The following is a 56,948-nucleotide window of genomic DNA, read 5'->3' as shown; positions in this document are numbered from 1 at the left end:
GGGGCGGCTATTCTTGGTTTATATGCGTTAGGTGAGATTGAAGACCTGAATATCGTCTCTGACATGGTTGGTGCAACTTACAGCCATCAGCCAAAAGAAGAGAGTGCGAAAGTGTATCGGGAGTTAATGCCGATTTATATCCGATTATCCCGTCTGTTTGAAAATGAATATAAAAGCATTGCTGATTTTCAAAGAAAATATCTGGGATAAAAGAAAGGAGCCTGCTGTTAAGCGCGGCTCCTTTTGTGTCTTTAGCCTTTCAGCCTTCCGACAAAATCGTTAAGCTGGTCCAGTGAAGTCAGATTTTCATTGCATTTTTGGCTGTCCTGGCAGATGTAATTGCCTCTTTTTGTATATGTGCCCAATTGAGATCCTTTTGTTTCGGACAGAAACATGCCGATCTCTTCAAACTTATTGCAGATAGCACATATTCCTTTTTTGCTTGTTGGCTTAAAAGTTCCGTGCAGACCTGACAATTTATCATTTTGCAGGCTGATTATATACTTCCTGTTGGTGCCTTTATCATTCCAGCCCAAATAGCTGATTTCCCGGAAATCGATATCTTCGAGTGCGGGCATTTTTAGTTTTTTCGCTTTAGGGAACAGCTTTTTGATGGATTGGTCCGTTAAATTTTTAAAAGGAATTACATATCCTTTTATTTCGGCTAGGAATGCCTCGGCCTGCTCTCTTTCTTTTATCTCAATGATGGGATCAAGAAGCCGTTTTTGGTCTTCGGTTAGTTCTTCAAAAAGGCTAAAGACCTTTTCTGCAGAAAGAGATTTCAGTGCATTCAGCACCCCAGTATCATTTACAGAAGCATGGCCATTAATTAAAACCTGTGCCTGTGACTTAATAAAATTGTATTGATCATTTCTCATGAAAGGTTCCATTATCATCACTCCTATACATCCAGCACCCAACATATCTCTTTCACTTTAAAAGATTTGCCTGATATTGTAAATGTATAAAACAATTAGGAAATGAACTCGGTACAGGTAAAAAGCACTGAACAAAATCGGTCAGTGCTTTTCATAGCTTTTTTTTTTGGCTCTGTTAATTTTTCCTGTTGATTTCCGCTCAAGAAATCGCTTTTCGCAGGCGGTCCGGGAGCCTCCTCGGTGCAAGCTGCGGGGTCTCCCAATGGCCATAAGTTCCTTTTCAACAATCTTTCTTGCTCCGTTGGATTCTCCAAGCTCCTGGCAGGACTTTGATAAGCACCTAACGAAGGAAATGCAAATGCATTTTCGGGGATCTCGCACCTTCCGCCCCAATCAACAGGTACTAAAATTAATAATGACTTCGAAAAAGCCTAATTTTTATAAACAATCTTCTTGATCGTTTCACTGGAAAGGTAATATTCCTCTGCTAATTGGCTGATTGTTTTGCCGTTCTTGAAAGAGTGTTTAATCGACAGGTTTCTTTCATCCAAAGCTTTTCTCGCCCCGGAGAGGGAACCCCATTTACGGTGGGCCTTTTCGGGCTTTGGAATATAGATAGCCTCACCCTGGACATATTTTTGGATTTCCGCGATCAGGTTTTCAGGTAAAACAGCATTTGCCTTTACATAACTCATTTCTGCCAGCTCCTTATTATTTTTGTATCTAAAAATCAATAAGGTGCAAAGCCGATATCAGAAATGATAGCTTGATGGGCGATATAATTTAAAAAATTACCACCTCATGCAAAGTATCGCCAGCAATATCAGGCTTTGCATGAGACGCTGCAGTATCAGGCAATGCAATCACAATTGCCATCTCCATCACCTCCTAAAAAGTGAGTTTTTCCTTCATTATAAAATAAACTATATACCAATGTATATCAAAGCTGAAATTCGACAAAATTCGGGTGGTACCAGGTACCAATAATTATCCCGCTTGCTCAATGCAGACTTTTCTGATAATATATTTTTCTGCCCACCGTACGCTCATATGTATTTCTCCATTGCGGCTGAAAAAATTTGGGAAGGAGAAACATATGTCATTTGAACATGAGCACCCCGATTTTCAAAAGGAGATTCAGCGGCTGGAATTCACGAAACGTTATATTGACGTGGTGATTAAGACATCCGAATCCAGCAAAGACAAGTTCCAGGAGAACATGAAAGAAGCTTTCGAAGACATTGATTGGCTTGAATCCAGTTTGAGTTATTCTTCATTATTAACGAATGCCCGCTTTTTTGAAATGTCCAAGGATGAATTAAAGCAATTGAAAAATGCCAGAAAAAAGCCTTATTTTGCAAGGGTTGATTTTCTTCGGGATGACCTTAATGAAAAAGAAATCTTATACATAGGAAAAACCTCTTTATATTCCCGTGAAAATCAAGAGCAGATTATAGTTGACTGGCGGTCTCCGATTGCCAATCTATACTATGAAGGGAGGCTTGGAGAGGTTCAGTATGATTCCTATGAAGAAAGCTTTCATGGTTATCTTTCATTAAAGCGCCAATTTATGATTGAAGACGGGATTCTTGATGAAATCCGTGATATTGATTTAACCACAACAGATGAATTGCTTCAGGAATCACTTTCAAAAAGCTCAAGCAACCGCCTCACAGAAATTATCTCGACGATTCAGGAAGAGCAGAACAAAATTATTCGTGCTGATTTAAATAAGCCTATCATTGTGCAGGGAGCAGCGGGAAGCGGAAAAACGACGATTGCTCTGCACAGGATAAGCTACTTCATTTATCAGTACAAAGAAAATTTCGCCCCCGAGCAGCTTATGATTCTCGCACCGAGCAGGCTCTTTATCGATTATATTTCAGAAGCACTCCCGGAACTTGGTGTAGAAAGAGTCCGCCAGACAACCTATCAGGAATATGTACAGTCTTGCATGGGAGAGAAACTCACGATGGCTGAGGATAACAAATTAGTGAGGCTGCTTGAAAGTAATGATACCCAAGAAACACAGCTTGCTGCCTGGGCCTCGTCCATCAAAGGATCGCCTGTCTTTCAAGTCATACTCAGCAATTACTTAAAGGATATTTATAAGAGTTTTTACCCTGGAGAGGATTTTACCGTAGATAAGTTCCGGCTGTTCAGCCATAAAAAATTCATCCAGCTTTTTAAGGATGATTATCAGTATCTTCCCCTTTATAGAAGGCTGGATAAACTAAAAGCAGTGCTTCAAAATGACCTGGCAAAGAAAAAGAAAAACATCATAAAAAAAATTGAAACCTATTATGATGAACGGATTGAGCGTGCCCTCTACAGAGGGAAAGATCCGGATAAAAGAAGGGAATATGTTTCAGAGGCCCTTGATAAAAAAGCAGACAGGCTCGAAGAAATAAAGAAGAGCATAAGAACCGCTGTGCCAAAATATATGAAGCAATTTCCGAAAAAAAGCCTAATCCGATATTATAAGGAGTTATTTGCGGATGCGGACCGCCTATCAAAAATGTCTGGAGGGAAGTTATCAGAAGAAGATGCAGGCTTGCTTTGCGAGTACAATCAGAAATTATTTAAGAAAAAGGTTTATGAGAGAGAAGACCTTGCTTTAATGCTATATTTACAGGAAAACCTTTTTGGCATCCCTAAAGAGCTCCGGGCAAAAAATATAGTTATCGATGAAGCACAGGACTATAGCTTTATGGAGCTTCTTTCTCTAAAAAAAGCGCTGGATACTGATATGTTTACACTTGTCGGGGATCTGGCACAGGGAATCCACTCATACAGGGGACTAACAAGCTGGGAGCAAGTACTTGATTATATTTTTCCCCGCGCAACCTATACCGAACTCCAGAAAAGCTATCGTACGACAATTGAAATTATGGAAAAAGCAAATGAATTGTTAAAGCTGCTTCCCTATTCATTTCCCGAAGTTGAACCAGTTGTCCGCCATGGAAAAAGCCCTGAGTTTATAAAAAGAAAAGATGGTCAAGAGCTTGTAAAGCAGCTTGAAAACCAGGTAACTTCATTAAAGGAAGAAGATTATAAAACATTTGCGGTGATCGGAAAAACGATGAAGGATTGCAAGCTCCTTCACTCTCTTTTTGAGAAACATGGAGAGCTGCCTTTTAAGCTGCTGCAGGAGCAGGAAAGCATTCCGAAGGATGAAATCGTTATCGTGCCCTCGTATTTAGCCAAAGGGCTCGAATTTGATGCGGTCATGGTTCTGTCGATTGAAGAGAAATTTTCGAGAGAATCTGAGCTGGATATAAAGCTTCTTTATGTTGCTATGACACGGCCGCTTCACCGATTGTATTTTTATGGGCTGGAAGAGGACAATTTCATATTAGGCTAAATACCTAAAATAGCGGCTGCCCCCTTTTAAAGCAGCCGCTGTTTTTTGGTTGAAAAAAGAATTTAAAAAATATATAAAAAGATCTCTGTCCTTTGTTTAGGACATTTTTTCATCGGGAAGAACATCCATACAGAATAAAAAATGGCAATAAGATGCAGCAGGAAAACGAGGATTAGAAATGCTACGAATAAATAATCCCGGCATCTGCCGTTTATATAGATAGGCGATTGCTTCCCTCAGGCAATCGCTTTATTATTTTACAGAAGTCTAACTATTAGGTCTTCTGTTTAAGCAAATGCTAAAATGAAGGAATAAAGCAGTGAAGGAGTTGATCCAGGTTATGAAGGATATCTACAGTACTTTAACTTTGCATAATGGGGTGGAGATGCCCCAATTTGGCCTCGGTGTTTATAAAGTGGAGGAAGGTCAGCAGGTTGAAGAGACCGTTAAGAAGGCAATTAATCTAGGATACAGGCTGATTGATACTGCCGCTTTTTACGAAAATGAAGAAGGGGTAGGAAAAGCAATCAAGGAAAGCGGTGTGCCGAGGGAAGAGCTGTTTATTACGACAAAGGTTTGGAATACGGAGCAGGGTTATGAACAGACACTTGCTGCGTTTGAAAAAAGCATAAAGAAGCTTAATTTGGAATACATAGATTTATACTTGATCCATTGGCCTGTTAAAGGAAAGTACCTTGATACATGGAAAGCCCTAGAAGAGCTATACAAGGATGGAAAAGTAAAAGCGATTGGCGTAAGCAATTTTCAAATCCATCATTTAAAGGAAATTATGGAAAACTCATCTGAAAAGCCTGTAGTCAATCAAGTTGAGCTTCATCCCCGGTTATCGCAGGAGGAACTGAGGGCTTTTTGTGATGAAAACAATATTAAAATAGAAGCGTGGTCTCCGATTGCCAGAGGAAGGGTATTGGACGATTCTGTGATTCAGGAAATTGCGCACACACATGGCAAGTCAGCCGCCCAGATCATCCTAAGATGGCATCTCCAGAACAGCATTATCATTATTCCAAAATCAGTCCATGAGGAAAGGCTGAAGGAAAACGCTGATATTTTCGATTTTGAGTTAAGCTCGGCTGAGATGAATCAATTGAATCAATTAAATGTAAACGAAAGATATGGGCCAGATCCGGATACCTTTTGATCTTGCGCAATCACCGTCAGCTTAGCATCCTTAGGGGTGCTTTTTTTTATTAGGCAGCAATGTGTAGAATAGATTTTAAAAAAATGGTTTTAGAAATGGAATGATGGGTAATTTAATTGTACAAGCAGATAAGATCACCAAAAGCTGCGCAGCTACTGAATGAAAATCTTAATCTGAACAGAAACTGATTTTAAAAACTAACAAGGAGTGATTTTAAATGTTGAGCTTTTTATGGGCATTAATTATAGGTGGTATCATTGGTTGGTTAGCAGGTATGATCGTTGGCAGAGATATTCCAGGCGGAATTATCGGTAACATTATCGCAGGTTTCATTGGTGCTTGGTTAGGTTCATTAATTCTTGGTGATTGGGGTCCAGTCGTAGCGGACTTTGCTATTATTCCTGCTTTAATTGGTGCTATCCTGCTTGTATTCATCGTAAGCTTTGTAATGAAAGCTATGCGCAAATCTCATGACTAATAGTAACTAAATGAAAGAAGTCCCTGTATGGGGCTTCTTTTTTATGTTGATATGATCTTCAAGGAAAAGAACAAGTTTTAAGCTTTGGGAAATCGGATTAGAAATTCCCACAAAAAAACTGACTCGAATGCGTTCTTGGCTATATTCAAAGTCAGTATTGGAGAAATTTGTCATTGGATGCCCCTTATGAAGACATCCCGCTAATTAACTAACTAAAATTTATCCTTTAATACCTTTATGAAGGACGTCTCATCCACTTTCTGTATAGACCATTCATCAAAAGGCGTAAGGATCAACCCCTTTAAAAATCTCGGGATGATCAAGAAAAGGCGCATGGCAGACAATTGTTTCATCGGAAAAAGGATGTGGAATTTCGAGCTTAACTGCATGCAGCGCCTGACGGGGAAAAACGGGTTGCCCTCCATATAATAAATCCCCTGCAAGCGGGTAGCCCAGATGGCTTAAATGGACACGAATTTGATGTGTTCTTCCAGTATCCAGCCGGCACTTAATAAGGGAAAGATTTCCCCTGGAATACGTTTCTATTAATTCAAAGTTTGTCACTGCAGGCTGCCCTTTAGGTGAAACTCTTCTTCTGGTAGGATGATGCCTGTCACGGCCAATTGATTCACGGATCGTCCCTTTTTTCTGCTGAAGCTTGCCATGTGCCAATGCCAAGTATGTACGCTTTATTTCTCTTTCTTCAAGCTTTTTATCCATGATAGCCCCCGCTAAGGAGTGTTTTGCAAATAGAACAGCTCCAGTCGTATCACGGTCCAAGCGATGGACATGTTTAATACTTCTTTTTTCACCCTGCATTTGCAGATGAAAGGCTGCCGCATTGGCAAGTGTATTGTTTTGCCCGGGGGAATTAGGATGTGTATCCATGCCTGCAGGCTTATTTAAGACCAGCAAATGGTCATCCTCAAATAAAACATCAACATCCAGGTAAGAAGGAATGACTCCAAAATCTTCTTCCTGAAAAAAATGCAATCTTAATTTATCGCCAGTATGTAAGGACTTTGTCCAGTTTGCCGGCTCTTCGTTGACCAAAACCCGCTTTTCCATTCTCATAGTATGTGCTTGTTTCTTAGGTGCTGACCAGAGGGTGCGGAAAATAAAGTCCACTGTGTAACCTTCCCACTCGGGAGGAACCAAAATTTCACACCATTCACCAAATCTTTTTATTTTTACCATAAATTACTCCTTACCCTTATTGAATAATCATGCTTTTTTCTCATATAAATTAATTACAATAATATATTAGCCCTTTAAGCTTACTGTTAAAAGGAGAAAGAACAGAAAAAAATTATTGTAATAATCAAAAACTTACTTTCGTTTTACTATAAATGGGGGTAATATAGAACTTTAGGACCATTTCTGCAGAAATGAGTGTATGCCAACTATTTCCGCAGGAGGAAAATTTGTCAACAAATACCTCATCCATGGGTATAATTACCACCCTAAAGGGCTTTCAGAATATGATATTCTTAAGTATATATTACGAACTGATTACAAGGATTACAAAGGTGGGTTATCAGTGAAGGTTGTATTTGCATCAACTCCTGATCAGGAACAAAAAATAATGGAGCTAATTGAAAAATTCTATTCAAATGTGTTTCCTCTTTATTTCACAGATGATGACATAAGAGAATTTGAGCAGCAGAAGATCTTACATACTTCTACAAGGCACTTTGAATACTTTGGGACATTAAAGGAGGCTTACCAGGTTATTGCAGGACTGCAAACGCTAATGGCTATTTTGGAATCCCCCCAGCAGGAAGATAAATATGAAGCCATTTTCGTAAAAAATGTGCAAATTCTTAAAGAATTCGGCCTGTCTTTTCCATTTGACTTCAGTCATTTTTGTGGTGAGAGAATGCCGAGGAATGATTTATTCAGCGTCTACGCCAAAGCCGCAAATGAAATATTGGTTTAATAAAAACGCCTGCAGCCGCAGGCGTTTTTATTAAATTAACGGAAATGCTGGTCAGTGCTTCCGGTTTTATTTTGTATTCTCATTAAACCACTGTTCAAACACCGCTTTTTCCTGATAGCCTGTAATCCTCTTTACTTCTTTGCCGTCTTTGTATTGTACGATTGTCGGAGTTTCCGTAATTCCATAATCGTCCCAGCCGTCTTCAAACTCAAGCAGATTGAATTGGACAAGATCGATATCCATATCTTCTGCAAGCGGAGCCACTACAGGAGTTGTCCTCTGGCAATGCGGGCAAGTAGGGCTATGGAAATAGACTGTTACATCTTCCTTATTGTTTAATTTTTCCTCAAGTTTCCCAGGGAGGATAATATTTTGGTAGTTCGGGTCATCAAGCTGTGCGACCGTTTCAGGATGAAGGGTATCCTTGCCATATGGGTTGTCCTCTGAAACCTTTTCTTCATTTTGCATTTTGGTTAGAATTCCTACAGCTGCGAATAATGCAATGATCACAGCGAGAAAAATAATGACTTTTTTCATTTTATGCCTCCTCCTTTGAGTTCTTCCAGACAAGATAACTGCAAATAAAAATAATAATGAAAGCTATTAAAGCCAAAAACGGAATCGTAATAAATCCAAACCAGTTAATATATTGGCCTGTACATGGAACTCTCCCGCACGTTGCAGCATGATCCGCCATAAAGGATATTTTTTGAATGGAATAATGGTAGATGGAAGTACCTGCTCCAACTGCCGATAAAACCATCGTATAAAGGCTGATCCGATAATCCTTCTTTATTACAGCCAATCCAAGTATAACAGCAAAAGGATACATCATAATTCTTTGATACCAGCAAAGCTCGCAGGGCTCATACTGCCTAATTTCCGAAAAATATAGGCTGCCGAACATTGCCAGTATAGATACTGCCCAAGCAGTAAACAGCAAATTCTCCCGCCGGTCTTTTTGTTTTGTCTCCATAGTGATCTCCTTAAGTTATATGTACTCTAAAAATTATAAAGCTATTGGCCATACAATGTAAATCAACTTGCGCAGACCTTATTTAGAAATTGCTAAAATCATTCACATAGAATAATTCAGTGGAATTCATCGAAAAAAAATAGAATTTAAAAAGATATCGATCATCTGTATAGAAATATATAGGAAGGAAAATACGTAAGATAAGAGGTGAGCAAGTGGCAAAGCATGCTTTAATTATTAACGGGGCTCTGTTAATCTCTGCATCTGCTGGATGCGAATGATGCAATGGAAAGCTTTGAATGGCTGAAATCCTGGCTGGGCAAATCGGACAATCCTGTCCAGCTTTACGAAGTAAAAGGAAGCCATGCTTCAAGAGAAGGATTCCAATTAGAATCAATCAATAAGCTGAAATGGAATCGTGTCATCCTTTGCTTTAGGATGGAAAAGGGGCGATCCAGATGGCTTACGAACAAAGAAATTTCAGAGGGCGTTATGAATGCTGTAAAAAAGGGAAAGGAACTGTATATCACTGGAGATGTTGAACCTTGGGGTCAGCACTCGGGATAATTTATTTATTACTTACCAAAAGGAGTGCACCATCATTGACAAAGCTAGATTTGACGAAATTCGAGAAAAAAATGATTATCCGGAATACCCGGCATACAGATATTGATCATATCATTGCCCTTCAGGAGGTTTGCTTTCCAGGAATGGACCCATGGAAACGAGAGCATTTGGAAAGCCATCTTGAGATTTTTCCGGAGGGCCAGTTTGTTGCAGAATATGATGGAGAAATTATTGGCTCCTGTTCGAGCCTGATTATTAACTTTGATGAATATGATGATCGCCATTCCTGGGATGATGTGACAGATAAAGGGTACATAACCAACCATAACCCGGAAGGCTATAACCTATATGGAATAGAGGTAATGGTGCATCCGGATTACAGAAGAATGAAAATCGGCCATCGCCTTTACGAGGAAAGGAAGGAACTTGTAAGGGCACTGAATTTAAAAAGCATAATAATCGGCGGGCGTATACCGAACTATCATAAATATGCCAATGAAATGAGTCCAAGGGAATATGTAAACGAAGTATCTCTCCATAAAATTTATGATCCTGTTTTATCCTTTCAGCTGCTAAATGGATTCACCTTGATGAGGATTAATCCAAACTATTTGCCTGATGATGTGCAGTCAAATAAATATGCTACATTGATGGAATGGAATAATGTTGACTACCGCCCAATGTCAAAACGTTTTTATAAAACGAGCTATCCTGTCCGTATTTGCGTGGTGCAGTACTTGATGAGGCAGATTAATTCCTTTGATGAATTTGCCCACCAGGTAGAATATTTCACTGATGTCGCTTCAGATGCCGGATCGGATTTTGCGGTATTTCCGGAGATTTTCACAACCCAGCTCATGTCCTTTTTGGATGAGCGTTCGCCGAGCCTGGCAGTCCGTAAGCTGACTGAGTATACAGAGGAATATATCGAGTTATTTACGGATTTGGCTGTCAGGTATAATATTAATATTATCGGCGGCTCCCACTTCGTAAAAGAGGACGATGATGAGATTTATAACATTGCTTATCTTTTCCGCCGCGATGGAACAATCGAAAAGCAATACAAGCTCCATATTACTCCAAACGAGCGTAAATGGTGGGGGATAAGCCGCGGTGACGAAGTGAAGGTATTCGACACCGATTGCGGAAAAATAGCCATTCAAATTTGTTATGATATTGAATTTCCGGAGCTTGCGAGAATTGCGACAGATAAAGGAGCAAAAATCATTTTTACGCCTTTCTGTACAGAAGACCGTCAAGGCTACTTACGGGTCCGGTACTGTGCCCAGGCAAGAGCAGTTGAAAACCAGATTTATACAGTTATATCCGGGACTGTCGGCAATTTGCCGCAAACGGAAAACATGGATATTCAATATGCACAGTCAGGGATTTTTGCTCCATCAGACTTTGAATTTGCAAGAGATGGTGTAGTAGGTGAAACCAATCCCAATATTGAAATGGTGCTGATTGGGGATGTAGATCTTGAAATACTAAGGCGCCAAAGGCAGGATGGAACTGTCCGCCAATTAAAGGACCGCCGCCATGATATTTACAGCATTAAATATAAAAAGTAACATAGAAGAGAAGCGGCAAAAGCACGGGGCTTTAGCTGCTTTTCTTATTCTCTTAGAGAGTTATCCTAAAATCAATCCATACATACTGTAAAGCGTGAAATTTGTCAAAATAACACGGATGTTTTTGAGAGGAAAATCAATTTTTAAATCGAAAAGGGTAATAGAAGGCAGAATTGGGAGGTCAAACGATGGAATGGAAAACAGCTGCAGAAAGATGGGTTAATCATGAAAATTTGGACAGCGAATTACTAAAACAGCTGCAAAGCCTGCAGGGAGATGAAAAACTCCTAGAAGAGGCATTTTATAAAGGGCTGGAATTCGGTACAGGCGGTATGAGAGGCGAAATTGGGCCTGGAACAAACCGCATGAATTTATATACAGTCCGGAAAGCATCTGCGGGACTGGCCGCGTACATAGAAGAAAATGGTTTGGAAGCAAAGAACAGGGGAGTAGCGATCGCATATGATTCCCGCCATATGTCTCCAGAATTCGCCATGGAGGCTGCGAAAACCCTTGCTTCAAGGGGTATTCAGACATATGTGTTTGAGGAATTGCGCCCTACTCCAGAATTATCATTTGCAGTTCGATATTTGTATGCCTACGCGGGAATTGTCATTACAGCGAGCCATAATCCGCCTGAATATAATGGATATAAGGTATATGGTTCCGACGGTGCACAGCTTCCGCCTGCAGAAGCGGATATTGTCATCAGCAAAGTAAATGAAATAGAAAATGAACTGATGATCGAAATAATGGATGAGGAGGAGTTAAAGGAAAAAGGGCTAATCACCATGATTGGCAAGACGGTTGATCAAGCCTATCAGCAGCAGCTGTTCACAATATCCGAGAACCCTTCGATTGGTGATGAAACCGATTTAAACATCGTTTTTACGCCGCTTCACGGAACAGCCAACAAGCCAGTAAGAGAGGCTTTATCAGCATTAAATTATAAAAATGTCCATGTAGTAAAGGAACAGGAGCTGCCAGATCCGCAATTTTCCACCGTAAAAAGCCCTAATCCTGAAGAAACATCAGCATTTGAACTTGCTATGAGGGATGGGAAAGAAACCGATGCGGATATTTTAATTGCGACAGATCCTGATGCAGACCGCCTTGGCATTGCTGCCAGAAACAAAGATGGAGAATATGTTCTTTTGACAGGCAATCAGACTGGCGCCCTGCTGCTGCACTATATTTTATCGCAGAAAAAGGAAAAGAATACTCTTCCTGCCAATGGCATCATGCTTAAAACCATAGTTACTTCTGAATTTGGCCGCAGGGTTGCCTCATCTTTTGGAGTTGAAACCATTGATGTCCTGACCGGCTTTAAGTTTATCGCCGAGAAAATCAAGGAATATGAAGAGTCGGGCAAATATGAATTCCTGTTTGGATATGAAGAAAGCTATGGCTATTTAATTGGTGATTTCGCCAGAGATAAAGATGCGGTTCAGGCAGCTTTGCTTGCAGCAGAAATGGCGGCTTTTTATAAAAAGAAAGGCATGTCTCTCTACGACGCGCTTCTCAACCTTTTTGACAAGTATGGATACTTCCTTGAAGGTTTACGCTCCGTGACTTTAAAAGGGATTGAAGGAGCAGAACAGATTCAGCAGACTCTTGCTTCCTTCCGTGCCAACCCGCTTAAAGAGCTGGGAAGCAAGAAGGTCCAGGCTGTAGAAGATTATTTAACAGGAATCAGGATGGAAACCGGCGGAGTTGAAAAAAGTATTGATCTGCCAAAATCAAATGTCATTAAATATTTCTTTGAAGATGGTACATGGATCTGCCTAAGGCCTTCAGGAACAGAGCCGAAGATAAAATTCTATTTTGGCATTAACGCTTCTTCTTTGGATGAAAGCAAGCAAAAGCTCCAATCTGTTGAAAAAGCGTTTATGGAAATCGTAGAAGAACGAATGGGCAATTCATCTCTTGCAAAGTAATTAGTTAACAAAAACATCCAGATATGCATAATGCTGAAAGGAAGATATGATGTTAAAAGGACAAGTAGCAATCGTAACAGGTGCTTCAAGAGGAATCGGAAAAGGGATTGCTATCAAGCTGGCTGAGCAGGGGATGAAGCTCTCTGTAATTGGAAGCTCAGAGGATATCCATAAATCTGCTGATGATATAAAAAGAAAAGGTTTTGCCGATGTACTGCCGATACAGGCGGATATATCAAATGAATCTCAAGTAAAGGAAGTTGTCGAAAGAACACTTCAGGAATACAAACAAATTGATCTGCTTGTAAACAATGCAGGTGTAGGCTTCTTTAAGCAGGTTGATGAAACCACCCTTGAAGAATGGAAAAAAGTCTTCGAAGTTAATGTCCAGGGAGTATTTCTCGGCAGTAAATCTGTTCTGCCTTATATGAAAGAACAGAAATCCGGTACGATTATTACCATTTCTTCAGATGTGGCCCGATATACGATCCCAAATGGATCAGCCTATACTGCAACAAAATATGCTGTTCAAGGCTTTTCGGGTTCTTTGGCTCAGGAGGTAAGGAAATACGGCATCCGTGTCGGGACCATAAACCCTGGCATGGTAGATACATATTTTGCGGAATCCGAGCAGGGGCTTGAAGAGAAAAAGGATTGGCTGAAGGTTGAGGATATTGCAAATGCCGTTGTTTATATGGCTTCTGCGCCTAAGCATATGATGATTGATGAGATCGTTCTTCATCCTTTTGTTCAGGACTATCCAATCGCATAAAATACTGCACCGCAGAGGCTTCCTCTTCGGTGTTTTATTTTGGCTCTGTTAAAATGTTGATTTCCGCTCTGGAACTCAGCGAACCGAGGGCGGTCCGAAGCTCCCTGGTTCATGTCGCCTGTGGAGTCACCCTTTGACTCGCTTTCCTGCAGGACATTGAATCAGCATCCTTGAATAAGCAATGCACGAAGAAAATGTGAATGCTTTTTGGAGGATCTCGCGCCTTCTGCTCCAATCTGCAGGGTGCCAAAATCAACAATCTGATTTAACATTGCCTTTATTTATTTGTAAAGGTACAACTTTAGTCGTAGAATACTTCCTTCCAATTGCCAAGGAAGGGGAGGAAAAGAAGTTATATAATATAAGAACATATTCAATCTTTTCAAAAGGGGGATAAGGGTGGCAGGGGAAAAGAGGCAATCTGAAATCAGAATCTTAAAAGAAATCGCGGAACTTTTAAATGAAGGAACCGAAATTGATGCCCTCCTAAAAGAGGTACTTCAAAAATTGCTCCATATTACCGGCCTTGATACCGGCTGGGTGTTTCTTATTGATGATCAAGGTGAATTCCGTCTGGCTGCGGAGGAAAAATTACCCCCGGCTCTTTCAAGGAATAGCTTTAAACCCATGTGCAGAGGCGGCTGCTGGTGTATCGACCGGTATAATGACGGCAGATTAAATAAGGCTTCCAACATCATTGAATGCAAAAGGATAGAAGATGCAATTGCCGTGCAAAGAAATGATACAAATGGACTTACCCATCATGCTTCCGTTCCGCTTAGAGCGGGTGATGAAAAGTTTGGAATCCTTAATATTGGCTCACCCGAAAAAACGCATTTTGAGCCCGAGGAGCTAGCATTGTTGGAATCCATTGCTTTTCAAATAGGAACAGCTCTAAAAAGAATTAAACTTACACAGCTTGAGCAGGAAACAGCCCTTGCAGGAGAAAGGAACAGGCTGGCTCGAGATCTTCATGATTCAGTGAACCAGCTCCTATTTTCCTTAAGCTTAACAGCAAGGGGAGGAGCCGAGATGGCTAGGGATTCCGAAGTAAAGGAGACCTTCTCCTACATGCAGGACCTTGCCCAGGAAGCTTTGAGCGAGATGAGGGCGCTAATATGGCAGCTGAAACCGAGGGGGCTTGAAAATGGCATTATCTGTGCCATGCAGGGCTACAGCCAAATGCTTGGCCTCAAGCTTACATCAAAAGTTAACGGCGTCATTTCCCTGCCTGGAAAAGTAGAAGAGACACTTTGGCGAATTGGACAGGAAGCATTGGCCAATTGCAAGAAACATTCAGGCCAGTCAACAGCAGAGATAACGCTGACAGTGGAAGACGAAAAAGTAATAATGGTGATTTCCGATTGTGGCAGGGGTTTTCATTACAGCTGGAACAACGAAATCCCTTCGCTTGGCCTGAAAAGCATGAAAAACCGGGCTGAAGCATTAAATGGAACTTTTGTGTTAGACACAGGACCTGATGAAGGAACGAAAATCGAAATTATGATTCCATTTAAAAAGGGAGGGAAATAAATGGCCATTCGGGTTTTAATTGCGGACGATCATCATGTAGTAAGGAGAGGGCTAGTTTTTTTTCTAAAAACACAGCCGGAAATAGAAATTGCCGGCGAGGCAAAAAACGGTCTTGAAGCTGTGGAATTAATTAAAACAAATAAGCCTGATGTCGTACTAATGGATTTGGATATGCCTGTTATGAACGGAATAGAAGCAACACGGGAGATTAAAAAGAAGTATCCCGATGTGAAAATCATGATTCTGACAAGCTTTTCTGATCAAGATCATGTTATCCCGGCTATTGAAGCAGGAGCTTCGGGGTATCAGCTTAAAGACATTGAGCCTGATGGTCTGGTTCAGGCTATTATGCAGCTTATGAAAGGGGAGAATCAGCTTCATCCGAAAGCAACCTCCCATTTGCTCACACATTTAACGAATAAAAACAGTACAGAAAGAAAACCGATTGATGAGCTTACAAAAAGGGAGATGGAGGTTCTGGGGGAAATTGCTAAAGGAAAAAGCAATAAAGAGATTGCTTCATCTCTTTATATAACTGAAAAAACAGTTAAAACCCATGTCTCCAATCTTCTGTCCAAACTGGAGCTGGCAGACAGAACACAAGCCGCGCTGTACGCAGTTCGAAACGGCCTTGCAGAAGGAAATAAATGACCAGGTCTCATCCTAAAGTCTTACAAAGCACTTACTGAATTAGTCCTAAAGAAAAATCGGAAAACTCATTCATACTGACGATGTTAAAAACGCCATGGCTCTATATACTAATAGTAGATAGTATTTTAAAGGAGAGTTTATCATGAAGCTTACAATTATAAACGGCAGCCCAAGACAAAAAGGCAGAACGGGGATTGCCTCACGATATATTGCAAGAAAATATAATGCAGAGCTTATTGATTTAAGCCTGGGAGAAATTCCTTTATATAATGGAACTGAGGAACAATATCAGCTGCCAGCGGTTAAAAAGCTGCGCCAGCAGATTGCAGAATCAGACGGAGTCATTTTAGCTTCCCCTGAATACCACAGCGCCATGAGTGGTGCGTTAAAAAATACCCTCGATTTTCTGGGAAGTGAACAATTTGCCCATAAGCCAGTCGGTTTGCTCGTTGTAGCAGGCGGCGGAAAAGGAGGGATTAATGCCCTTAATAATATGAGGATTGCCGGCAGGGGCGTTTATGCGAATGTCATTCCAAAGCAGCTTGTGCTTGATCCCCACTGTTTCGATTATGAAAATGACGGGCTATATGAAGACCCGGCCAATTTAGTCGAATCGCTCATACTGGAGCTTCAGGTATATATGAAAGCTTATAAGCAGATAAAGCAGGAAATAAACTAAGGAAGATAAATGAAAACACGGATCATTGCGATCCGTGTTTTTTTATTGGTGGAATTCGTTTGGTTTAGGTTTTAAGTTATTTCATAAAAAGAAGCATCTGGCAGCTGTTCTTCCGATAATTCGTTGGCATGGTCGATGTATCTTAGTAAAGAATATAAATGTTTCTCAATGACTGTATAGTCTTTTTCAAAATTATAAGCATGAAGAAAATGTTCAATTTTCTTCGAAAGGAACTGATCTTCTGTCCTGACCATCAGTATTAACAAGTTATCCCATTCAGATCGGTGCGTATAGTATAACGCACGATCATAATCCACTTTATTCATTTGTCCTTGCCTCCTCTTTCAGGAGTTGATTTTAGTTTGCGATGAAGATGAAATTTATTTCGCAGTAAATCTTGGACTTGTTGATTTTAAAGGGTTATCATCTTTTACCTGTATAATGATTTGCGGTGGATCGCAATTAAAGAATACATAAAAATATTGGCAAAGCGAAAAATAATCCTAATGACAAAAAGAATGGAGGCTAACATGAAACAAATCTTATCAATCCTGATGATGCTATGCTTATTGGCAGGAGGAAGCTCATTGGCAGGAGCAGTCCAAAAGCCTGACTATGAAAAATATGGACGAATTGCCATCACGGTTGTAAAGGAAGATTACCCAGGAGAAGAAGTGGTGGATTACCAGTATGGCGGAAGGCAGAAAGTATCTGAAACAGAAGTAACAGATACCTTTACTTTCACAGTAAAAGAAGATGGCAAGCCGGTAACCGTGCTGGTAAAAGTGACCCATAGTCTGGAAGATAATAAACTGGTCAGCTTAACAGCAGAACAAAAAATTCAGCAGTAAGCTCCTTCGGGGGCTTTTTTAGATGGATCAGTAAGCTTTCCTCTTTCACCTTAATAATGATTTAACTTGAAAATTCTGATAATCTTTAGGTATAGATAATTCAAAATGGGGAAGTGGAATCATTGAAGGAATCAATTCTAGTTGCCGAGGATGAAGTAAAAATAGCAAGGCTTTTAGAAATCGAACTTGAATTTGAGGGCTATAGTGTTACAAAAGCAATAGATGGGCCGCATGCTCTGGATTTATACAGGAGCAGCAGCTGGGACTTGATTATATTGGATATTATGCTTCCGGGTATAAGCGGAATAGAAGTTCTCCGCAGAATCCGCAGTAAAGATAAACAAACGCCAGTTTTGCTTCTGACCGCTAAAAGTTCAGTAGAGGATAAAGTATCCGGTTTAGATTTAGGTGCAAATGACTATATTACAAAGCCCTTCCAAATTGAAGAACTCCTTGCCAGAATCCGCGCAGCTTTAAGGGTCAGGGCTGAGGCTGAAAAGGCAGAAGGCAATGATCGTTTTACTATAGCCAATTTAAAGCTGAATGAGAAGACAAGAGAAGTCATTCGGGGAAATAGGCAAATTGAACTGACACCGAGAGAGTTTGATCTGCTGGTTTATCTGCTTAGCAATAAAAGGCAGGTTTTGAACAGGGAGCAAATCTTAGAAGCGGTGTGGGGGTATGACTTCTTGGGAGATACAAACGTCGTTGATGTGTATATCAGATATCTCCGCAAAAAAATAGACATGCCTGATATGCCCCCTCTTATCCATACAATCCGCGGTGTTGGATATGTCCTAAAGGAGACAAAATGAACCTTCGTAAAAAAATTAATTTATACACTTCTGTCCTCTTCGCTTTTCTTCTGATTTTAATGAATATCTCTGTATATGTCTTTTTTAGCAGACTAATTTTTGAAAATGAATATACCTCCATTTCGAATGAAATACATAAAATCACTGCAATTGCCCATGAATCAATGGGAACTGTTCCGGAAGATGATCTGCTGAGGGCATTTGTGCCTGTAAATGGAATGGTAAGAATCGTTGCGGAAGATCGCAAGGTGATCTCTGCAGTAACTTCTTCAGATGAACAAGAACTCAGCCGAGATCAAGCAGAATTTTTTAATGGGGAAGTTATAAGTACCTTAGAACAGGATAATAGCTTATATGTTTTATCATCAGTGCCGATCGTTCTTCCAGATGGAGCAATTGGCAACCTGCAGCTAACAAGGAGTATGGAGACAGCAGCGGGGATATTAAAGACTCTTCGGATTGTTCTAGGGTCTGTCACACTTCTAGCTATGATACCGGTTTTGGTTTCAAGTGCATTTCTCAGCAAAATTATTACGAATCCAGTTACCTCAATGACCACTACCATGAGGGAGATACGGGAAAGCGGACAATTCAAACGGTTAACTTTGGAAGGAAAATCGAAAGATGAGCTGTATCAGATGGGTGAAACCTTTAACCATATGATCGACTTGCTGGAAGCCAATTTCGAAAAACAAAAACAGTTTGTTTCGAATGCTTCGCATGAATTAAAAACACCGTTAACAGTCATAGAAAGTTATTCAAGCTTGCTCAAAAGAAGAGGCTTAAAAGAACCAAGTTTATTTAATGAATCAATTGATGCCATTCATTCGGAAGCGATTAGAATGAGGGAAATGACAGAGCAGCTGCTGTTGCTTGCGAGGCATGATGAACAACATAAGCTGTACATAAAATCAATTGATCTTAAAGGTTTCTTACGGCAAATAATCAGGACATATGGGGAGGTCTATAAGAGAACGATTGATTTAGAAGCGGATATTGAAGGTGTCACGTTCGTTCAAACTGATGAGAATAAGTTGAAGCAATTGTTGTTTATTTTCTTTGATAATGCCCGGAAGTATAGTGATGATGTTATCACCGTTTCGGCAGGAATAAAGGAATATGAAGCTTATATCCGTATAAAGGATCGTGGCATAGGCATTCCTGGGGACGAATTGCCGAAAGTATTTGATCGTTTTTACCGGGTGGATAAGGCAAGAAATAGAAAAACAGGCGGTTCTGGAATCGGCCTGTCAATAGCCAAAGAAATAGCCGAAGCAATCGCAGTCCGGATCAAGCTTGAAAGCACAGAAGGTGAAGGAACGGCTGTAACCCTATTTTTAAAAATAACTTAATTCAATCCCATCCTTTTCTCATTTTCCTGTTGGATAATAGAGTTAAAGAAAAGTGGAGAGGTGTAAAAAATGAAGTTTAAGCCTATATATTTGGCAGTTGGCGGCCTGTTTCTAGCCGCTATTCTCGCAGCTGCAGCAAAGCAGTTGGGCGGTGAGTCAACTTCAGAACCTTTAACAGAAAAAGAGGCAACAGCTTTAATTGAGGAGCGGTATCAGGGAGAGGTGCTGGATATTAAAAAAGAAAGCGGCTCTTATTGGATCGAGCTGCAGAAGAGTCAGGGGATTTACCGGATAAAGCTAAATGCAAGCAGAGGAGAAATTATTTCTTTTGAGAAATTTGAAGAAATATCTCCCCACAATGGTCAAAAAACATTAAAGAAAGAAAAAGTTATAGAGATAATCCAAGCTGAAGAAAAAGGTAAGCTGGTTTCTTTAAAAAGGGTGTCAGAAAATGAAAAAACAACTTTTCAAGCTGTCTTACAGGAGGATAATCAGAAGGTGAAGATTATTATCGATGCCTTAAGCGGTGAAATTTTGACACGGCAAATAGTAACAGAGCCTGTTTCTAAAAGGCTGACAGAAAAAGAAGCTGCCCAAATTGCTTTGAAGGAGTTACCGGGAGAAGTGGATGGTGTTGATTTTGAAGTCACGGAAAATGCTTCTTATTACCTGGTGGAAATTGAGACAGCTGATAGCAGGGAAGCGGTTGTCCAAATCAATGCAATTACGGGAGAAGTCATGTCTGTTACTTGGGATGACTAAATTCTCATCAAATTCTAATCTTCTTATTCTTTTTCTCTAATCTACCGAGGTTATATTGTTTATGTAGCGAAGAAAAAAGGAGGAAGAGTAATGAATAAAAAATTATTAGTGATTTCTTTTGCAGGAGCTGTTTTGTTAGGCGGTGCGGTTGCAGCCGGAGCGGCCAATACTGATACAAAAATGAACAGCGCAAATAAAATCGAGAGCAGCCAGGATTTGATTACAGTAGAAGAAGCTCAAAAGATTGCACTTTCCACAGCTGATGGACAGATTGAAAGTATTGAAATAGAGAGAGAAAATGGAAAAAAGTATTACGATATCGATATTGAGAATGGGCAAGTTGAATATGACATCCACATAGATGCTTTAACTGGAAAAATCATTTCAACCGATGAAGATTGGGATGATGAAGATGGTAAGGATGATAATCAAATGGATGGAAAAAATATAATTTCTACTAAAAAGGCCATTGAAATAGCAGAAAAGGAAGTAAACGGGATAGTTAAAGAAATCGAAAAAGATGAAGACGACGGCAATGTAATTTATGATATTCAGCTGCGTACAAGCCAAGGTAAAACTGAGGTAGATATTGATGCTTCAACCGGCAAAGTGTTAAAAGTGGAAATTGATGACTAGGGACATTAATAGATGGAAAGCGGGATGAAGAAAGCCCGCTTTTCTTTATTTTTATTTTAGCAGTGTTAATGCTAATTGCTGATTTAGCACCGTGTTGATTGGAGAGGAAGGCCTGAGATCCTCGAAAATTCATTCGCATTTCCTTATTCAAGGATGCTTATTCAAAGTCCTGCAGGAAAAACATACCCAAGGGAGACACCGGAAAGCGGGTGCCTGCAGCGGAAATCAACACACAATTTTAACAAAGCCTTTATTTAATATATCAACTAATAATCTTCACACATGCTTTCGAAAGAGACTAATCATCAATCCCCCGTTTTGTTCATAGATTATGTTAAGGACTAAAAGGGGGAGTGGCAATGCGGGAAGACAATAATAAATCACTGGAATATGCCATTCAGGAAATTACTGAAATTGCAAATGGCTTTGGCTTGGATTATTACCCAATGCGATATGAGATATGTCCTGCGGAAATTATTTATACTTTTGGCGCTTATGGAATGCCGACGAGATTTTCACATTGGAGTTTTGGAAAACAGTTCCATAAAATGAAGCTGCATTACGATTTGGGATTATCGAAAATCTATGAGCTGGTGATCAATTCGAACCCTTGTTACGCCTTTTTGCTTGATTCCAACTCGCTCATCCAGAACAAATTAATTGTCGCTCACGTCTTAGCTCATTGTGATTTCTTTAAAAATAATGTCCGATTCCAAAACACAAAGCGCGACATGGTGGAAAGCATGGCAGCAACTGCGGAGAGAATCAGGCAATATGAAATCGAGTTTGGAAAGAAAGAGGTTGAAACCTTCCTGGATGCAGTGCTCGCTATTGAAGAGCATATCGACCCATCGCTAATGAGGCCAAAGCTGGCGTGGAATATGGAAGATGAATATGAAAGCAGCGGCGATACATCAGCATCAACTCCATATGATGATTTATGGGGTCTCGATGAACGAAATAATAAATCTGAGCCCAAAAAGAAGAAAAAAAAGTTCCCGCCAAAACCGGAAAAGGATTTGCTTCTGTTCATAGAAAGCTACAGCAGAGAGCTTACCGATTGGCAGCGGGATATCCTAACGATGATGCGGGAAGAAATGCTTTATTTTTGGCCGCAGCTCGAAACAAAAATCATGAACGAAGGCTGGGCTTCGTATTGGCATCAGCGGATTTTGAGAGAAATGGATTTGACATCTGCAGAAGCGCTTGAATTTGCCAAACTGAATGCAGGGGTTGTGCAGCCGTCAAGAACCGGAATTAATCCATATTATCTTGGCCTTAAAATTTTCGAGGATATTGAAGAAAGATACGACAACCCGACTGAAGAAATGAAGAGGCACGGTGTAGAGCCGGGATCCGGCCGTGAGAAGATGTTCGAGGTACGTGAAATTGAGTCGGACATTTCCTTTTTGCGGAATTACTTAACAAAGGATCTTGTAATGAGGGAAGATATGTATCTTTTCCAAAAGCAGGGCAAGGATTATAAAGTTGTTGACAAGCAATGGGAGCATGTCCGTGATCAGCTTGTCAGCATGCGCGTAAATGGAGGCTTCCCATATCTGACAGTCAATGACGGTGATTATATGAAAAATGGAGAACTCTACTTAAAGCATTGGTTTGAAGGCGTTGAGCTTGACCTGAAATATCTTGAAAAGGTGCTCCCTTACGTCCAGCAGCTATGGGGCCGCAGTGTCCATATGGAAACGATCGTCGAAGGCAAAAACATGCTTTTTACCTATGATGGGAAAAGTATTCACAGGAAATATCTATAAGAATTGAGGACGAATCGCAACTTATTGTGATTCGTTTTCTATTAAAAAAGGAGATAAGTTTGGGGGAAGTACCCTCAATTGTAAAATTTTATTTTCATTCTGGCGTTTTGGGGTAAATTATAAATGCTATAGCGGGAATCCTCATTCTGGACGGAGATGAAGACATGGAGCAGGGAAAAATACAAGAGTTATCCAGCAGTTCTATTTTGCAAAATACATCTGAGCAGGCGTTTTAGATGTTTCAGATGTATACATGGCAACTCCATTGGTGATTGAAACCCTTCAAAAGTTGGTAAGGAGCCTCAAATTGCTCGGAGTATCTCCGCTTGTAACGGGAATTAGGACAGAGCTAAGCAAATCATTTGCTGAAAGTGGAGTAAGGCTTGATGAAATACCAATCTACGCGAACTTAAAACAGGCTATTGAACACTTATCTCATTAATATGGCCAGAAAAAAACTGTTCAGATGGGATGAACAGTTTTTTGTTGTCTTATACATAAGTTTTTTGGAAAAGTCAGGGAACAAGGGATACTCCATTTTCCTCCATCTCTACTGCAATTACCCGTTCTCCTCCAAGAGCTTCCACTGCAGCACCAATTGATTGAAGCCAATCACCATTAACAGTTGTTCTTTGTGCCATTAAAAGCAATTTCTGATCTTCTGTAGTTAATTGTCTGGTTACTCCAATTGCCTCAAGCAATTGTCCAATAGCCTGAATCCAAATACCCGTTACAATTTTATTTTCTCCTTCTGATTCCTCACTTATTGCAAGGAGCCTGGAGATAATAATTGCTTCTGCAATAAGACCAACTGTTTGAATCCACACAGCGGCTGCCGCCTGTTCTTTAAGGCTTGATTTCATTTCTTCCAGTTCAGTATACTGATATCCGGTTTTTTCTTTAGGGGTGGTGTCTTTCTGCATTCTCATCCACTCCAGTATGTTTTAGTCGTTACTTTTTATATATATTCAATTTGAATCAGGTTTGATAGAAGAATGGATAAGTAATTTATCAAACTTGGTTTAGGCTAGATAAAATATAAATCCAGCTATTGTCGACATGGTGATCATAGAAGCAATAAAGGCGATCACCAGCTATTTACGGAAAATAGATTTAATAAAAAATGACCTCTGGCAGCTTGCATCCCCAGAGTTGGAAAATCAAAAAAAATTGATGTAATAACTAAAAAATTTAGAACCTAACAGCAGCTAGGTCTAAATAAGCAACATAACTCTGGAGAAAGCAGATGATTAATTTCCTCTTGATTGATTCGATAATAGCTCCATGTTCCTTTTGTCTCTTTTAGAATTAATCCCGCATCAAGAAGAATCTTTAAGTGATAGCTCAGTTTGGACTGTGGCATTTCGATAAGCTCGCTTAAATCGCAAACACAGCTGGATTCCTGTCTGCACAGAAGATTCAAAATGTGGAGGCGCTTTTGATCAGCAAGTGCTTTAAATTTCGCTTCATATTTAGAAAAAGTTTCATCCAGTGAAGTATCTTTTAAAGGAATTATTTTGTCCATAGTGAATCCTCCTTAAATCAAATTCCTTTGATACATGGTATTATACTTCCAATAGTGGCAATGTGCAACTAGATAAATCAAAAAAAACTGATTTATTTTTTTATTCTATGCGAATGATGGAGCCGCTCTTATTTTATGTCCTTCCGTTCCGGCAGACCTTTGAAGTTTAAAGACGCAATGGTTATTCCGTTTTTTGGACGATTGGTTTATTGCAAATACGACTTTCCTACCACTTATATGTGAATTATTTTAACAGTTCCTGCTTTATTTATTTCCTAAACAGGCTTGTATATCTGGCTGTTGATTAAAACTTGATAAATGATATTAAAAGTGGGAGATTAACCTGCCAAAATTTAATTAATCAAGAAATAACATAAATCTGCGAAACCACTATTTTCTGCCATGAGGGCTAAATTGGCAGAAATACCCCGAGACGCAGTTCCTTAATTCGCCGGGGCATTGATCGGTCCGCAATCATTGAGGAAGCTTTTAACTAAAAACCCATCTAAGTAGGGAATCATACAGGAAAAGGATCGAATAGAAATTCCTTCTCTTCAGGCAGTACTGGATGATTTACACGAGAGCAAAAAAAATGGTATTTTATTATGGGGAAAGGCCCTATATATTTGGCAATGAGCATAGTTTTGGCAATTTAACAATTAGCAGCATCGATCCAAAGTATAAAGTGGAAAAATACCGTAAAGAGGTACTGAGCAGGGTATCGGCAGAGTTGTGAAGAAGCAATCGCAGGATCTTAAATCCCCATGCACAGAAGAAATTGACGTGTTCAGAGCTTCTGCAGAGGTATGGCAAGAGCTAAAGAATAAGTGCTGGTTATTGATACGGAACCAACCGGACATATCCAGCTTCTGCTGAATGCGGTCATTCTTATCATAAAGAGTTGAGAGATCCACTGGTGAAGTTCCTGAAAGTGTAAAAGAGCTGCTGCCTAAATTGAGGAATAATAAAGAAACAGAGGTTGTAATTCCTACACTTCCAGAAGCAACCCCTGTATTTGAAGCAGCGAGGCTCCAGGAGGATTTGAAAAGGGCGGATATACCGCCTAAATGGCGGGTCATAAATCAAAGTTTCTATGCTGCAGATACCGAAGACCCAATTTTGCTTGGTACGGCCGCTTATGAAAAGAATGGATTCTAAAGGTTACGAATGAACTTGCGAAGGACCTCAGTTATTCCATGGTTAGATGACGAGCAAATTGGCTATAGCGAATTACTGAAAATATCCGAGAAGAAAGGATGAACGTCTTGAAAATTACAGACGAAGCTCGTGACCTGCTGAAACAAGTCCTGCAGGAAAAAAATGCGGGCGGTATTAGAGTTTATTTTGCAGGCTATGGCTGAGGAGGCCCACAGATTGGACTGGCTCTGGATGAGCCGGAAGCAGACGATATATTAGAAACAATCAATGAAATCCAGGTTGCCTTTGACCCGGAAATAAAATCTTCCACAGAAGGCATGACTCTTGAGCACGATAAGCAGAGAAAAGGCCTTGTCCTGTTAGGCAATGAAAGTGATTGCTGCTAAGCAGCATGCAAAAGACACCTCATTTGGGGTGTCTTTTTATTTATTGGCTGTGTAAAGCTTATTGTTGATTTTGGTACCCTGTTGGGTTGAGTGGAAGGCTTTGAGGAAATTGTAGCGATTAACCGCGGCTACATGAAAGGCGAAGCAGAAAAGCAACAAGAACTGGAGATTGGGCCTAATCGCTGTGTGCTTTAGGGTACACACTAAAAGAGGCAAATGCTTGAAAGTGGTTTTAAAAGAAACCGGGAAACTTTTAAAAAAAGGGGAGAAATATATTCTCTTCTTTATACATTAAAAAAGAAAAAACCCTGTTGACAGATTATCTAATACAGGATATTATATACCCTATCAGGTATTTATACCCTGTTGGTATAATAGCTGTTACAGTAAAAATAAAATAAACAAGGATTTTTTTTGCTTAAATATATACCCATGAGGGTAAAGAGAGGAATGAGTATAAATGGAAAAGAAAAAAACAACGATTGTTCTTTTCAGCGGGGACTATGATAAAGTAATGGCAGCTTATATTATTGCGAATGGTGCTGCTGCTTACGATCACGAGGTAACGATTTTTCACACATTCTGGGGGTTAAATGCCTTAAGGAAAGATGAACCAATTCAAGTGAATAAATCATTTATGGAAAAAATGTTTGGCAAAATGATGCCAAGAGGACCTGAAAAAATGGGTCTTTCAAAAATGAATATGGCTGGAATGGGTCCTAAAATGATTAAAGATATTATGAAAAAACACAATACAATTCCAGTAAAGGACCTTATTGAAATGGCAAAAGAACAGGATGTTAAGCTTGTAGCCTGCCAAATGACTGTTGACCTTCTTGGTTTCAAACAAGATGAAATTATTGATGGCGTTGCATTTGCCGGCGTTGCAGCGTACTTAGCTGATGCAGAAGATGGCAATGTCAACTTATTCATTTAATCAAACTTCGTAAATAGGATAGGGGGATTTTTAAAATGGAAGCATTAAAAACAAACTTTACTGTAAATGCAAAAGGCCTTGCATGCCCAATGCCGATTGTTAGAACAAAAAAAGCAATTAATGATTTAAATCCTGGTGAAGTGCTTGAAGTTCTTGCAACTGATAAAGGTTCAAAGGCTGATATCCTAGCATGGGCAAAAAGCTCAGGCCATCAGTACCTTGGAACAATTGAAGAAGGAGAAGTGCTAAAGCACTATATCCGCAAAGCAAGTGCAAATGAAGAGCGCGAAGCTGCAAAGTTTGAGTCTGTTGCCTCAAATGAAGACTTACAAAAACAACTTGATTCAAATTCTGATATCGTAGTCCTTGACGTACGAGAGCCTGCTGAATTTGCATTTGGACATATTCCGAACGCTATTTCAATTCCTTTCGGCGAACTGGAAGAGCGCATCGGTGAATGGAACAAGGATAAGAAAATCTATGTTGTATGCCGTACAGGGAGCCGCAGTGATATGGCATCACAGACATTAGCCGAAAAAGGTTTCACAAACGTAACAAATGTTGTTCCTGGAATGTCCGAGTGGAATGGGCCAACTGAAACAAAAGTTAACTAAAAATTTTTTAAGCGAAATAATACGGTAGGAGGTATAAGGAGTGGCAAACGCAATGACAGCTAAGGAAGTAACGAAAAAAGTATTCAATAACGACAATTTATTTGTACTTGATGTTCGAAATGAAGATGACTTTAGCAATTGGAAAATCGAAGGAAAAAACTTTGAATATTTGAATGTTCCTTACTTTGATCTTCTTGATGGAGTAGAACCTATTCTTGATAAAATCCCAGCGGATAAAGAGCTATTAGTAGTTTGTGCAAAAGAAGGTTCTTCCGTAATGGTTGCAGATATGCTTGAAGAAGCAGGACGGGAAGCTTCTTACCTGCAAGGCGGAATGAAAGCCTGGAGTGAACACCTTGAGCCAGTTAAAGTAGGAGACTTGAAGGATGGCGGAGAAATGTATCAATTCGTCCGCATCGGTAAAGGCTGCCTATCTTACATGGTTATTTCAAACGGTGAAGCTGCGATTGTTGATGCAACAAGAATGACTGATGTATTTACTGACTTTGCTGCTGAAAAGGATGCAGTAATCAAGCATATTTTTGATACACATCTACACGCTGACCATATTTCCGGCGGAAGAAAAATTGCTGAAAAAACAGGTGCTTCATACTGGCTTCCTCCTAAGGATGCTGAAGAAGTAACATTTGATTATAACCGCCTTGAAGATGGAAACGGAGTAATGATTGGTTCCACAAAGATTACCATTCAGGCTGTTTATTCACCAGGCCATACAATTGGTTCAACATCTTTCGTAGTTGATGATCAATACCTTCTATCAGGTGATATCCTGTTCATCGATTCAATCGGACGTCCTGACTTGGCGGGTAAAGCTGGTGACTGGGCTGGAGATTTAAGGGAAACACTTTACAAGCGTTATAAAGAGCTATCAAGCCAATTAATTGTTATGCCTGCGCACTTCATGATCATTGATGAGTTAAATGAAGATGGCAGCGTATCTGAAAAGCTTGGCACTTTATTTGCTAAAAACCACGGATTAAACATTGAAGACGAAGGTGAGTTCAGAAAATTGGTTTCTGAAAACCTTCCTCCTCAGCCGAATGCTTATCAGGAAATCCGTGAAACAAATATGGGTAAAATCAGCCCGGATGAAGAGAAACAGCGTGAAATGGAAATCGGGCCTAACCGCTGTGCGGTAAGATAGCTTATTTGAATTAGACTCTGCTTTAACTTGATACTAACTAAAAAAATCGGAGGAATGAAATCATGAACGTAACAAAAGTATTAGATGCAAAAGGTCTGGCTTGCCCAATGCCAATCGTAAAAACAAAGAAAGCAATCGGAGAAATTGAATCAGGCCAAGTGCTTGAAATTCATGCAACTGACAAAGGTGCAGTGAAAGATTTAGCTGCCTGGACAGAATCAACAGGCCATGAACTTTTAAAACATGAGGACGATAATGGAGTTCTAAAGTTCTGGGTTCAAAAAGGCTAATATAATGAAATGATATAAGGGAGTTTTTTACTCCCTTTTTTCGATTAAAGGAGGGAACAGCCACATGGAATTTACATTTTTAATCGTTATCTTTTTAATTGGTTTCATCGGCTCTTATATTTCCGGTATGGTCGGAATCGGCGGTTCAATTATTAAATACCCTATGCTTTTATACATTCCGCCATTATTTGGTTTAGCGTCATTTTCCGCCCATGAAGTATCCGGAATCAGTGCTGTACAGGTGTTTTTTGCTACAATTGGGGGCATCTGGGCATACAGAAAAGGCGGCTATTTAAATAAAACACTTATCATATATATGGGTTCTGCTATATTAATCGGTAGTTTGATCGGAAGCTACGGTTCGCGTTTCATGTCTGAAGGCGGCCTTAACCTAGTGTACGGAATATTGGCTTTAATCGCTGCAATCATGATGTTCGTACCGAAAAAGGGTTTGGACGATATACCACTGGATCAGGTAAAGTTCAATAAATGGCTTGCAGCCTTCTTTGCTCTAATTGTCGGGATTGGAGCTGGTATCGTTGGTGCTGCAGGGGCATTCCTCCTTGTTCCAATCATGCTCGTTGTGTTAAAAATTCCTACAAGGATGACCATTGCAACATCTCTGGCAATTACCTTTATTTCTTCAATTGGATCAACAGTCGGAAAAGTGGCGACAGGGCAGGTAGACTATATTCCTGCAGCTATCATGATCATTGCCAGCTTAATAGCTTCTCCTTTAGGTGCCAATGCCGGAAAAAAAGTAAATACAAAAATCCTGCAGGTAATCCTGGCTGCGCTTATATTGGGTACATCCATTAAAATCTGGATGGATATTCTATAATATAAAAGTGGTGACAGCTTTTGCTGTCCCTTTTTTAAGTTTAACTAAAGATTAAATGGAAAATATAAAGCTATACTCTAATCCGGGGAGAGTTGTTTCAAATGGAAGAAACAAAGGAGTCAAAATACATACAGCAGCACTTGGCCAACGAACGCACTTTTTTGGCATGGGTTCGTACGTCTATAGCTATGACCGGCATAGGAGTTCTGGCATCTACACTGCATTTTAATAACATACAGAGGGTAAATGAATTTGCTGACAGGATTGCGGTAGCATTAAGTCTATTCTCGCTGGTTACCGGACTTACCATTCTATTATATTCAACCATGAATTATTTTCGGATTCGAAAAAGAATTAATACGCAAACCTACACTTCATCAAGGTCTTTAATCTATTTAATAACTACCATCATCCTTTTGATATTTATTTTATTGTTAACCTATTTATTTTTTATTTTGATTTAAAAGCCGGGGTAAAGCCAAGTAAGCCCGTAAAAGGTATAAAAAGTCGTAAATAACTTGAAAACCGCGCACAAGCGATTCGTACCTGCTCGCAAAGGCCCCAGCTCCGCGCATTAAAGAAAAGGGCGCGCATAACCAGTTCAAACCCGCGCGTAAATCAAGGAAGTCCGCGTATAAAAGGAGTGTAGCCCCGTGCAAAGGGGAGGATCCTGCGCGTAAAAGCCGAGTAAACACGTAAAAGGTTAAAAATCACACGTAAACAATTAAAACCCGCGCGTAAATGATCGTGTCCGTTCGTAAAAGGTCCAGCCCACGCATAAGAATTGCCGGCGACGCTAATTCCCGAGTCGGCGCATAAATCAAATTATAAAACCCTTCAAAGCCATAAAAAAATCCATCCTTAGTGGATGGCTTTCTTTTTAAATCTTCCGCCTCTTACCTCAGCAATATCAGCAACTGCTAAAAACGCATTGGGATCGATTTCTTCGACAATGGCTTTTAGTTTTGCTTCTTCCAGCCTGGTAATTACGCAGAATATCACTTTTTTATCGTCGCCAGTATAGGCGCCTTCGCCATTTAAATAGGTAACTCCCCTTCCGAGCCGTGCAAGGATTGCTTCGCCGATCACTTGGTGATTTTCACTGATGATCCAAGCCGATTTGGATTCATCAAGCCCGCGTATGACCACATCAATGGTTTTAAAAGCAATGAAATAAGCAAGGATGGAATACATGGCGCGATTCCAGCCGAATACAAAACCAGCTGTTCCAAAAATAAAGATATTGAAGAACATGATGATTTCCCCTACAGAGAAGGGGAGTTTTTTGTTTACGAGAATGGCCAGAATTTCTGTTCCATCCAATGATCCCCCGTACCTGATAACCATGCCGACCCCTATTCCAAGGACAATTCCGCCAAATACAGTCGCCAATAGCAAGTCTTCTGTAAAGACAGGGACGTCATGCAAAAGGAGGGTGGTAGCGGATAATACGGCGATGCCCAATAAGGTGGATAATGCAAAGGTTTTTCCTATTTGCTTGTAGCCTATGTAGAAGAATGGAATATTCAAAACGAATATGAACCAGCCGAGCTTCCAGCCGGATAGATGGGAAAGGATAATGGAGATGCCTACAATCCCGCCATCGAGTATCTTATTGGGAACTAAAAATTCTTCAATCCCGACTCCCATAAGAACCGCTCCTAATATGATAAAGAAGATTCTCTTGGCAAGCTTGGCTTTCGTTAACCCTTTATGTACGTTTTGCTCAACTCCAGATTCCAACGGAACATTCATAAATGACCCCCATTTTAGTTATTTTAAGAAAAAGGCTGATTAAAGCTGCACTTATAAAAAAGGCAATGTTAGCTTACTGCTGATTTTGGCACCCTGTTGATTGGAGCGGAAGGAACGAATTCCTCGAAAATGCTTACGTATTTCCTTCGTGCGGTGTTAATTCGAGGATGCTTATCCAATGTCCAGCGGGAAACGCGAGCAAAGGGAGACCCTTGCAGGCATTAACGCCGAGGAGCGTCGGACCGCCCGCGGTCGCTGAGTGCCTGGAGCGGAAATCAAAAGGCAAGTTTAAAAGAGCCAAAAAAATAAAAAACATGATTGCATAGAGTTGCTGGGTTAGTCTGCAAAGCCAGGATTATTCTGCTGGCAATTCACGTAAGGCTTTATACGATAATATGAGAGCTTGTGCCATTCTTATTCTATATAAAACATTAGTACATATCCTGAAAAGAACTTTGGCAGGTACATTTTATTAAAATGATTATAACACTTCTTGGATTAACTTGGTTACCACCAAGTCCACGCAAATAATTTGTTGATCTATGATCCACGAAATTACCTTACAGCTCCATTCGAATTAAAAGGATAATTTTTTCTTTTAATGGAAAAATACCTGCGAGGTGATTCTATGCGAAGATGGTTATTCATTTTGCTGGTGATACTACTGTCATTGAATTTTACAGGTGCAGTTTTTGCCAAGGATATTAAAAAAGAGGATCTTGAATGCATCAGGAAGCAGGAAATTCGGACAAAGGAATTCAACGAGCAGGTAATAAGAGATGTTTTTGCAAGTTTTGGACATAAATATGATGAAATTATTGATCAGAGCATGTATATGAATATGATTGATCTGATGAAATATACAGTTCTTTCTGCCGGGGAAGATCCCCATTTGGAGAGTTTAAAAAAGTATATGAGCGGCGAATCAACAGGAGAAAAGAGGCTTTATTTTTTTCATGGCCATCCAGATGAGGCATATATCTTTTACAAGGACCTTAAAAACCAGAATAATATGCTTCATTTAAAGAAGGAGTCAAATAACTGGGAAAAACAGGAAAAGATTACGAAAAGAGGGAAGAGAATCCCTTTTAAACGTGAAAAATGTGAAGATGATTATTTTATGAAAAGAATGTTTAATAATTTATATCAAAAATAGAAAAGGTGTCCCAGTTTAGCCTGGCGGCACCTTTCTATTTCAGGGGACTAGTAGCAAGGTTTAGGTGGCTGGCAGCAATCTGTACCTGTTTTATTTTCTGTTTCCTTGATTTCAATTTGGCAGCATTCCTTGCCGTCTTTTGTAATGGATAAGGATTTAAAGAATTTCAAGATGATCTCACCTCCTTTCGAGTAAAAACCGAAATTAACAGTTTTCACATGGGATGCATCTGCAGCCTCCAAATTCCTGTCTGGCAGGTGTCTTGCGGGCAGGCTCTTCTTTTAGAGGAGGAGAGAACTTCCAGGCATTCCGAGCTTCCTTTTCAATTTCTTTTTGTTTAAGCTCTATGACCATAAAATCTTCAAAGCGAAACATAAATCCAACTCCTTAATCAATAAAATTTGTTTTATCAATCAAAAAAAATTGATTTTTAGTGTGAAAAATAAAATTAGTATGAAAATCTATTCGTTGTTTTGTTAAATCAAAATGTTTTGATATTTGTATTATAATTCCATTACTTCCAAAACGCAACTTAAAAATCAAAAAAAATTGATAAATATTTTTTCTGCTGAAAAATGATTATAACCTCTATCCATGGGGAAAAGAATTCTTACAAAGCTTCTTAAGATGGACAAGGGAGGATAGGTAAAAATGAATAAGGTTATAAAATTTGGCAAGAAGCTCGGAAAGGAATTTAAAAATGACCGGGCAACCGGGCTTGCAGCTGAGCAAGCCTATTACTATATGCTCTCCATTTTTCCTTTGTTAATCCTGCTTATTTCCATTGTTCCATACCTTTCTTTGGATCCCCAAAAAGCATTAACTTATTTGCAGACAGTGATGCCGGCAGATTCATATAGTGTAATTGAGGACAATGTTGTAAATATTATAACGAAGCCAAATGGCGGACTGCTGACTTTTGGTATTATCGGTACATTATGGTCGGCTTCCAACGGGATGCAGGCATTTATAAGAGCTATGAATGATGCTTTTGACGTTAAGGAAACAAGGTCGTTTATTAAATCAAGGCTCATATCTATCGGTTTGACACTAGGATTGATTGTAGCAGTTATCATCGCAATGATTTTGCCGGTTTTCGGAAAAGTGATTATGAACTTTGCAGAAAACTTTATTCATATACCAAACGGCATGCAAGTTCTTATTACAGTTTTAAGATGGGTAATTGCATTTGCCATTATGGTATCTATTTTGGCAATCCTTTACAAGGTTGCCCCAAATAAGCACTATCCTTTTAAACATGTTATCCCTGGTGCACTGGCAGCAACTGTAATGTGGCTGCTTATATCACTGGGTTTATCTTATTATGTAAGCAATTTTGGAAATTATTCCGCTACATATGGAAGCTTGGGCGGAGTAATTGTCATGATGCTATGGTTCTTTTTGACAGGGCTTGCTCTTGTTATTGGCGGTGAAATAAGTGCGATTTACCATAGGCATAAAACGAAAAAGCCTGACCATAAAATGAAGGATAAAGATAATGACAATAGTGATGGGAAGACGGATGCAGAAGCATATAGCACTCTTTCCATTAAGTAACACAAATAAAAACGAGGGGATTGATAGCCCCTCGTTTTTATTTGATTTGGTGGATGAATGGTATTTTAATGTTCCACCATTTTTTTATTTTTTTCGGTGTTTCTTTTACTGCTGAAATAGTATTATTAAACGTTTGTTTCTTATAATCTATATCCTTCTGGATCTCTTGTTGTGTTGATGTCAGCTCATCAACTCCGCTTTTTATCTGATCTGCCTTCAGCTGCATGACAGTGCTTATCGCGTTCAGCTTTTCAATTGCCGGCTTGGCATCCTTGTAAGTTTTAAATGCGTATATGCCAAGAAATATCATGGATGCGGCAATAAGAATCAGGCTTGCATAGACAATGTACAAATTGATCCACCTCCTCATGCTGCTTTTTTTGTATTTACCCTTTATACAAAAAAATTAACATCTGCTCTTCTTATATAACCATTAGAAAAATCTCAGAATCAATTAAAAAATTGACCTCAATACATGAGTTTGCTAGAATAATCAACATTATATTAATATATTTTAATATTTAGCTCGGGAGCAATAAAATGTGTTCTCTGCGCTTTTCTTATTACCTGTATATGTTCAGAAATAGGGTCTGAACGTTTCTACCAGGCTGCCGCAAATAGCTTGACTACAGGGGACATAGCTTGTTTTAATTGACATGCTATTTTCTTCTGTTTTTTTTATGGGCAGCTTCGCATATTGCGGAGCTTTTTTTATTGGTTATTTAGGAGAAGGAGGAGGGAAATTGCGTGTCATCATTTTTTCAGTTTCATGAAAGAGGAACATCATTCAAGCAGGAGACAATTGCGGGTCTAACCACCTTTTTGTCAATGGCCTATATATTAATTGTAAATCCTATTATTCTCAGCCAGGCTGGAATGGATAAGGGGACAGTTTTTACTGCCACAGCATTGTCAGCTATTATTGGCTCTCTTCTAATTGGCCTGCTGTCCAACTATCCGATCGGAATTGCGCCAAGCATGGGCCTGAATTCATTTTTTACCTTTTCTGTTTGTATCGGGATGGGCATTCCATGGCAAACAGCCTTAACCGGTGTATTTGTTTCCGGAATTTTGTTTGTGATTTTAAGCTTATTAAAAATAAGGGAAAAGATTATTAACATCATCCCGAAGGATTTAAAGCATGCAATTGCTGGCGGAATTGGCTTTTTTATCGCTTTTATCGGCTTGAAGAATGCAGGGCTGATTGTCGGGAATGAAGCTACTTTTGTTTCGATTGGTGACATTAAATCTCCGGCAACACTGCTGGCTGTCTTTTGTTTTATATTAACAATTGTTTTAATGGTCAGGGGCGTTAAAGGGGCTATCTTTTATGGGATGGTTATCTCAGCTGCTATTGGTATGCTTATTGGGCTTATTGAAAAGCCGGAACATATTATTGGGGCTGTCCCAAGCCTTGAGCCTACTTTCGGAGAAGTATTTTTGCACATTGATCAAATCCTTACACCTGAAATGCTTGCCGTTATTTTTACCTTTTTATTTGTAGCCTTTTTTGATACGGCTGGAGCATTGATTGCCATTGCCAGCCAGGCAGGCCTTATGAAAAATAACGAAATCCCAAATGCCGGAAGAGCACTGCTTGCAGATTCAAGTGCAACTGTAATCGGTTCAGTATTGGGGACTTCTACAACTGCATCCATGATTGAATCAAGTTCAGGTATCGCGGCTGGAGGAAGAACAGGTTTTACTTCTATTATTATCTCGGCCTGCTTCGCAGTTGCGTTGTTCTTCTCCCCATTGCTAAGTGTTATTTCAGCTGAGGTTACTTCTCCGGCGCTGATTATAGTAGGTGCACTAATGGCGATGGAGGTTAAGCATATTGATTGGGGAAAACTCGAAATAGCCATTCCGGCGTTTGTAACAATCCTGATGATGCCGCTGACATTCAGTGTAGCAACAGGAATTGCCTTGGGATTCATTCGTTACCCTATTACCATGCTTGCACTAAGTAAGCCAAAAGAGATTCATCCCATTATGTATGGACTATGTATTGCGTTTATGGGTTATTTTGTTTATTTGGCATAAAACAAAAGGACTGCCTGTTCATTCAGGCAGTTTTTTTGTTTTATTTTTTGTAATTAGTCTAAATATAAAGAGAGACATAAAAAAACATTGAACAATAAAGCAATGTCATACATAATATATATGAGCATATATTCATATAAAAAGAGGTGCAGAGCATGGGACACGGACACGGGCATTCACATTCGCATGATCACCATCATACAGGCAATAAAAAAGCTTTAATGGGGGCATTTTTTCTGATCGCTTCCTTTATGGTTGTAGAGGTAATAGGCGGTATTCTCACCAACAGTCTGGCACTGCTATCGGATGCGGGGCATATGCTGAGTGACGCAGCCGCACTAGGTTTAAGCTTTCTGGCCATTAAAATGGGGGAAAAGAAGGCTACAAATTCGAAAACATTTGGGTATAAAAGGTTTGAAATCATTGCTGCATCGATAAATGGAATTACACTTCTCCTGATTTCCTTCTATATTTTCTTTGAAGCGTATCATCGTATTCTTGAGCCGCCAGCGGTTCAAAGCTTTGGAATGCTCGTTATCTCATCTATCGGCCTGCTAGTGAACATTGCTGCAGCCTTTATTTTGATGAAAGGAGATAAGGACCATAACTTGAATGTCAGGAGCGCATTTTTGCATGTATTAGGGGATTTGCTTGGTTCTGTTGGAGCCATCACCGCTGCACTTCTGATTTACTTCTTTGGCTGGGGCATAGCAGATCCGATTGCGAGTGTGATTGTGGCTATTCTGATTTTAATTAGCGGCTGGAGAGTCGTAAAGGAATCTTTCCATATTTTAATGGAGGGGACTCCTTCCCATTTGAATCCTGAAGATATAAAAAAGGAGCTTCTCAAAGTTAACCATGTCAAGGATGTCCATGATCTTCATATTTGGACGATTACATCCGGTTTTCCTTCACTAAGCTGCCACCTCGTTATTGAGCATGCTGGAGGCCATGATGCTGTCCTTCATGAAGCGCAAGCGGTGCTGCATGATGAATATGGCATTGAGCACAGTACAATACAGGTGGAGGGGGAGAAAGAAGGCTGTCCCGGTCATAGGGATAATTGCAATTAAGGCTGTGGGTGACCAGAGGACAGCTTAATCAGGAATGCTGGGCGTGTTCGATAGCCTGCTTCAATAAACTAATGACATGTTCATCGTCGTGGCTGTAAAAAAGAGTGGTTCCATCACGCCGGAATTTAACCAGTCTAAGGTTTTTCAAAAATCGGAGCTGGTGGGATACAGTTGATTGCAAAAGTGAAAGATTTTCAGCTATTTCATTAACCGAATACTCCCCGTGAAATAATAAATGCAAAATACGCAGCCTGGTTGGATCAGATAAGGCTTTAAAAGTTTGGGAAACCATAAATAAGGTTTCTTCATCTAAGCCGTCAGGGGACGGCAGCGGGTTTTCATCCATCATGGTAACACCTCCAATTAAATTATAATCCTGAATAAAAAAAAACGAAACCGCAGATTAGGGCCTCTGCGGTTTTTTGATGAAAAATAGAGTTACTCCTCCGTTTTTCTAATATCCTCCTGGATTTTATCGACAAGCTTTTTCATTTCAGTATGGATTTGTTCATTTTCAAGATTGAGTTCTTTTTTTATTTCATGAAAAGATTTTTCCTGTTCCTTCATTTTTATAATATCGCTTAAATCCTTGTTGGCTGCCTTAGCCATGGCTGAACCGGAAACGAGGAAACGCAAAGGTATTCCTTTATCAAGATATTCCTGCAATTCTTGGGCTGTTTTCCCCGAATACTCTGAGACGTTTTTAAGGACAATGTCTTTATTTTTTTCAAGGAACTTATCCATTTGATGGTGGTGATTCCTAATTTTATCTAAATCAACTCCATAATGCTGAGCTGTTTTCTCCCAGGAAGAATCATTCTTTTTATAAAAAGCCAAAACCTCTTCAACTTTTTGCTTTGAGAAGTTGGCAATATGGGCTGCTATGAAAATTTCTTTTTTGGAATACCCTTTTTCCTGCAGGCTATTTAAAAGGGATTCATCAATAATGCGGTGATGATGTTCGTATTTTTGCTCTTGATTTTGTTTTTTTTCTTTTGGCATAACTTCTGCGTTCACTGAAAGGGCCAATCCTATTAAAAGGAAGCAAAAAGCCAATACTGTTAATAATCTTTTTTTCATAGTGTCAAACACTCCTTTTCTAAATATTGCTTCGCTTATAGCATGTCCCAATCTATTGTGAAACCATAATAAATTTTATAAAGAAAACGATAAGGGACAAAGATATTCATTGAAAAAAAACGATAATTTCGATTTAATTTAAGGAAAGAAGATGTTCGGGGATGGTGTGGGGAAATGAAAATTCTTGTTGTGGAAGATAACGAAAGTGTCTGTTCAATGCTTGAGATGTTTTTTATGAAAGAAGGTTATCAAGGAGTTTTTGTCCATGATGGCCAGGAAGGCTTCGAGCGGTTCAATAAAGAAAAATGGGATCTCATAATTGTTGACTGGATGCTTCCCATTATGGATGGTGTGACTCTTTGCCGAAAAATAAGGGAACTAAGCAAGGTGCCAATTATTATGCTCACGGCCAAGGATAGTGAATCCGACCAGGTTTTAGGGCTTGAAATGGGAGCTGATGATTATGTAACAAAGCCCTTTAGCCCGCTTACGCTAATGGCAAGAATTAAAGCTGTCACAAGACGGTTTCAGGCTGAAACGGCTTCAGGGGAGGAGAGCCATTATATTTCCAGCGAATTTTTTAAAATCAGCAAAGAATCAAGGGAGGCTTATTTTAATGGCCAGGTTCTCAACAATCTGACTCCTAAGGAGTTTGACTTGCTCTATTATTTGGTTAAACATCCGAAGCAGGTTTTTACACGGGAACAGCTGCTTGATAGTGTCTGGGGATATCAGTTTTACGGAGATGAGCGGACAGTTGATGTACATATAAAACGGCTCAGGAAAAAGATAGGCACGGCAGAACAGCCTTTTATCCATACCGTTTGGGGAGTTGGCTATAAATTTGATGAAACGGCAGCGGGTAATGAAAATTAAATATTTTTATCAGCTGCTGATCAGCCACGTCAGCATTCTAATCTTGGCGTTCCTATTATTAAGCCTGCTTTTCTCCCAGTTTGTTGAGAATTATATTTTCGAAAATAAAGTGGATGAATTGAATTCCTATGGAGAACGGATTCTAACAGATTTAACTGTCCGGATAGAAGGAAACGAGCAATTTTTAACCGAATACAGCCAGCTGCTGGACGCAAGAAATATTAAATATATTCTCTTTGACAATAAAGGCAGGGTCTTGTACCCGGAGCTAAAGTCAGATCCGATGATTCAGCTGACAAAGGCTGAATGGGAGGAAATCTCCAAAGGGAATAGAGTATCTGTCAAGCATGATATAAAACGTTTTGATCAGGAAGTAACATTGGTTGCCCTTCCCTATATGCAGGGAGGCAGGCTCATTGGCGGGGTGCTGCTGCTATCGCCAATTACCGGCGCCATGGAAGTGGTGAGCCAGCTAAACAGATTTTTATTATATACCATCATTATTTCTTTAACAGCAACTATTTTATTAAGCCTCGTCCTTTCCAAAAACCTGATCAAAAGGATTACAGATCTCCGGAATGCTGCCTCCATGATCTCATCCGGGAATTATGATGTGAATGTCCCATATACATATATGGATGAAATCGGTGATCTGGCTAAGGATTTTAATGAAATGGCAGCCAAGCTAAAGGAATCAAATGAAGAAATTAAACGGCTGGAAAATAGAAGAAGAAAATTTATTGCAGACGTGTCTCATGAATTGCGGACACCCCTAACAACAATCAGCGGATTGGCTGAAGGGATTAAGGATGGATGGATTCCGGAGAAGGAAAAAGCAAAAGGGATGGTACTGATTGACCGGGAGGCAAAAAGGCTCATTCGTCTTGTAAATGAAAACCTTGATTATGAGAAAATCAGATCCAATCAGCTGCAGTTAAATAAAATGGATATTAATCTGATGGAAGCCTTTGAAATCGTAAAGGAGCAGCTTGAAATTCAGGCAGAGGAAAAAGGAAATAGGATTTATATAGAGGCTGATGAAGAAATTACTGTTTATGCGGATTATGACCGCCTCATCCAAATTCTTACGAACATCGTCAAGAACAGCATCCAATTTACGGAGAATGGCCGCATATTTTTAAGGGGAAACGAGGGTCCCAATGAAACAATCATTGAAATTGAAGATACAGGCATCGGCATTGATCCGCAGGAAATCGAGTCCATCTGGCTGCGGTTTTACAAAGCGGATTTGTCCAGGACCAATCATTCATTTGGTGAATTCGGCATAGGGCTTTCAATTGTTAAACAGCTCGTCCAGCTGCATGATGGAAAAATAACAGTGAGCAGTGAAAATGGGAAGGGTACTAAATTTACGATTAGGGTTCCGAGAGCATAAGGGAGGAGGGGGCAGCCAAACTATTATGCATGCAGGGAGCTTAGTGAAGGTGGTTTGCTCGTGCCCATTGATGCAGGAAAAGGGCAAAGAAGGGAAGCAAAGCAGTTGATTCGTGCCCGTGCACCAAGTACTACATAAAGAACGGGAAAGAAAAATCCATATGAGCCCTATTAAATGGATAAAAGGATGGATAATAGTGCCCAAAAAGCGGATTGGCAGGATTGTCTTTGTTTTCAGCATTAGTTTTCTTATTTTCATAGGCTATTCAGCGTACAGCATTTGGTCTTTCAGTTCCCAAAATGAATTGGTTAAGGCGGATGCAGCGATTGTCCTCGGAGCTGCAGCTTGGGATGACGAGCCATCTCCTGTTTTACGTGAGAGAATAAACCATGCGATTTGGCTCTATGAAAATGGATATGCTGAGAAGCTAATTTTTACAGGCGGCAAGAGTGGTAAGGACAGGTTTGCTGAATCGGAGGTCTCGAGGGAATATGCTATAAAAAATAATGTTAAGACAGAAGACATTCTTATTGAAACGAAATCTGCGATAACAGAAGAGAATCTCCAGTACGCCCTCAAGGTTGCTTCCAATAATCACTTGGAGACATTTCTCATCGTCAGCGATCCTTTGCATATGAAAAGAGCTATGCTAATGACGGAGAATGTTGGGATGAAGGCTTATTCATCCCCGACACAGAGTTCGGTTTATACATCATTAGAAACGAAAATTCCTTTTTTCTTTAGAGAGCTTTTTTTCTATATAGGCTATATTATTAGCTTGCCTTTTCGTTAAAAATGGTGGATCAAAAAAAAAGGAACAGCCCCCAATGGGCTGTTCTTTACTATAGTCCTATGACAAGACCTCGGTCTCCGTTAAGGGTATTTTTTGTGCAGGAGCCGTTTCTGTTTCAGGAACGGCTGTTACCTCAATGTACTTAATATGGTGTTCCTCCATATCAAGGATTTTAAAGAGGTACTTTTCGTGCTGGATTGTATCGCCCTGTTTGGCTTCGTAATTTTCAGTCAAGATCCAGCCGCCGATGGTATCGACATCTTCATCATTTATGTCAGTTCCAAGAAGGTCATTGACCTCGCTGACAAGAACTTTTGAATCAATAATATAGTGTCCTTCTTTTGTATTTCGGATCATTGGCACTTCATCCATATCAAATTCATCCCGGATTTCTCCGACAATTTCTTCGATGATATCCTCCACGGTTACGAGACCCGAAGTTCCGCCATATTCATCCATCAAAATGGCCATATGGATTCGGTCCTTTTGCATTTTTAAAAGTAGCTCATGGATCGGAATGCTGTCAATGACCCTGATAATCGGACGTATATACGATTCGAGTGTGCTTGAAGATAATTCACGATTCATGATCAAGTCAGTCATGACTTCTTTTATATTGACCATGCCGATAATATGGTCCTTATCTCCGTCTATAATTGGATAACGTGTAAATTTTTCTTCCTGGACGATTTGAAGAAAGTTTTCCAGTGTATCATCTTTTGAGAGTGAGACAATCTCTGTACGCGGAACCATAATTTCTTTCGCGATACGATTGTCAAACTCGAAAATTTTATTTACATACTTAAACTCAGATTGGTTGATTTCGCCGCTTTCATAGCTTTCAGATAAAATGATTCGAAGTTCTTCTTCCGAATGGGCCAATTCGTGTTCAGAAGCGGGCTTTAGTCCAAACATGCTGGTTAAAAGACGGGCTGATCCATTCAACGCCCAGATAATCGGATACATGATCCGGTAAAACCAAATTAAAGGACGCGATGTTAAAAGGGTAACGGCTTCAGCTTTTTGAATAGCCAGCGTCTTTGGAGCCAATTCGCCAACAACCACGTGAAGAAAGGTAATAAAAGCAAACGCGATGCTGAATGAAACGACTTGGGAAATGGAACCCGGCAGATTGAACTGGTTAATCACAGGGCGAAGCAGATGTTCAATCGTCGGTTCACCAAGCCAACCTAGGCCTAGAGCGGTTATCGTGATTCCAAGCTGGCAGGCTGAAAGATATTCATCCAGGTTTGAAATGACTTTCTTGGCAGCAATTGCATTTTTATTGCCTTCTTCTATTAATTGATCAATTCTTGAACTTCGTATCTTTACGATGGCAAATTCCGAAGTTACGAAAAAAGCCGTTAAAGCAATTAAAATGGCTATAAAAACCAAGTTTAATATGTCCAAATAAGTTCCCCATATCCCGCTAGAAACGGGCAGGGTGTCACCTCCTGATAATGTGAAAATGGGATTAGCTTGTCAGGCTGGAAAGGGAACGGAGCAATGCAATGCTTTCAACAGTCAGCTTCTTGGAAATGCCGTCCTTCTGTTCTTCATCCAGTGTTTTAATTAGCGGCATGAGAACCGAAATTTCCTGGTGAAGCTGCTTCATTTGCAGTGTGACTGCGTCGATGTGCTTTTCAACTTCCCCTGTACGTATCTCCCTTTTCGTCTTCATTTCTAGTTTTCTTTTAATCTCTTCAAGCGGAAGATGCAGTTTTTTGCATTCTTCAATGAACCTTAAATCAGACAGTGCGTCTTCAGAATATATTCGGTAATTCGATTTTGAGCGTTTCGCTTTTATAAGGCCGATGCTAGTGTAATAGTCAATTGTTCTTTTAGATACATTAGCAATACTTGCTATTTCGCCGATACGATAGTAAGCCCCATCATATCACCTCTGCTTTTGGTTACTTATATCTCACCGGAGTACCGATCCGTAAAGAGATATAGTTAGAGTTAATTATACTTTAGCCCAAACCATACAGTCAAACGTAGTAGTTTGGAAAAAAGGGTTACTTTTATTTTATGAAAAAATGCATGAAATATGAAATAAAAAGATTCGAAAAAATTAAAAATGTTCCAGGAGATAAAATAGATCCTGGAACCTATGCAAAAGAAGCTGTTAAGTTTTTATGACTTCGATATAAGATATATGGTGGCCTTCTATTTCTTGAATGATAAATTTGTAGCCCTCTTCCTCAACAAAGTCTCCCTGTACAAGATCATACTTTTGAGTCAGGATCCAGCCTCCAATGGTATCTACGTCCTCTTCGCTAAGATTAGTGCCAAGGAGGTCATTTGCCTCCGAAATCAGCAGCTTGGCATCCAGGATAAAATGGCCTTCATCCAATTTCTGTACAAGCGGGAGTTCGTCTGCATCAAATTCATCCCGGATTTCACCCACTATTTCTTCAAGGATGTCTTCAACTGTGACCAATCCGGCTGTTCCTCCGTATTCATCCAGGAGTAAGGCCATATGGGATCTGTCTTTTTGCATTTTTAAAAGTAAATCATGAATAGGAATGGTTTCAATAACCCTTATAACAGGCTTAATATACTGCAATAATGGTTTATCGCCTTCGCATTTTTTTCTTACACAGTCCGTCAAAATTTCTTTGACATTAATGATGCCCAGAATATTATCCTTATCACCGGAAGTGACGGGATATCTTGTATATCGCTCATCCAATATGACGTCCAATATTTCTGATAAGGTGGAATCCTCGGGAAGACTGACAATCTCGGTTCTTGGAACCATGATTTCTTTGGCTACCCGGTTATCAAACTCGAAAATTCGGTCCACATATTGAAACTCTGAAGGGTTGATTTCACCGCTCTTCAAGCTTTCCGATAAAATGATGCGAAGTTCTTCTTCCGAATGGGCCATTTCGTGTTCGGACACCGGCTTAAGCCCGAAAAGCCCAGTGACAATCCTCGCTGAACCATTCAGAATCCAAATAAAGGGATACATAATTCGATAAAACCAAATTAATGGCTTTGAGAAAGTTAGTGTTATAGCCTCTGCTTTTTGAATGGCAAACGTTTTCGGCGCAAGCTCCCCAATTACCACATGCAGAAAAGTCACGACAGCGAACGCAATAACAAAAGAAAGAATATGGGTAATGGATGCCTGCAGGTTTAAGCTTTCAAATAAAGGCAGCAGCAGTCTTTCAATGGTTGGCTCTCCAAGCCAGCCAAGGCCTAGGGCTGTAATGGTTATTCCAAGCTGGCAGGCAGATAAATATTCATCCAGGTTGCTGATAACCCGTTTTGCGGAATGAGCTTTGGGGTTTCCTTCAGCAATCTGCTGGTCAATCCGTGAAGTCCGAACCTTTACAATGGCAAATTCAGAAGCCACAAAAAAAGCCGTAAAAGCGATTAGGAAAAATAATAAGACAACGTTAAGGATAGTCATATAAAATCCTTACATGAAATGTAAGGGGCCTGCACCTCCTTTATAATATGTACTTTTCCCTTATTCAGGGATTTTACAAATAGATACGCTTAAAAAGCTTGTTTACCATGAGACTACCCTTATAAAGGAGAAAGATAACTATGGAAAGCAAAAAGTGCGAAAGTTGCCCCAAGAATTAAAGGACTTTTACTTCAGAAACAATATTCATGGATATTTGAATGAAGAAGTACGGTTGGATGAGCGGGAAAAGGTTATTGCAGAGCTTAGCGAATCACAAAATAAGGCGGCTATATATTATTTTTGATAAGTTTACACCTGAGCAGGGAAGCTGCCGCTATTAAAAAAGCTGATCAGGCCGGTCAAAAATGTGACCAAACTGAGAGAGGTGATTTTTAGCATTGTGTTGGATGAACCTGTTTTATGTTAAATGAAATGTACCGTAAAATCTTCTGAAGAAAAAGGTTTCGGAAATCATTAATGAAAAAGAAGCCTGCAGATAGGCTTCCTTTTTAAAACTTCCATTCTCTTGCAAGCATACCGTACACGGCAAGGTCATGATATCGATTATAAAGAAACTCCCCGTCACGGATCATGCCTTCCTGTTTAAAGCCGAGCCTTTCAGGAATAGCCCGGCTTTTCAAATTTCTTACTCCGCAGCGAATTTCGACTCTGTTTAATTTCAAATCAAGAAAAGCGTGATTAACCATGGCCTGGACACTGCGAGTCATGATTCCCTTTCCTTCAAAGCCTTTAGCCAGATAATACCCGACGCTAGTCTGCCTGTTGTGCCAGTCAATCTGATGAAAGCCGATTGAGCCTGCAAGCCGGCTCCGATAACGGATGCCAGCATTAAAGCCGTTATTATCAGCAAATTGCTTAAGCCACATTGGAATAATGGAGTGATACTGTACAGGCGACGCCATATTATCCACCCAGGGCAGCCACTCCCTTAAATGCTTACGGTTGCTATCCACTAGATTGAAAAGTTCTTCAGAGTGGTGAAGCTGAAACAATTGCAATTCAATATGCTGATCTACTTTTAAGCAAAACACATGCAAATCTCCTTCCTTCTTTCTTTCTATTTAAATATTTCTATAATAAAAGGAATTTTTAAAATAATACATAGCCTTTTGGTAAAAATAACAAATAACTTATTTCTTTATTCTTCCCGATAAAAAGGTGAGTTTCAAAGTATTTTTATCCGGGTATAATTCCTGAAAATATTTTGTCTTAAATATTTGTCTTTTAAATTATATTAACGGAGGTACAAACTATGAAGCTCACAACAAAAATTATACTGGGCTTAATTCTGGGTGCCATAACAGGGGTGGTGTTAAATATGGCAGCACCTGAATTATTTAAAACAGCAGATACATGGCTTTTTAGCCCCCTTGGTAAGATATTCATCAATCTAATCAGCATGCTTGTTGTGCCGATTGTGCTATTTTCAATCATTTTGGGTGTGGCAGGTTTGGGCGATCCGAAAAAGCTTGGCCGAATCGGCGCCAAAACAATTACCTATTTCCTTTCCACAACAGCGATTGCCATTATTATCGGGATTTCACTCGCTTTAATCATTAAGCCTGGTGAAATGGGCAAATTTGATACTTCCGGGGCAGAATTCAAGTCTGAAGAAGCGCCACCTGTCAGTGAGACATTATTGAATATTATTCCAGTAAACCCTTTTGAGGCATTAACTTCCGGAAACATGCTCCAGGTTATTGCTTTTGCTATATTTATTGGTTTTGCTCTTACAGCATTAGGCGAGAAAACAAAAGGCATCCTAAATCTGGTTGAGCAAGGAAACGACATTATGATGTTCCTGGTTGGCATTGTGATGAAATTTGCCCCATACGGAACCTTTGGACTAATTGCCTCTGCAATTGGCAGCCAGGGGCTGGATGCTATAAAGGCAATGAGCGTTTATATGCTCGTTGTTGCGGGAGCATTATTTTTCCATGCTATTGTTACCTATGGATCAGCCGTATACTTTCTGGGAGGCAGAAACCCTGTTTCTTTCTTTAAAGGATTTGCTCCTGCCATGGGAGTGGGTTTTAGTACTTCTAGCAGTAATGCGACTCTTCCAATTTCGATGGAAACTGCCCAAAAAAATCTCAAAGTTCCCGAATCGGTCAGCAGCTTTGTGCAGCCTCTTGGGGCAACGATTAATATGGATGGCACTGCCATTATGCAGGGGGTTGCGACAATTTTTATTGCCCAGGTGTACAATACAGATTTAACCATTGGACAAATGGCTGCAGTTGTCCTGACAGCTGTATTGGCAAGCATTGGTACAGCAGGCGTTCCAGGTGTAGGGTTGATCATGCTGGCCATGGTTCTCCAATCTGTAAACCTTCCTGTAGAGGGGATTGGCTTGATTCTCGGAATTGACCGTTTGCTGGACATGATCCGTACTTCAGTCAACATAACCGGTGACGCTTCATGTGCGGTTGTAGTGGCAGAAACGGAAAGAAAGCGGACCCTCAAGCTTTCTGCCGGAAAAAAAGAAAAATCCTACAAGACATCCATGAATGAAATATAAAATAAAGGCTGACTCCTCAATTCAGGGAGTCAGCCCTTTATTATTAATCAATCTTTTGCTCTACTATTGGCAGGAGTATGCTAAAAACAGTCCGGTCAGGGCCAGAGTCACATGTAAGTTTCCCTTGATGCTTTTCAATTATTTCTCTGCAAACAAATAATCCAAGTCCGGTTCCAAGGGTTTTGGTGGTTACGAATGGCTCGAAAATGGAAGTAACAAGATGGTCGGGAATTCTCGGACCGTTGTTAGCGATATCAAGTTTGATTTGGCCTTTTCCGGTTAACTTGCTTTTTATTTCAATCACAGGATCGCTTCGGTACTGAGTTAGGACATCGATCGCATTAAAAATGATATTAATTAATACCTGACGGATTTCATCTGCATAGCCTTTTAGGTAAATCTCTTGCTGTAAATCCTGTGAAATTTTGACTTTTCCATCCAATATGCTAGGGTACAAAAAAATCAGTACTTCTTCTATTAATTCATTAAGGGAAAATGTGATTTTCTCCTTTCCAATCAATTCCTTTTTTGAAAGAAGCAAAAATTGGGAAATTCGAAAGTTCAATTGCTCCAGCTCATTTGAAATGATGTCCAAATACTTCATAGTTGGATGTTCGGATTTCAGCAGCTGGATAAATCCCTGCACGGAAGTAAGCGGGTTTCTAAATTCATGAATAAAGCTGGATGTCATTTGTCCCAGCAGCGTTAATCTGTCTTTATGGGTTGAATCGATAAATTGGGTTTTCTCTCTAATAATCTGATCTTTAGCGTCCGTATACCTTGAAACAGCATGATATAAAAATTTATCAAAGCAATAACTGATTTTTTCATGATATTTCTGCAGTTCATGATAACTAATATCGGCATAGTTTAAATATTTGTGAATGATTGAACGGCCAATATTCACATTGTAAACAAAGTCTCCAATGTTTATTTCAGCTTTAACACGCTGTTCGGCTACAGAATATGCGAGCTGCTGAATGTATCCTTCCAAATCTTTCTTACTCTTTAGCAGGAACTGAATGACAAGATTGAACATCGCATCGCCGTTGTCTCTGATTTGCTCTTTATAAGGATCATCGTCAGTGATGAGAATTTTATTCTTCCATTCACTCAATAGGTTTTCTCTTTCGTTATGCAAAAGTTCCAATATAACATCATTTGTTTCGATTGCCATTTTTACCTCCACTCTTTCGCAAAAAAACAGTCTATTCCATAAATTTCGCTAGAGTGCGGGAAAATCCTTTGTAAATTTTATGGAAAATTAAAGGAGGTTTTTTAAATCAAAATAAATTTTAGAATGTAACTCACTTGTTTTCCTGGTGATTTACATTTGGGCCTAAAGCTGGGGTGAAACCGATATGGCGGCAAACATTCTACTGGGTATCCTGATTTTGGATATGCAGGCTGGCTGCTGTTTAAGTTTGTTCATAAAATAAAAAAGGCAAATGTGCAAGCTGCTTATAAGAATTCCTCCTTCACTTCATGCTGTACCGCTGATGGGAATATTAAAAAGGAGTAACGAGAAATAAACTGCTGCGCAAACAGAGGTTTATTTTATTTGAAATTTTGCCACTATTTCTTTTATAATAAAATGATCAGGTGTAAATTTACACCATAAATGAAAAGGGATGAAGCTGCATTGACAAGAGACGAAATTATATTAAAGGTATCTGATAAAATTCGCCTGATCCGAACAGAAGCAGGCTATACACAGGATAAGATGGCAGAAATAATCGGAGTTTCAAAGAAGACACTTGTTCAAATAGAAAAAGGGAGAGCGGAAGCAGGCTGGTCAACAGTTGTAGCTGTTTGTGCATTGTTCCGGGAAACGGAAACAGTCAGATTTCTTTTTGGGAATGAACCGCTTGAGGTTTTGGAAACAGTTGCCAGAGAGGGAATCGATTATAGGAAGGAAAAGACGCTTGGCGGTAAAATCTGGTGGCGTGAAATAAAGAGAAGCAATGGTTTAATTCTTCAGCAGAATATAATCAGCCAGCACTACCGGATCATTGACCAGGATCATTTCCGCATCTACAGCAGCTTTGATGAAGCTTCCTCGAAAGAACGGTTTGAAGAATTGTCAGCAGAAAACGGAGGCCTTTTGGGCTAATATTTTATTTCAGAGGGGGGAAGGGGGCTCCAAACATGACGCTTTTCCTCATTTACCCGCTTTCGGCTACTGTGATTGCCGCATTTTTTTAAACTTTGTTTTGCGGCTCTAACAGGCTAATAGCTGGATCATTCTCTTAAATATATATTCTTTCCAATTTAGGGATCTATCTGTTAATGGAGGAAGCCTTTGCAAAAGGGCTGCTTAATCAGGAAATATTCAAGCTTGGACTGTTTACAGACTTAAAGTTCCGGCAGTGGATAGATATTTTTTTGGTGCCTAATACTTTCATCTTTCTATACATAGGCATACGTTCTTTATATCTTTGGATATATGACAGGACTTCAGCTGCAGCCCGTAAAATACGGGTGAAACATGGCAGGTATCTCACGGAAAAAAAGAAGGATGTTTAATCAAAGAAGTAGCCTTTATCGGGCTGCTTCTTTGATTAAAATTGCTAATCTGCATTACGGTATCTTCAGATTTTCTTTGTCTTTGGCAATCAGAACCGGACATGGAGCATTTTGTGCAATTTTGGCACTGGTGCTTCCAAGAAACATCCTTTTAATTCCCCCTTTGCCGGAGTTACCGACAATAACTAAATCTGCATCTTCGACAGCAGCATAGTCACATATGCTATCGGCGGGGCTTCCCTCAAGAACATCATATTTGGCATTAATGTTATATGGTTCAATTGCTTCCCTTGCGTTGTAAAAGGCTTTGTCGACACTGTGTGTGACTTTTGCATGTGTGGTGGTATTCGATTCATCGTGGTAGACTGGCAGTGGGGGAATCTGAATCCCTTCAAGCAAATAGCCGTTCGTTCTAACCGGCTCTACGACCTTTTCATTGCTAACAGGAATATTTTCAATTTTTTCTTCAAAAACCTGGGCAACCAGCAATTGGGCATCAGGATTTTCTTTCACTAACCTAATAGCTAAATTTAAAGCATTCTTGCTTCCTTCTGTATCATCATAACCAACTACGATTCGGTTAAACTGTAAACTCATTATCGATCATCCTTTCATGAGGAATAGAAATGTAGTTTTCTATTGTATATATACCCGCCTGTACAAAAAACAATCTTCAACACATTAAGACCGGAATCGGCATTATTTTTAAAGCCCCCAAAAAAAGCAATGATGCTGCGAAAATTTTAGTAATACTTTGAATTGGGGTGACATATATGAGGCCGGAAAGCAGTAAAGGCATTCATCCGACAATTAAAAAATGTTTGCAGCATCTTGATGTTTTGCAGGCAGATGATAAAACTAAACAAATTGTATATATGTATATGGAATCACTTCTTTTAGAATCAGCGAAATCAGCACAGCTTCCTAACCTGCAAGCAGAAGTTCCTTTACAAGCAGAGCATTGAAAAAGGAAAGCATTCGGACTCTTCGATTGCTTTTCTTTTTTTATGAAGTTTCTGCTTTTTTAACAAAGGTGTGTAATAGCTTGTTTTTTGGGTAAATGTATATGTCAGGCATATTTCTGTTTGCCAATCTGGGAATAAAATACTATATGAAAACTTTATCTTTGCAGTTATCCTGAAATCGGTATAGACTGATAGCTGCCTTAAATAGGCGTGGTTTAAAATTGGATAAAAGAACTGGGGCTCCTCTCAATACATGTGACCCAGCAGGAGCTTTATAGTAAGCGATATTGGAGGACTTATGAGCAAGAAAACATCATTTATTCACAAATTTCAATCAACCTGGAAAAAGCTACATTTAACGCAAGTATCCATATTATTGGCATCCACATTAGTTTTAGCATTTCTAAGCTTCGTTTATTTTTCATACAAAGATGCGGATATAAGTGCGCTTGAAGCCGGGTTGGCGCAGTCTACAATTATTTATGACGCCAATGGAGAAATTGCCAGCAAGATTTCGGCAAATAAAAATGAAGGGATTTCGATTGACCAAGTTCCGGATCATATGAAGGATGCTGTCATTGCCATTGAAGATCACCGTTTTTATGAGCATGGCGGCATTGATTTAAAGGGAATAGGCCGAGCATTTTTCACAAACATGAAGGCAGGGGAAATTGTTGAGGGGGGCAGCACGCTTACCCAGCAGCTGACGAAAAACGCCCTTCTGTCTTCAGAGAAAACTTATAAGCGAAAATTGGAAGAATTCTTTCTCGCATTGGAAATTGAAAAAGAATATAGCAAAGATGAAATTTTACAAATGTATTTAAATCAGGTTTATTTTGGAGAAGGGGCATGGGGCATTAAGCGGGCCGCTATGAAATACTATGCAAAAGATGTGCAGGACCTGACTATAAGCGAAGCAGCTTTGCTGGCCGGTTTGGTAAAAGCTCCTTCAGCAATTAATCCATATCAAAGTGAAGAGAAGGCAATTGAACGAAGAAACATAGTCCTTGACCGAATGAAGGAGCACAACTTTATTACTAAAAAGGAATGGGAAAAAGCGAAAAACGAACAGCTCGTATTTGATGACAGCGGCAGCGATCCTTTTAAGGGGAAATTCCCTTATTATGTAGATGTGGTACTGGAGGAAGCTATCAAGAAATATCATCTATCACTTGATGAGCTGCTTAGCGACGGTTATCAAATCTATACTGAATTGGATCAGGAGATGCAAACCAGTGTAGAAGAAACTTATAGAAATGATTCCCTTTTCCCTCAAGGCACTGGGGATCAAATGGTTCAAAGCGGAGCCATCCTGCTTGATCCTCAAAATGGCGGCATCCGTGCTCTTGCTGGCGGCAGGGGGGAGCATACCCTTTTAGGCCATAACCGTGCAGTTCATGGGGTGGGACAGCCGGGGTCAACAATGAAACCTATCGTTCCTTACACAGCTGCCCTGGAAATGGGCTGGAACATAACTGATGAAATAAAAGATGAAAAAATGACTTTTGGAAAAGATTATGAGCCAAATAATTATAATGGCCAATTCCGCGGGAATGTTCCAATGTATGAAGCAGTCAAGGACTCTTTAAATGTTCCTGCAGTATGGCTGCTTGATGAAATCGGTATGGATAAAGGTGTAGATGCTGCAAAGCGGTTTGGAATACCGGATGAAGCCATAAACCGGAATCTCGCGCTTGCGCTGGGAGGCACGAGTGAGAATGTTTCACCGTTAACAATGGCCCAGGCGTATGCAGTCTTTGCAAATGGCGGCGAAAGGCCCGAAGCTCACTCTATTACTAAAATAGTAGATAAAGATGGCGAGACAGTTGCAGAATGGACAGGAAAGAATACAAGAGTCATATCTAAGGACGTAGCGGAGAAAGTTACAACGATGCTGCTGGGGGTAGTCCAGCATGGAACGGGCAAGGCTGCCCAGATTCCCGGCAGAGAAGTAGCCGGAAAAACTGGAAGCACACAAATGACAATAGAAGGGATAGACGGGGTTAAAGACCAATGGTTTGTCGGGTATACACCACAGCTGGTCGGTGCTGTGTGGGTAGGGCATGATAAAACAGATGCAAATAATTACCTTACTACATCCAGCAGTGAAGGAACGGCGCCAATATTCCGGGAAATCATGTCGGGGGCCCTTAAGAATCAGGAACCTGAGTCATTTAATGTTCCACAAATTGCTGCTCTTATGGAGCAAAGACAAAGGGAGCAGCAAAGAAAAGCATGGGAGGAAAACATTAAAAAGGAAGCAGAAAAGATAAAAGAAAAGATTGAAAAGGAAAAAGAAAAATGGCAAAAGAAATGGAATAAAGAGAAAGAAAAGGGAAAAGGAAAAGATAAAGAAAAGAAGAATGATTAAAAGTATAAAATCTTCAGAGTACGGTTGAAAAGCTGTACTCTTTTTTATGCCTTTTGGAGTAATGCATTATGGCAGAACAAATAAAAATTCTATGATGATTTGGCAGGGGGAAGTGCTGGCAAGGCTGTTAAGCGCGGAAGGCGTAAAAGCTCCTTTTCTATATTGGACCGTTCCACACTGCCTTCTCAAAGGGATGATACCATAACCTTTCAGCTCCTGGAATGGCATAAGGAATTGATTTAAAGTATTTTACCATGCTGCAAAAAGAAGGGGAATGGGCAGTTTCCGAGAAAGTATCCCAGTACAGGGCATATAAATAGGGTGAACTGGATGAACTACATTAAAAGCAGGTTTTCAGCGTGTAAAATGGTTCTATCCGGAAGAAAAGGGATTTTAAAAAGCCAATGGCGATTGCCTATAAATAAAATTAAAAGGCCTGCAGGCAGGCCTTTTTTAACAGTTATTTATGAATTAGAATAACCAGCTAATTAAAGCGCCGATTACCACAATAGCTCCAACAACCATAAAAATAGTGCGTATCATTCAAATTCACCCCGATCCTATTGCAATGTAAATAATCTGTATAGTTTACTTAGATTTGAATTGTTTCTGAAGAATTGATGAAACGCTTCTCTGTCATGCGCAGTACTGAAATATGGCTTGTGCACATTTCCTTAATCTTTTCAAGATGATCCTGGACTTCATTTCCTTCTACAATAATTTTTAGTGTCGTTTGCGATTTAACAGTCAGCAAGAATGAAACCAATTTGGACAAGTTTGAGGCATCTACAGCTTTATGCTTGCTGTATAAATATGTAGAGCCTTTAAATTGTTTTGATGCCTGATAGATTTCCAGCATTTTCTTCATGGTGAATTTATTTTGTACTAGAACGTTGGTAGAAATAATTTCTTTCATTTTTTAAATCTCCTTTTTAAAAGTTTTTATATTAATCGATTAATAGGTGATGTCGTTTGTACTAGGAATTTACCCAGGGGGAAGAAAAGGTAAACCACACATCGATAAAGTGTGAATAATTACCTGTGTTTTTTCCAATTAACGGTATAGTGCGGTTTATTCAAAGGTTGCACTGAAAGTCGGCCAATAGATAAGATAGTAGAAGGAATTGATGTTTAGAAGGGAGAAATTCATGCTAACTCTTATAAAAAATGGTGAAATTTATGCTCCTAAATATTTAGGGAAAAAAGATCTTTTAATCGTTAATGACAAAATCGGTTTTATTCAAGATTCCATACAAAAACCTAAGGGCTTCGTTAATATCGAAGTAGTTGAAGCAGAAGGAAAGATTATTGTCCCAGGTTTCATTGATTCACATGTACATATAATAGGGGGCGGCGGGGAAGGCAGCTATAAAACCCGAACTCCTGAAATACAGCTGACAGACGCCACTTTATCAGGTATTACTACATTGGTAGGGGTTATCGGTACAGACGGCACCACTAGGACAATGGCCAGCCTTATTGCAAAAGCAAGAGGGCTGGAAGAGGAAGGAATCACCTGTTATGTTCAGACAGGCTCGTACCAGGTGCCTGTCAAAACACTGACAGGCAAGATTGAGGACGATCTTATCCTTGTGGATAATATTATTGGGGTTGGGGAAATAGCCATTGCTGATCATCGTTCATCCCAGCCAACAGTTGAAGAAATGGCGAAAATTGCCTCAGCTGCCCGGATTGGCGGGATGCTCTCCGGTAAAGCCGGCATCGTGAATGTCCATGTTGGTGACAGTTTTGATCACTTGAAGCTGATTGAAGAAGTAGTGGATAACTCGGATATACCAATCAAGCAGTTCTATCCAACCCATATCAACCGCAATCCTCATTTATTTGAAGAGGGTATTCGATATGCCCGAAAAGGCGGTTTTGTCGACTTTACGACAAGCAGCATTCCAAAGTTTTTTGAGGAAGGGGAGGTTAAATGCAGCGTTGGCCTTAAGAAAATGCTTAGTGAAGGAGTACCAATTTCACGCATTACATTTACTTCTGACGGACAAGCGAGCCTGCCGGACTTCAATGAACATGGCGAGTTAATCGGACTTCAAATCGGCAAAGTCTCTACACTTTATAAAGAAGTCCGTGATGCCATTTTTAATGAGGGTATTTCCATTGAAGATGCTATCTCTGTTATTACCCAAAACCCAGCTTCCATTTTAAAGCTTCATCGCAAGGGATCAGTAGAGGCAGGAAAGGATGCAGACCTGGTGTTATTAAATAAAGAAGATCTGTCAATCCATTCTGTATTTGCCCTCGGCAGAAAAATGGCTGAGAATGGGGAAGCGCTTATTAAAGGGACATTTGAATAAAACCAGAATAGGTTTGGACTGTAAAGGTTCAAGCCTTTTAATATGGTTGGGACCGTAAAATTCGTAAAGTTGATGATATATAGCCGCAGTTGACGATATTTTTCCAAAAGTTGATGATAAATTCCACTCCGACTCAGTTTGAATAGTAAAGTCCTCTAAATAGCTTTTAATAGGGGTTAAAACTAACCGTTTTATATAATGGTTTTGAAGGCAAACTTATTTTACCCACTGAGTTGATTAGCGGAGGGCACTTGACTCCTCGAAAAGAGGCAGCTTTATTATAGCTGCCTCTTTTGCGGAAAATACGTATCTCTTCCTTACGCTATTATTTGCTGCAGCCGTTGGTTTGCCTTTAGTAAATATCGCAATAGGGGGATGGATGCCAAGCATTGTTGATCCCAAAATGATGGGAAGGGTTCAGGGTTGGATCAGCCCTTTAATGATGCTCTCCCAATCCATAACACTCGGCTTCATAGCTGTAAGCTTCCCGTCATTACTTAAAGTTGAGATGCTGTATTGGATGGTGGGCGGCTGCTTGTCGCTCGTGGGTGTGTTTTACAGCCTGGTATTGCCAAAGTTAACCAAAAAAAACGAAAAAAATATAAAATCGCATTCTTTGGAACAAACTGGTACAGTATAATGAATTAATAGGATAAAAGCCCTTTAATAGGGGCTTTTTATATTTTGACTGTGTTAAAAATCAATGTTGATTTTAGCACTCTGTTGACTGGAGCGGAAGACGCGAGATCCTCGGAAATGTATTCGCATTTCCTTCGTGCGCGTCTATTTGAGGATGACTATTCAATGTCCTGCGGGAAGTGCGGATCAAAGGGAGCCCCCCAGATTTATTGCTTGAGGAGGCACCCGGACCGTTCGCGGAGAGGGAGTGCCTGGAGCAGAAATCAACAGGCGAATTTAATAGAGCCTATAGTTTAAGAAATAATTTTTAAAAATAATGAACGAATTAATCTCTTGAGCGTCTTATGAGTGAAATAAACTGTTAACAATGGGATGATGGGGAAGAGAGGATAGAAGCTGATGGAGGAGAAAGACCTTATTATAAGTGCAAAACGAGGAGATCAGCTCGCTTTTGCCATGCTTTTTAAAAATAACTATCCCTTTCTGGTTAAGTACTTAATCAAAATTACAATGAATCCTGACACAGCTGAAGAGCTCGCTCAGGAAACGATGGCCAAATGTGTTGAAAAAATCGGCATGTTTAATGGAAAAGCCAAATTTTCCTCCTGGCTTCTATCGATTGCGACCAATTTATATATTGATCAGCAGCGGAAGTCACAAAGAGAAAAAAATTGGAAAAATCAGGAGGGAGCATCCAGGAGGATGAAGTGGCATCTTGAAAGCCGAAATGAGGAATGGAATGATGCATTATCAGCTCTTGGAAAGCTTAAAGAAGATATCCGAATTCCTATTATTCTTAAACATTATTACGGCTATTCTT

The 56,948-nt window shown here is 39.8% G+C and carries 60 protein-coding genes, 2 pseudogenes and 1 riboswitch (2 of these 63 only partly in view); of the genes and pseudogenes, 40 read left to right on the top strand and 22 right to left on the bottom strand.

Features of this window, described 5'->3' with window-relative positions:
* On the top strand, positions 1-210 hold the 3' portion of the coding sequence (gene gntK, locus DFO73_RS14955; protein WP_110065548.1) for a gluconokinase. It extends 1,335 nt beyond the left edge of the window; only the last 210 of its 1,545 coding nucleotides appear in the window; the start codon falls outside the window, past its left edge; its stop codon occupies positions 208-210.
* Positions 211-251: 41 nt separating this feature from the next.
* On the opposite strand, the gene DFO73_RS14950 is transcribed toward gntK, so the two are convergent.
* Together DFO73_RS14950 and DFO73_RS14940 are read right to left on the bottom strand one after the other, a co-directional pair.
* On the bottom strand, positions 252-890 hold the full coding sequence (locus tag DFO73_RS14950) for a FusB/FusC family EF-G-binding protein (RefSeq protein WP_110065547.1): 639 nt from the start codon (positions 888-890) through the stop codon (positions 252-254).
* A gap of 419 nt (positions 891-1,309) precedes the next feature.
* Positions 1,310-1,573, bottom strand: coding sequence for a CD3324 family protein (locus tag DFO73_RS14940; RefSeq protein WP_110065545.1), 264 nt, complete (start codon positions 1,571-1,573; stop codon positions 1,310-1,312).
* 401 nt (positions 1,574-1,974) lie between these two features.
* On the opposite strand from DFO73_RS14940, the gene helD reads away from it, so the two are divergent.
* From helD to DFO73_RS14925, 3 genes are all read left to right on the top strand, one after another.
* Positions 1,975-4,242, top strand: coding sequence for an RNA polymerase recycling motor HelD (gene helD / locus DFO73_RS14935; RefSeq protein ID WP_110065544.1), 2,268 nt, complete (start codon positions 1,975-1,977; stop codon positions 4,240-4,242).
* Between the two features lie 340 nt (positions 4,243-4,582).
* A complete protein-coding gene (locus DFO73_RS14930; protein ID WP_110065543.1) occupies positions 4,583-5,404 on the top strand; it encodes an aldo/keto reductase in 822 nt (273 codons plus the stop codon).
* A 217-nt stretch (positions 5,405-5,621) separates the two neighbouring features.
* Entirely contained in the window at positions 5,622-5,882 is a 261-nt protein-coding gene (locus tag DFO73_RS14925; RefSeq protein WP_110065542.1) for a GlsB/YeaQ/YmgE family stress response membrane protein, read from the top strand.
* Positions 5,883-6,158: 276 nt separating this feature from the next.
* On the opposite strand, the gene DFO73_RS14920 is transcribed toward DFO73_RS14925, so the two are convergent.
* Positions 6,159-7,079, bottom strand: a complete 921-nt coding sequence (locus DFO73_RS14920; RefSeq protein WP_110065541.1) for an RluA family pseudouridine synthase — start codon at positions 7,077-7,079, stop codon at positions 6,159-6,161.
* A gap of 343 nt (positions 7,080-7,422) precedes the next feature.
* Here DFO73_RS14920 and DFO73_RS14915 point away from each other — a divergent pair, with 343 nt between their 5' ends.
* Entirely contained in the window at positions 7,423-7,821 is a 399-nt protein-coding gene (locus DFO73_RS14915; RefSeq protein WP_110065540.1) for a YhcU family protein, read from the top strand.
* 66 nt (positions 7,822-7,887) lie between these two features.
* On the opposite strand, the gene DFO73_RS14910 is transcribed toward DFO73_RS14915, so the two are convergent.
* Both DFO73_RS14910 and DFO73_RS14905 read right to left on the bottom strand, forming a co-directional pair.
* Positions 7,888-8,358, bottom strand: coding sequence for a thioredoxin family protein (locus tag DFO73_RS14910; RefSeq protein WP_110065539.1), 471 nt, complete (start codon positions 8,356-8,358; stop codon positions 7,888-7,890).
* Position 8,359: 1 nt separating this feature from the next.
* Positions 8,360-8,797 (bottom strand): disulfide oxidoreductase, encoded by a 438-nt coding sequence (locus DFO73_RS14905; protein WP_110065538.1) that lies wholly within the window; start codon positions 8,795-8,797, stop codon positions 8,360-8,362.
* A 285-nt stretch (positions 8,798-9,082) separates the two neighbouring features.
* On the opposite strand from DFO73_RS14905, the gene DFO73_RS14900 reads away from it, so the two are divergent.
* The 7 genes from DFO73_RS14900 to DFO73_RS14865 all read left to right on the top strand — a co-directional run bounded on the left by DFO73_RS14900 (position 9,083) and on the right by DFO73_RS14865 (position 16,510).
* Positions 9,083-9,364 (top strand): hypothetical protein, encoded by a 282-nt coding sequence (locus tag DFO73_RS14900; RefSeq protein WP_110065537.1) that lies wholly within the window; start codon positions 9,083-9,085, stop codon positions 9,362-9,364.
* 71 nt (positions 9,365-9,435) lie between these two features.
* Complete coding sequence (locus tag DFO73_RS14895) at positions 9,436-10,938, top strand: bifunctional GNAT family N-acetyltransferase/carbon-nitrogen hydrolase family protein (RefSeq protein ID WP_110065590.1); 1,503 nt, start codon at positions 9,436-9,438, stop codon at positions 10,936-10,938.
* Between the two features lie 188 nt (positions 10,939-11,126).
* Entirely contained in the window at positions 11,127-12,875 is a 1,749-nt protein-coding gene (locus DFO73_RS14890; protein ID WP_110065536.1) for a phospho-sugar mutase, read from the top strand.
* Positions 12,876-12,924: 49 nt separating this feature from the next.
* Positions 12,925-13,647, top strand: coding sequence for an SDR family oxidoreductase (locus DFO73_RS14885; protein ID WP_110065535.1), 723 nt, complete (start codon positions 12,925-12,927; stop codon positions 13,645-13,647).
* Positions 13,648-14,046: 399 nt separating this feature from the next.
* Entirely contained in the window at positions 14,047-15,180 is a 1,134-nt protein-coding gene (locus DFO73_RS14875; RefSeq protein ID WP_110065533.1) for a GAF domain-containing sensor histidine kinase, read from the top strand.
* Positions 15,181-15,831, top strand: a complete 651-nt coding sequence (locus DFO73_RS14870) for a response regulator (RefSeq protein WP_110065532.1) — start codon at positions 15,181-15,183, stop codon at positions 15,829-15,831.
* A gap of 142 nt (positions 15,832-15,973) precedes the next feature.
* Positions 15,974-16,510, top strand: a complete 537-nt coding sequence (locus DFO73_RS14865) for an NADPH-dependent FMN reductase (RefSeq protein ID WP_110065531.1) — start codon at positions 15,974-15,976, stop codon at positions 16,508-16,510.
* Positions 16,511-16,581: 71 nt separating this feature from the next.
* Here DFO73_RS14865 and DFO73_RS14860 read toward each other — a convergent pair whose 3' ends face one another.
* Positions 16,582-16,836: a YhdB family protein gene (locus DFO73_RS14860; RefSeq protein ID WP_110065530.1), complete on the bottom strand. Its 255-nt coding sequence runs from the start codon at positions 16,834-16,836 to the stop codon at positions 16,582-16,584.
* A 204-nt stretch (positions 16,837-17,040) separates the two neighbouring features.
* Between DFO73_RS14860 and DFO73_RS14855 the strand changes: the two genes are divergently transcribed.
* The 7 genes from DFO73_RS14855 (at position 17,041) to DFO73_RS29370 (ending at position 23,140) form a co-directional block, all read left to right on the top strand.
* Positions 17,041-17,361: a DUF3889 domain-containing protein gene (locus DFO73_RS14855; RefSeq protein ID WP_110065529.1), complete on the top strand. Its 321-nt coding sequence runs from the start codon at positions 17,041-17,043 to the stop codon at positions 17,359-17,361.
* Between the two features lie 122 nt (positions 17,362-17,483).
* On the top strand, positions 17,484-18,176 hold the full coding sequence (locus DFO73_RS14850) for a response regulator transcription factor (protein ID WP_110065528.1): 693 nt from the start codon (positions 17,484-17,486) through the stop codon (positions 18,174-18,176).
* Complete coding sequence (locus tag DFO73_RS14845) at positions 18,173-19,528, top strand: sensor histidine kinase (RefSeq protein WP_110065527.1); 1,356 nt, start codon at positions 18,173-18,175, stop codon at positions 19,526-19,528. Before DFO73_RS14850 ends, DFO73_RS14845 begins: the two co-directional genes overlap by 4 nt.
* Positions 19,529-19,597: 69 nt before the next feature.
* Complete coding sequence (locus tag DFO73_RS14840; RefSeq protein ID WP_110065526.1) at positions 19,598-20,290, top strand: PepSY domain-containing protein; 693 nt, start codon at positions 19,598-19,600, stop codon at positions 20,288-20,290.
* Between the two features lie 90 nt (positions 20,291-20,380).
* Positions 20,381-20,926: a PepSY domain-containing protein gene (locus DFO73_RS14835; RefSeq protein WP_110065525.1), complete on the top strand. Its 546-nt coding sequence runs from the start codon at positions 20,381-20,383 to the stop codon at positions 20,924-20,926.
* A gap of 359 nt (positions 20,927-21,285) precedes the next feature.
* Positions 21,286-22,698 (top strand): SpoVR family protein, encoded by a 1,413-nt coding sequence (locus tag DFO73_RS14830; protein WP_110065524.1) that lies wholly within the window; start codon positions 21,286-21,288, stop codon positions 22,696-22,698.
* Between the two features lie 307 nt (positions 22,699-23,005).
* Positions 23,006-23,140, top strand: coding sequence for a hypothetical protein (locus DFO73_RS29370; RefSeq protein ID WP_258309498.1), 135 nt, complete (start codon positions 23,006-23,008; stop codon positions 23,138-23,140).
* Between the two features lie 73 nt (positions 23,141-23,213).
* On the opposite strand, the gene DFO73_RS14820 is transcribed toward DFO73_RS29370, so the two are convergent.
* Together DFO73_RS14820 and DFO73_RS14815 are read right to left on the bottom strand one after the other, a co-directional pair.
* Entirely contained in the window at positions 23,214-23,621 is a 408-nt protein-coding gene (locus DFO73_RS14820; RefSeq protein WP_110065522.1) for a hypothetical protein, read from the bottom strand.
* A gap of 275 nt (positions 23,622-23,896) precedes the next feature.
* Positions 23,897-24,223, bottom strand: a complete 327-nt coding sequence (locus DFO73_RS14815; RefSeq protein WP_110065521.1) for an ArsR/SmtB family transcription factor — start codon at positions 24,221-24,223, stop codon at positions 23,897-23,899.
* Positions 24,224-25,177: 954 nt separating this feature from the next.
* Here DFO73_RS14815 and DFO73_RS14810 point away from each other — a divergent pair.
* The 7 genes from DFO73_RS14810 (at position 25,178) to DFO73_RS14780 (ending at position 30,078) form a co-directional block, all read left to right on the top strand.
* Positions 25,178-25,381, top strand: coding sequence for a hypothetical protein (locus tag DFO73_RS14810; protein ID WP_110065520.1), 204 nt, complete (start codon positions 25,178-25,180; stop codon positions 25,379-25,381).
* An 846-nt stretch (positions 25,382-26,227) separates the two neighbouring features.
* Positions 26,228-26,704 carry a DsrE/DsrF/DrsH-like family protein gene (locus tag DFO73_RS14805; protein WP_110065519.1) on the top strand — a complete coding sequence of 159 codons (477 nt, stop codon included), beginning with the start codon at positions 26,228-26,230 and terminating at the stop codon, positions 26,702-26,704.
* A 35-nt stretch (positions 26,705-26,739) separates the two neighbouring features.
* On the top strand, positions 26,740-27,318 hold the full coding sequence (locus DFO73_RS14800; protein WP_110065518.1) for a sulfurtransferase TusA family protein: 579 nt from the start codon (positions 26,740-26,742) through the stop codon (positions 27,316-27,318).
* Between the two features lie 52 nt (positions 27,319-27,370).
* Positions 27,371-28,483, top strand: a complete 1,113-nt coding sequence (locus DFO73_RS14795; RefSeq protein ID WP_110065589.1) for an MBL fold metallo-hydrolase — start codon at positions 27,371-27,373, stop codon at positions 28,481-28,483.
* Positions 28,484-28,545: 62 nt separating this feature from the next.
* Entirely contained in the window at positions 28,546-28,773 is a 228-nt protein-coding gene (locus tag DFO73_RS14790) for a sulfurtransferase TusA family protein (protein WP_110065517.1), read from the top strand.
* Positions 28,774-28,837: 64 nt separating this feature from the next.
* A complete protein-coding gene (locus DFO73_RS14785; RefSeq protein ID WP_110065516.1) occupies positions 28,838-29,614 on the top strand; it encodes a sulfite exporter TauE/SafE family protein in 777 nt (258 codons plus the stop codon).
* A gap of 101 nt (positions 29,615-29,715) precedes the next feature.
* A complete protein-coding gene (locus tag DFO73_RS14780) occupies positions 29,716-30,078 on the top strand; it encodes a YidH family protein (protein WP_110065515.1) in 363 nt (120 codons plus the stop codon).
* 397 nt (positions 30,079-30,475) lie between these two features.
* Here the strand turns inward: DFO73_RS14780 and DFO73_RS14775 are convergent, their stop codons facing one another.
* Positions 30,476-31,369 carry a YitT family protein gene (locus DFO73_RS14775; RefSeq protein ID WP_110065514.1) on the bottom strand — a complete coding sequence of 298 codons (894 nt, stop codon included), beginning with the start codon at positions 31,367-31,369 and terminating at the stop codon, positions 30,476-30,478.
* 628 nt (positions 31,370-31,997) lie between these two features.
* Here DFO73_RS14775 and DFO73_RS14770 point away from each other — a divergent pair.
* Positions 31,998-32,525, top strand: coding sequence for a hypothetical protein (locus tag DFO73_RS14770; protein WP_110065513.1), 528 nt, complete (start codon positions 31,998-32,000; stop codon positions 32,523-32,525).
* Positions 32,526-32,572: 47 nt separating this feature from the next.
* Here the strand turns inward: DFO73_RS14770 and DFO73_RS29365 are convergent, their stop codons facing one another.
* Positions 32,573-32,695: a hypothetical protein gene (locus DFO73_RS29365; RefSeq protein ID WP_258309497.1), complete on the bottom strand. Its 123-nt coding sequence runs from the start codon at positions 32,693-32,695 to the stop codon at positions 32,573-32,575.
* A 34-nt stretch (positions 32,696-32,729) separates the two neighbouring features.
* A complete protein-coding gene (locus DFO73_RS28735) occupies positions 32,730-32,900 on the bottom strand; it encodes a hypothetical protein (protein ID WP_181396029.1) in 171 nt (56 codons plus the stop codon).
* Positions 32,901-33,176: 276 nt separating this feature from the next.
* Between DFO73_RS28735 and DFO73_RS14765 the strand changes: the two genes are divergently transcribed.
* On the top strand, positions 33,177-34,082 hold the full coding sequence (locus DFO73_RS14765; protein WP_110065512.1) for a YihY/virulence factor BrkB family protein: 906 nt from the start codon (positions 33,177-33,179) through the stop codon (positions 34,080-34,082).
* 37 nt (positions 34,083-34,119) lie between these two features.
* Here the strand turns inward: DFO73_RS14765 and DFO73_RS14760 are convergent, their stop codons facing one another.
* Positions 34,120-34,434: a DUF948 domain-containing protein gene (locus DFO73_RS14760; protein WP_110065511.1), complete on the bottom strand. Its 315-nt coding sequence runs from the start codon at positions 34,432-34,434 to the stop codon at positions 34,120-34,122.
* Positions 34,435-34,629: 195 nt separating this feature from the next.
* A riboswitch (purine riboswitch) is annotated at positions 34,630-34,731 on the top strand.
* Between the two features lie 98 nt (positions 34,732-34,829).
* Between DFO73_RS14760 and DFO73_RS14755 the strand changes: the two genes are divergently transcribed.
* A complete protein-coding gene (locus DFO73_RS14755) occupies positions 34,830-36,125 on the top strand; it encodes an NCS2 family permease (protein ID WP_110065510.1) in 1,296 nt (431 codons plus the stop codon).
* A gap of 155 nt (positions 36,126-36,280) precedes the next feature.
* A complete protein-coding gene (locus DFO73_RS14750; protein ID WP_110065509.1) occupies positions 36,281-37,198 on the top strand; it encodes a cation diffusion facilitator family transporter in 918 nt (305 codons plus the stop codon).
* Between the two features lie 28 nt (positions 37,199-37,226).
* Here DFO73_RS14750 and DFO73_RS14745 read toward each other — a convergent pair whose 3' ends face one another.
* Entirely contained in the window at positions 37,227-37,544 is a 318-nt protein-coding gene (locus DFO73_RS14745; protein WP_110065588.1) for an ArsR/SmtB family transcription factor, read from the bottom strand.
* A 92-nt stretch (positions 37,545-37,636) separates the two neighbouring features.
* Positions 37,637-38,278 carry a hypothetical protein gene (locus tag DFO73_RS14740; protein WP_110065508.1) on the bottom strand — a complete coding sequence of 214 codons (642 nt, stop codon included), beginning with the start codon at positions 38,276-38,278 and terminating at the stop codon, positions 37,637-37,639.
* A 174-nt stretch (positions 38,279-38,452) separates the two neighbouring features.
* Here DFO73_RS14740 and DFO73_RS14735 point away from each other — a divergent pair, with 174 nt between their 5' ends.
* The 3 genes from DFO73_RS14735 to DFO73_RS14725 all read left to right on the top strand — a co-directional run bounded on the left by DFO73_RS14735 (position 38,453) and on the right by DFO73_RS14725 (position 41,343).
* Positions 38,453-39,154: a response regulator transcription factor gene (locus tag DFO73_RS14735; RefSeq protein ID WP_110065507.1), complete on the top strand. Its 702-nt coding sequence runs from the start codon at positions 38,453-38,455 to the stop codon at positions 39,152-39,154.
* Entirely contained in the window at positions 39,144-40,550 is a 1,407-nt protein-coding gene (locus DFO73_RS14730; RefSeq protein ID WP_110065506.1) for a sensor histidine kinase, read from the top strand. The genes DFO73_RS14735 and DFO73_RS14730 overlap by 11 nt, the downstream gene beginning before the upstream one ends.
* Positions 40,551-40,710: 160 nt before the next feature.
* A complete protein-coding gene (locus DFO73_RS14725; protein ID WP_110065505.1) occupies positions 40,711-41,343 on the top strand; it encodes a YdcF family protein in 633 nt (210 codons plus the stop codon).
* Positions 41,344-41,400: 57 nt separating this feature from the next.
* Here DFO73_RS14725 and DFO73_RS14720 read toward each other — a convergent pair whose 3' ends face one another.
* From DFO73_RS14720 to DFO73_RS14705, 5 genes and pseudogenes are all read right to left on the bottom strand, one after another.
* Positions 41,401-42,753, bottom strand: a complete 1,353-nt coding sequence (locus DFO73_RS14720; RefSeq protein WP_110065504.1) for a hemolysin family protein — start codon at positions 42,751-42,753, stop codon at positions 41,401-41,403.
* Positions 42,754-42,817: 64 nt separating this feature from the next.
* The gene (locus DFO73_RS29360; RefSeq protein WP_258309496.1) at positions 42,818-43,024 is read right to left on the bottom strand and encodes a MerR family transcriptional regulator; all 207 of its coding nucleotides are present in this window, start codon (positions 43,022-43,024) and stop codon (positions 42,818-42,820) included.
* Positions 43,025-43,033: 9 nt separating this feature from the next.
* A pseudogene (locus DFO73_RS29355) lies at positions 43,034-43,219 on the bottom strand (MerR family transcriptional regulator); the annotation flags it as partial.
* 252 nt (positions 43,220-43,471) lie between these two features.
* Positions 43,472-44,764, bottom strand: a complete 1,293-nt coding sequence (locus DFO73_RS14710; RefSeq protein ID WP_110065502.1) for a hemolysin family protein — start codon at positions 44,762-44,764, stop codon at positions 43,472-43,474.
* 509 nt (positions 44,765-45,273) lie between these two features.
* Positions 45,274-45,816, bottom strand: a complete 543-nt coding sequence (locus DFO73_RS14705) for a GNAT family N-acetyltransferase (protein ID WP_110065501.1) — start codon at positions 45,814-45,816, stop codon at positions 45,274-45,276.
* Between the two features lie 221 nt (positions 45,817-46,037).
* Between DFO73_RS14705 and DFO73_RS14700 the strand changes: the two genes are divergently transcribed.
* Positions 46,038-47,306: a dicarboxylate/amino acid:cation symporter gene (locus DFO73_RS14700; protein ID WP_110065500.1), complete on the top strand. Its 1,269-nt coding sequence runs from the start codon at positions 46,038-46,040 to the stop codon at positions 47,304-47,306.
* 43 nt (positions 47,307-47,349) lie between these two features.
* On the opposite strand, the gene DFO73_RS14695 is transcribed toward DFO73_RS14700, so the two are convergent.
* Positions 47,350-48,483, bottom strand: a complete 1,134-nt coding sequence (locus DFO73_RS14695) for a histidine kinase N-terminal domain-containing protein (RefSeq protein ID WP_110065499.1) — start codon at positions 48,481-48,483, stop codon at positions 47,350-47,352.
* A gap of 465 nt (positions 48,484-48,948) precedes the next feature.
* Between DFO73_RS14695 and DFO73_RS14690 the strand changes: the two genes are divergently transcribed.
* Entirely contained in the window at positions 48,949-49,419 is a 471-nt protein-coding gene (locus DFO73_RS14690) for a helix-turn-helix transcriptional regulator (protein ID WP_110065587.1), read from the top strand.
* A 467-nt stretch (positions 49,420-49,886) separates the two neighbouring features.
* On the opposite strand, the gene DFO73_RS14680 is transcribed toward DFO73_RS14690, so the two are convergent.
* On the bottom strand, positions 49,887-50,429 hold the full coding sequence (locus tag DFO73_RS14680) for a universal stress protein (protein WP_110065497.1): 543 nt from the start codon (positions 50,427-50,429) through the stop codon (positions 49,887-49,889).
* Between the two features lie 176 nt (positions 50,430-50,605).
* Here DFO73_RS14680 and DFO73_RS14675 point away from each other — a divergent pair, with 176 nt between their 5' ends.
* Together DFO73_RS14675 and DFO73_RS14670 are read left to right on the top strand one after the other, a co-directional pair.
* Positions 50,606-50,797 (top strand): hypothetical protein, encoded by a 192-nt coding sequence (locus DFO73_RS14675; RefSeq protein WP_110065496.1) that lies wholly within the window; start codon positions 50,606-50,608, stop codon positions 50,795-50,797.
* A 298-nt stretch (positions 50,798-51,095) separates the two neighbouring features.
* Positions 51,096-53,168, top strand: a complete 2,073-nt coding sequence (locus tag DFO73_RS14670) for a transglycosylase domain-containing protein (protein ID WP_110065495.1) — start codon at positions 51,096-51,098, stop codon at positions 53,166-53,168.
* A gap of 592 nt (positions 53,169-53,760) precedes the next feature.
* On the opposite strand, the gene DFO73_RS14665 is transcribed toward DFO73_RS14670, so the two are convergent.
* On the bottom strand, positions 53,761-54,084 hold the full coding sequence (locus DFO73_RS14665; RefSeq protein WP_110065494.1) for an HPr family phosphocarrier protein: 324 nt from the start codon (positions 54,082-54,084) through the stop codon (positions 53,761-53,763).
* A gap of 232 nt (positions 54,085-54,316) precedes the next feature.
* Between DFO73_RS14665 and iadA the strand changes: the two genes are divergently transcribed.
* From iadA to sigY, 3 genes and pseudogenes are all read left to right on the top strand, one after another.
* Positions 54,317-55,489, top strand: a complete 1,173-nt coding sequence (gene iadA, locus DFO73_RS14660; RefSeq protein WP_110065493.1) for a beta-aspartyl-peptidase — start codon at positions 54,317-54,319, stop codon at positions 55,487-55,489.
* 268 nt (positions 55,490-55,757) lie between these two features.
* Positions 55,758-56,129: pseudogene (locus DFO73_RS14655) on the top strand (MFS transporter); the annotation flags it as partial.
* A 398-nt stretch (positions 56,130-56,527) separates the two neighbouring features.
* Positions 56,528-56,948 carry the 5' portion of an RNA polymerase sigma factor SigY gene (gene sigY / locus DFO73_RS14650; RefSeq protein WP_110065492.1) on the top strand. 143 nt of this gene lie beyond the right edge of the window, so 421 of the gene's 564 nt are visible here — the first part of the coding sequence; the start codon lies at positions 56,528-56,530; the stop codon falls past the right edge of the window.

The sequence above is a fragment of the Cytobacillus oceanisediminis genome, assembly GCF_003182355.1.
GTDB lineage: Bacteria > Bacillota > Bacilli > Bacillales > Cytobacillaceae > Cytobacillus > Cytobacillus oceanisediminis_A.
The sequence above is the reverse complement of the archived record's forward strand: the minus strand, read 5'-3'. Positions and strand labels throughout refer to the sequence as shown.

What these genes read in the sequence shown, in the direction of transcription:
- DFO73_RS14835 (WP_110065525.1), top strand. Translation starts at nt 20,381, where the DNA reads ATGAATAAAAAATTATTAGTGATTTCTTTTGCAGGAGCTGTTTTGTTA.
- DFO73_RS14725 (WP_110065505.1), top strand. Translation starts at nt 40,711, where the DNA reads ATGAGCCCTATTAAATGGATAAAAGGATGGATAATAGTGCCCAAAAAG.
- DFO73_RS14830 (WP_110065524.1), top strand. Translation starts at nt 21,286, where the DNA reads ATGCGGGAAGACAATAATAAATCACTGGAATATGCCATTCAGGAAATT.
- DFO73_RS14815 (WP_110065521.1), bottom strand. Translation starts at nt 24,223, where the DNA reads ATGGACAAAATAATTCCTTTAAAAGATACTTCACTGGATGAAACTTTT.
- DFO73_RS14865 (WP_110065531.1), top strand. Translation starts at nt 15,974, where the DNA reads ATGAAGCTTACAATTATAAACGGCAGCCCAAGACAAAAAGGCAGAACG.
- DFO73_RS14805 (WP_110065519.1), top strand. Translation starts at nt 26,228, where the DNA reads ATGGAAAAGAAAAAAACAACGATTGTTCTTTTCAGCGGGGACTATGAT.
- DFO73_RS14770 (WP_110065513.1), top strand. Translation starts at nt 31,998, where the DNA reads ATGCGAAGATGGTTATTCATTTTGCTGGTGATACTACTGTCATTGAAT.
- DFO73_RS14895 (WP_110065590.1), top strand. Translation starts at nt 9,436, where the DNA reads ATGATTATCCGGAATACCCGGCATACAGATATTGATCATATCATTGCC.
- DFO73_RS14730 (WP_110065506.1), top strand. Translation starts at nt 39,144, where the DNA reads ATGAAAATTAAATATTTTTATCAGCTGCTGATCAGCCACGTCAGCATT.
- DFO73_RS29360 (WP_258309496.1), bottom strand. Translation starts at nt 43,024, where the DNA reads ATGAAGACGAAAAGGGAGATACGTACAGGGGAAGTTGAAAAGCACATC.
- DFO73_RS14885 (WP_110065535.1), top strand. Translation starts at nt 12,925, where the DNA reads ATGTTAAAAGGACAAGTAGCAATCGTAACAGGTGCTTCAAGAGGAATC.
- DFO73_RS14870 (WP_110065532.1), top strand. Translation starts at nt 15,181, where the DNA reads ATGGCCATTCGGGTTTTAATTGCGGACGATCATCATGTAGTAAGGAGA.
- DFO73_RS14860 (WP_110065530.1), bottom strand. Translation starts at nt 16,836, where the DNA reads ATGAATAAAGTGGATTATGATCGTGCGTTATACTATACGCACCGATCT.
- DFO73_RS14795 (WP_110065589.1), top strand. Translation starts at nt 27,371, where the DNA reads ATGACAGCTAAGGAAGTAACGAAAAAAGTATTCAATAACGACAATTTA.
- DFO73_RS14670 (WP_110065495.1), top strand. Translation starts at nt 51,096, where the DNA reads ATGAGCAAGAAAACATCATTTATTCACAAATTTCAATCAACCTGGAAA.
- DFO73_RS14735 (WP_110065507.1), top strand. Translation starts at nt 38,453, where the DNA reads ATGAAAATTCTTGTTGTGGAAGATAACGAAAGTGTCTGTTCAATGCTT.
- DFO73_RS14890 (WP_110065536.1), top strand. Translation starts at nt 11,127, where the DNA reads ATGGAATGGAAAACAGCTGCAGAAAGATGGGTTAATCATGAAAATTTG.
- DFO73_RS14785 (WP_110065516.1), top strand. Translation starts at nt 28,838, where the DNA reads ATGGAATTTACATTTTTAATCGTTATCTTTTTAATTGGTTTCATCGGC.
- DFO73_RS28735 (WP_181396029.1), bottom strand. Translation starts at nt 32,900, where the DNA reads ATGTTTCGCTTTGAAGATTTTATGGTCATAGAGCTTAAACAAAAAGAA.
- DFO73_RS14790 (WP_110065517.1), top strand. Translation starts at nt 28,546, where the DNA reads ATGAACGTAACAAAAGTATTAGATGCAAAAGGTCTGGCTTGCCCAATG.
- DFO73_RS14750 (WP_110065509.1), top strand. Translation starts at nt 36,281, where the DNA reads ATGGGACACGGACACGGGCATTCACATTCGCATGATCACCATCATACA.
- DFO73_RS14675 (WP_110065496.1), top strand. Translation starts at nt 50,606, where the DNA reads ATGAGGCCGGAAAGCAGTAAAGGCATTCATCCGACAATTAAAAAATGT.
- DFO73_RS14900 (WP_110065537.1), top strand. Translation starts at nt 9,083, where the DNA reads ATGGAAAGCTTTGAATGGCTGAAATCCTGGCTGGGCAAATCGGACAAT.
- DFO73_RS14780 (WP_110065515.1), top strand. Translation starts at nt 29,716, where the DNA reads ATGGAAGAAACAAAGGAGTCAAAATACATACAGCAGCACTTGGCCAAC.
- DFO73_RS14905 (WP_110065538.1), bottom strand. Translation starts at nt 8,797, where the DNA reads ATGGAGACAAAACAAAAAGACCGGCGGGAGAATTTGCTGTTTACTGCT.
- DFO73_RS14695 (WP_110065499.1), bottom strand. Translation starts at nt 48,483, where the DNA reads ATGGCAATCGAAACAAATGATGTTATATTGGAACTTTTGCATAACGAA.
- DFO73_RS14950 (WP_110065547.1), bottom strand. Translation starts at nt 890, where the DNA reads ATGGAACCTTTCATGAGAAATGATCAATACAATTTTATTAAGTCACAG.
- DFO73_RS14700 (WP_110065500.1), top strand. Translation starts at nt 46,038, where the DNA reads ATGAAGCTCACAACAAAAATTATACTGGGCTTAATTCTGGGTGCCATA.
- helD (WP_110065544.1), top strand. Translation starts at nt 1,975, where the DNA reads ATGTCATTTGAACATGAGCACCCCGATTTTCAAAAGGAGATTCAGCGG.
- DFO73_RS14765 (WP_110065512.1), top strand. Translation starts at nt 33,177, where the DNA reads ATGAATAAGGTTATAAAATTTGGCAAGAAGCTCGGAAAGGAATTTAAA.
- DFO73_RS14820 (WP_110065522.1), bottom strand. Translation starts at nt 23,621, where the DNA reads ATGCAGAAAGACACCACCCCTAAAGAAAAAACCGGATATCAGTATACT.
- DFO73_RS14940 (WP_110065545.1), bottom strand. Translation starts at nt 1,573, where the DNA reads ATGAGTTATGTAAAGGCAAATGCTGTTTTACCTGAAAACCTGATCGCG.
- DFO73_RS14840 (WP_110065526.1), top strand. Translation starts at nt 19,598, where the DNA reads ATGAAGTTTAAGCCTATATATTTGGCAGTTGGCGGCCTGTTTCTAGCC.
- DFO73_RS14920 (WP_110065541.1), bottom strand. Translation starts at nt 7,079, where the DNA reads ATGGTAAAAATAAAAAGATTTGGTGAATGGTGTGAAATTTTGGTTCCT.
- DFO73_RS14855 (WP_110065529.1), top strand. Translation starts at nt 17,041, where the DNA reads ATGAAACAAATCTTATCAATCCTGATGATGCTATGCTTATTGGCAGGA.
- DFO73_RS14910 (WP_110065539.1), bottom strand. Translation starts at nt 8,358, where the DNA reads ATGAAAAAAGTCATTATTTTTCTCGCTGTGATCATTGCATTATTCGCA.
- DFO73_RS14800 (WP_110065518.1), top strand. Translation starts at nt 26,740, where the DNA reads ATGGAAGCATTAAAAACAAACTTTACTGTAAATGCAAAAGGCCTTGCA.
- DFO73_RS14680 (WP_110065497.1), bottom strand. Translation starts at nt 50,429, where the DNA reads ATGAGTTTACAGTTTAACCGAATCGTAGTTGGTTATGATGATACAGAA.
- DFO73_RS14740 (WP_110065508.1), bottom strand. Translation starts at nt 38,278, where the DNA reads ATGAAAAAAAGATTATTAACAGTATTGGCTTTTTGCTTCCTTTTAATA.
- iadA (WP_110065493.1), top strand. Translation starts at nt 54,317, where the DNA reads ATGCTAACTCTTATAAAAAATGGTGAAATTTATGCTCCTAAATATTTA.
- DFO73_RS14665 (WP_110065494.1), bottom strand. Translation starts at nt 54,084, where the DNA reads ATGAAAGAAATTATTTCTACCAACGTTCTAGTACAAAATAAATTCACC.
- DFO73_RS14845 (WP_110065527.1), top strand. Translation starts at nt 18,173, where the DNA reads ATGAACCTTCGTAAAAAAATTAATTTATACACTTCTGTCCTCTTCGCT.
- DFO73_RS14775 (WP_110065514.1), bottom strand. Translation starts at nt 31,369, where the DNA reads ATGAATGTTCCGTTGGAATCTGGAGTTGAGCAAAACGTACATAAAGGG.
- DFO73_RS14745 (WP_110065588.1), bottom strand. Translation starts at nt 37,544, where the DNA reads ATGGATGAAAACCCGCTGCCGTCCCCTGACGGCTTAGATGAAGAAACC.
- DFO73_RS14925 (WP_110065542.1), top strand. Translation starts at nt 5,622, where the DNA reads ATGTTGAGCTTTTTATGGGCATTAATTATAGGTGGTATCATTGGTTGG.
- DFO73_RS14930 (WP_110065543.1), top strand. Translation starts at nt 4,583, where the DNA reads ATGAAGGATATCTACAGTACTTTAACTTTGCATAATGGGGTGGAGATG.
- DFO73_RS14710 (WP_110065502.1), bottom strand. Translation starts at nt 44,764, where the DNA reads ATGACTATCCTTAACGTTGTCTTATTATTTTTCCTAATCGCTTTTACG.